This window comes from Pseudomonas sp. FSL L8-0168 (assembly GCF_037976155.1).
Lineage (GTDB): Bacteria > Pseudomonadota > Gammaproteobacteria > Pseudomonadales > Pseudomonadaceae > Aquipseudomonas > Aquipseudomonas paracarnis.
Map to the genome: position 1 here is coordinate 1,492,783 of NZ_CP150262.1, position 57,532 is coordinate 1,550,314.

50 protein-coding genes (2 of these 50 running past the window's edge) are annotated in these 57,532 nt (G+C 59.7%); 22 read left to right on the plus strand and 28 right to left on the minus strand.

Annotation, left to right across the window (positions count from 1 at the left end):
• Window positions 1–365, minus strand: partial view of a TerC family protein gene (locus MHH62_RS06240; RefSeq protein WP_014717958.1) — the beginning only. The gene continues 385 nt to the left of window position 1, outside the view; the window shows 365 of its 750 coding nt (coding positions 1–365); the start codon lies at window positions 363–365; the stop codon falls past the left edge of the window.
• Between the two features lie 31 nt (window positions 366–396).
• The gene (locus MHH62_RS06245; protein WP_014717957.1) at window positions 397–648 is read right to left on the minus strand and encodes a hypothetical protein; all 252 of its coding nucleotides are present in this window, start codon (window positions 646–648) and stop codon (window positions 397–399) included.
• Window positions 649–782: 134 nt separating this feature from the next.
• On the opposite strand from MHH62_RS06245, the gene nhaR reads away from it, so the two are divergent.
• Window positions 783–1,685, plus strand: coding sequence for a transcriptional activator NhaR (gene nhaR / locus MHH62_RS06250; RefSeq protein ID WP_014717956.1), 903 nt, complete (start codon window positions 783–785; stop codon window positions 1,683–1,685).
• A gap of 4 nt (window positions 1,686–1,689) precedes the next feature.
• Here nhaR and MHH62_RS06255 read toward each other — a convergent pair whose 3' ends face one another.
• Window positions 1,690–2,844, minus strand: coding sequence for an MFS transporter (locus tag MHH62_RS06255; protein WP_020302054.1), 1,155 nt, complete (start codon window positions 2,842–2,844; stop codon window positions 1,690–1,692).
• A 241-nt stretch (window positions 2,845–3,085) separates the two neighbouring features.
• Between MHH62_RS06255 and sstT the strand changes: the two genes are divergently transcribed.
• Entirely contained in the window at window positions 3,086–4,306 is a 1,221-nt protein-coding gene (sstT, locus tag MHH62_RS06260; protein WP_014717954.1) for a serine/threonine transporter SstT, read from the plus strand.
• A gap of 71 nt (window positions 4,307–4,377) precedes the next feature.
• Here the strand turns inward: sstT and MHH62_RS06265 are convergent, their stop codons facing one another.
• Together MHH62_RS06265 and MHH62_RS06270 are read right to left on the minus strand one after the other, a co-directional pair.
• Window positions 4,378–7,638, minus strand: coding sequence for a hypothetical protein (locus MHH62_RS06265; protein WP_032903696.1), 3,261 nt, complete (start codon window positions 7,636–7,638; stop codon window positions 4,378–4,380).
• A gap of 179 nt (window positions 7,639–7,817) precedes the next feature.
• Window positions 7,818–8,327, minus strand: a complete 510-nt coding sequence (locus MHH62_RS06270; RefSeq protein WP_014717952.1) for a DUF1993 domain-containing protein — start codon at window positions 8,325–8,327, stop codon at window positions 7,818–7,820.
• Between the two features lie 117 nt (window positions 8,328–8,444).
• On the opposite strand from MHH62_RS06270, the gene MHH62_RS06275 reads away from it, so the two are divergent.
• Both MHH62_RS06275 and MHH62_RS06280 read left to right on the plus strand, forming a co-directional pair.
• Window positions 8,445–9,095: a DUF480 domain-containing protein gene (locus MHH62_RS06275; protein ID WP_014717951.1), complete on the plus strand. Its 651-nt coding sequence runs from the start codon at window positions 8,445–8,447 to the stop codon at window positions 9,093–9,095.
• Between the two features lie 463 nt (window positions 9,096–9,558).
• Window positions 9,559–10,860, plus strand: coding sequence for an IS4 family transposase (locus MHH62_RS06280; protein WP_080643517.1), 1,302 nt, complete (start codon window positions 9,559–9,561; stop codon window positions 10,858–10,860).
• Window positions 10,861–11,097: 237 nt separating this feature from the next.
• Here MHH62_RS06280 and MHH62_RS06285 read toward each other — a convergent pair whose 3' ends face one another.
• Window positions 11,098–11,916 carry a shikimate 5-dehydrogenase gene (locus MHH62_RS06285; RefSeq protein WP_103451762.1) on the minus strand — a complete coding sequence of 273 codons (819 nt, stop codon included), beginning with the start codon at window positions 11,914–11,916 and terminating at the stop codon, window positions 11,098–11,100.
• Window positions 11,917–12,072: 156 nt separating this feature from the next.
• Between MHH62_RS06285 and MHH62_RS06290 the strand changes: the two genes are divergently transcribed.
• From MHH62_RS06290 to MHH62_RS06300, 3 genes are all read left to right on the plus strand, one after another.
• Window positions 12,073–12,447 carry a hypothetical protein gene (locus MHH62_RS06290; RefSeq protein ID WP_019818659.1) on the plus strand — a complete coding sequence of 125 codons (375 nt, stop codon included), beginning with the start codon at window positions 12,073–12,075 and terminating at the stop codon, window positions 12,445–12,447.
• Window positions 12,448–12,680: 233 nt separating this feature from the next.
• Window positions 12,681–12,875, plus strand: coding sequence for a hypothetical protein (locus MHH62_RS06295; RefSeq protein ID WP_014717949.1), 195 nt, complete (start codon window positions 12,681–12,683; stop codon window positions 12,873–12,875).
• Window positions 12,876–12,966: 91 nt separating this feature from the next.
• Entirely contained in the window at window positions 12,967–13,149 is a 183-nt protein-coding gene (locus tag MHH62_RS06300; RefSeq protein WP_003190283.1) for a hypothetical protein, read from the plus strand.
• Between the two features lie 3 nt (window positions 13,150–13,152).
• On the opposite strand, the gene MHH62_RS06305 is transcribed toward MHH62_RS06300, so the two are convergent.
• Entirely contained in the window at window positions 13,153–14,220 is a 1,068-nt protein-coding gene (locus MHH62_RS06305; RefSeq protein ID WP_019818663.1) for an AI-2E family transporter, read from the minus strand.
• A 171-nt stretch (window positions 14,221–14,391) separates the two neighbouring features.
• On the opposite strand from MHH62_RS06305, the gene yegQ reads away from it, so the two are divergent.
• Complete coding sequence (gene yegQ, locus MHH62_RS06310) at window positions 14,392–15,705, plus strand: tRNA 5-hydroxyuridine modification protein YegQ (protein ID WP_019818664.1); 1,314 nt, start codon at window positions 14,392–14,394, stop codon at window positions 15,703–15,705.
• Window positions 15,706–15,727: 22 nt separating this feature from the next.
• On the opposite strand, the gene MHH62_RS06315 is transcribed toward yegQ, so the two are convergent.
• Window positions 15,728–17,407, minus strand: a complete 1,680-nt coding sequence (locus MHH62_RS06315; RefSeq protein WP_339232689.1) for a methyl-accepting chemotaxis protein — start codon at window positions 17,405–17,407, stop codon at window positions 15,728–15,730.
• 179 nt (window positions 17,408–17,586) lie between these two features.
• Window positions 17,587–18,906, minus strand: coding sequence for a Na+/H+ antiporter NhaC family protein (locus MHH62_RS06320; RefSeq protein WP_161794324.1), 1,320 nt, complete (start codon window positions 18,904–18,906; stop codon window positions 17,587–17,589).
• A 229-nt stretch (window positions 18,907–19,135) separates the two neighbouring features.
• On the opposite strand from MHH62_RS06320, the gene MHH62_RS06325 reads away from it, so the two are divergent.
• Window positions 19,136–21,283 carry a methyl-accepting chemotaxis protein gene (locus tag MHH62_RS06325; RefSeq protein ID WP_019818667.1) on the plus strand — a complete coding sequence of 716 codons (2,148 nt, stop codon included), beginning with the start codon at window positions 19,136–19,138 and terminating at the stop codon, window positions 21,281–21,283.
• A 128-nt stretch (window positions 21,284–21,411) separates the two neighbouring features.
• Here MHH62_RS06325 and MHH62_RS06330 read toward each other — a convergent pair whose 3' ends face one another.
• From MHH62_RS06330 to MHH62_RS06345, 4 genes are read right to left on the minus strand one after another with little or no spacing between them, the layout of a single operon-like run.
• The gene (locus MHH62_RS06330; protein WP_014717944.1) at window positions 21,412–22,725 is read right to left on the minus strand and encodes a sensor histidine kinase; all 1,314 of its coding nucleotides are present in this window, start codon (window positions 22,723–22,725) and stop codon (window positions 21,412–21,414) included.
• Window positions 22,722–23,390: a response regulator transcription factor gene (locus MHH62_RS06335; protein WP_003190268.1), complete on the minus strand. Its 669-nt coding sequence runs from the start codon at window positions 23,388–23,390 to the stop codon at window positions 22,722–22,724. The genes MHH62_RS06330 and MHH62_RS06335 overlap by 4 nt, the downstream gene beginning before the upstream one ends.
• Window positions 23,390–23,701, minus strand: a complete 312-nt coding sequence (locus MHH62_RS06340) for a PepSY domain-containing protein (RefSeq protein WP_003190266.1) — start codon at window positions 23,699–23,701, stop codon at window positions 23,390–23,392. Before MHH62_RS06340 ends, MHH62_RS06335 begins: the two co-directional genes overlap by 1 nt.
• Complete coding sequence (locus MHH62_RS06345; RefSeq protein ID WP_014717943.1) at window positions 23,701–24,003, minus strand: PepSY domain-containing protein; 303 nt, start codon at window positions 24,001–24,003, stop codon at window positions 23,701–23,703. The genes MHH62_RS06340 and MHH62_RS06345 overlap by 1 nt, the downstream gene beginning before the upstream one ends.
• A gap of 158 nt (window positions 24,004–24,161) precedes the next feature.
• On the opposite strand from MHH62_RS06345, the gene MHH62_RS06350 reads away from it, so the two are divergent.
• The 4 genes from MHH62_RS06350 (at window position 24,162) to codA (ending at window position 28,648) form a co-directional block, all read left to right on the plus strand.
• Window positions 24,162–25,241 (plus strand): hypothetical protein, encoded by a 1,080-nt coding sequence (locus MHH62_RS06350; RefSeq protein WP_003190262.1) that lies wholly within the window; start codon window positions 24,162–24,164, stop codon window positions 25,239–25,241.
• Between the two features lie 97 nt (window positions 25,242–25,338).
• Window positions 25,339–25,695 (plus strand): 6-carboxytetrahydropterin synthase QueD, encoded by a 357-nt coding sequence (queD, locus tag MHH62_RS06355; protein ID WP_003190259.1) that lies wholly within the window; start codon window positions 25,339–25,341, stop codon window positions 25,693–25,695.
• 398 nt (window positions 25,696–26,093) lie between these two features.
• Entirely contained in the window at window positions 26,094–27,362 is a 1,269-nt protein-coding gene (gene codB, locus MHH62_RS06360; RefSeq protein WP_339232691.1) for a cytosine permease, read from the plus strand.
• 50 nt (window positions 27,363–27,412) lie between these two features.
• The gene (codA, locus tag MHH62_RS06365; protein WP_014717864.1) at window positions 27,413–28,648 is read left to right on the plus strand and encodes a cytosine deaminase; all 1,236 of its coding nucleotides are present in this window, start codon (window positions 27,413–27,415) and stop codon (window positions 28,646–28,648) included.
• 9 nt (window positions 28,649–28,657) lie between these two features.
• Here the strand turns inward: codA and MHH62_RS06370 are convergent, their stop codons facing one another.
• The 5 genes from MHH62_RS06370 to MHH62_RS06390 form a co-directional block, all read right to left on the minus strand.
• A complete protein-coding gene (locus MHH62_RS06370; RefSeq protein ID WP_339232693.1) occupies window positions 28,658–30,808 on the minus strand; it encodes a lipase family protein in 2,151 nt (716 codons plus the stop codon).
• 13 nt (window positions 30,809–30,821) lie between these two features.
• Window positions 30,822–31,580, minus strand: a complete 759-nt coding sequence (locus MHH62_RS06375) for a hypothetical protein (protein ID WP_103451772.1) — start codon at window positions 31,578–31,580, stop codon at window positions 30,822–30,824.
• Window positions 31,581–31,593: 13 nt separating this feature from the next.
• The gene (locus MHH62_RS06380) at window positions 31,594–32,430 is read right to left on the minus strand and encodes a DUF4123 domain-containing protein (protein WP_020301891.1); all 837 of its coding nucleotides are present in this window, start codon (window positions 32,428–32,430) and stop codon (window positions 31,594–31,596) included.
• Entirely contained in the window at window positions 32,430–34,325 is a 1,896-nt protein-coding gene (locus tag MHH62_RS06385) for a type VI secretion system tip protein VgrG (RefSeq protein ID WP_339232694.1), read from the minus strand. The genes MHH62_RS06380 and MHH62_RS06385 overlap by 1 nt, the downstream gene beginning before the upstream one ends.
• 296 nt (window positions 34,326–34,621) lie before the next feature.
• Window positions 34,622–35,608, minus strand: coding sequence for a DeoR family transcriptional regulator (locus MHH62_RS06390; protein WP_032903777.1), 987 nt, complete (start codon window positions 35,606–35,608; stop codon window positions 34,622–34,624).
• 349 nt (window positions 35,609–35,957) lie between these two features.
• Here MHH62_RS06390 and MHH62_RS06395 point away from each other — a divergent pair, with 349 nt between their 5' ends.
• Window positions 35,958–37,109, plus strand: a complete 1,152-nt coding sequence (locus MHH62_RS06395) for an MFS transporter (protein WP_014717858.1) — start codon at window positions 35,958–35,960, stop codon at window positions 37,107–37,109.
• Between the two features lie 8 nt (window positions 37,110–37,117).
• Here MHH62_RS06395 and MHH62_RS06400 read toward each other — a convergent pair whose 3' ends face one another.
• The 7 genes from MHH62_RS06400 to MHH62_RS06430 all read right to left on the minus strand — a co-directional run bounded on the left by MHH62_RS06400 (window position 37,118) and on the right by MHH62_RS06430 (window position 44,374).
• A complete protein-coding gene (locus MHH62_RS06400) occupies window positions 37,118–38,035 on the minus strand; it encodes a type III secretion protein (RefSeq protein WP_339232698.1) in 918 nt (305 codons plus the stop codon).
• 176 nt (window positions 38,036–38,211) lie between these two features.
• Window positions 38,212–38,379 carry a hypothetical protein gene (locus MHH62_RS06405; protein ID WP_020301887.1) on the minus strand — a complete coding sequence of 56 codons (168 nt, stop codon included), beginning with the start codon at window positions 38,377–38,379 and terminating at the stop codon, window positions 38,212–38,214.
• A 291-nt stretch (window positions 38,380–38,670) separates the two neighbouring features.
• The gene (locus MHH62_RS06410; protein WP_177480931.1) at window positions 38,671–39,690 is read right to left on the minus strand and encodes a type III secretion effector protein; all 1,020 of its coding nucleotides are present in this window, start codon (window positions 39,688–39,690) and stop codon (window positions 38,671–38,673) included.
• Window positions 39,691–39,924: 234 nt separating this feature from the next.
• Window positions 39,925–42,318 carry a TonB-dependent receptor gene (locus tag MHH62_RS06415; RefSeq protein WP_020301885.1) on the minus strand — a complete coding sequence of 798 codons (2,394 nt, stop codon included), beginning with the start codon at window positions 42,316–42,318 and terminating at the stop codon, window positions 39,925–39,927.
• 97 nt (window positions 42,319–42,415) lie between these two features.
• Complete coding sequence (locus tag MHH62_RS06420) at window positions 42,416–43,366, minus strand: FecR family protein (protein ID WP_019818704.1); 951 nt, start codon at window positions 43,364–43,366, stop codon at window positions 42,416–42,418.
• A 26-nt stretch (window positions 43,367–43,392) separates the two neighbouring features.
• Window positions 43,393–43,893, minus strand: coding sequence for a sigma-70 family RNA polymerase sigma factor (locus MHH62_RS06425; protein ID WP_032903771.1), 501 nt, complete (start codon window positions 43,891–43,893; stop codon window positions 43,393–43,395).
• A 79-nt stretch (window positions 43,894–43,972) separates the two neighbouring features.
• Window positions 43,973–44,374, minus strand: a complete 402-nt coding sequence (locus MHH62_RS06430) for a c-type cytochrome (RefSeq protein WP_020301884.1) — start codon at window positions 44,372–44,374, stop codon at window positions 43,973–43,975.
• A 147-nt stretch (window positions 44,375–44,521) separates the two neighbouring features.
• Here MHH62_RS06430 and MHH62_RS06435 point away from each other — a divergent pair, with 147 nt between their 5' ends.
• From MHH62_RS06435 to MHH62_RS06445, 3 genes are read left to right on the plus strand one after another with little or no spacing between them, the layout of a single operon-like run.
• Window positions 44,522–45,322, plus strand: coding sequence for a glucose 1-dehydrogenase (locus MHH62_RS06435; protein ID WP_020301883.1), 801 nt, complete (start codon window positions 44,522–44,524; stop codon window positions 45,320–45,322).
• On the plus strand, window positions 45,315–47,141 hold the full coding sequence (locus tag MHH62_RS06440) for a glycoside hydrolase family 15 protein (RefSeq protein ID WP_014717849.1): 1,827 nt from the start codon (window positions 45,315–45,317) through the stop codon (window positions 47,139–47,141). The genes MHH62_RS06435 and MHH62_RS06440 overlap by 8 nt, the downstream gene beginning before the upstream one ends.
• Window positions 47,129–48,040 (plus strand): alpha/beta hydrolase, encoded by a 912-nt coding sequence (locus tag MHH62_RS06445; RefSeq protein WP_014717848.1) that lies wholly within the window; start codon window positions 47,129–47,131, stop codon window positions 48,038–48,040. Before MHH62_RS06440 ends, MHH62_RS06445 begins: the two co-directional genes overlap by 13 nt.
• Here MHH62_RS06445 and MHH62_RS06450 read toward each other — a convergent pair.
• Window positions 48,026–48,994 carry a helix-turn-helix domain-containing protein gene (locus MHH62_RS06450; protein WP_198833606.1) on the minus strand — a complete coding sequence of 323 codons (969 nt, stop codon included), beginning with the start codon at window positions 48,992–48,994 and terminating at the stop codon, window positions 48,026–48,028. The genes MHH62_RS06445 and MHH62_RS06450 overlap by 15 nt on opposite strands.
• An 89-nt stretch (window positions 48,995–49,083) precedes the next feature.
• Between MHH62_RS06450 and inhA the strand changes: the two genes are divergently transcribed.
• Entirely contained in the window at window positions 49,084–49,764 is a 681-nt protein-coding gene (gene inhA, locus MHH62_RS06455) for an isonitrile hydratase (protein WP_019818712.1), read from the plus strand.
• 165 nt (window positions 49,765–49,929) lie between these two features.
• On the opposite strand, the gene MHH62_RS06460 is transcribed toward inhA, so the two are convergent.
• The gene (locus MHH62_RS06460) at window positions 49,930–50,184 is read right to left on the minus strand and encodes a DUF6124 family protein (RefSeq protein WP_019818714.1); all 255 of its coding nucleotides are present in this window, start codon (window positions 50,182–50,184) and stop codon (window positions 49,930–49,932) included.
• Window positions 50,185–51,108: 924 nt separating this feature from the next.
• Entirely contained in the window at window positions 51,109–51,738 is a 630-nt protein-coding gene (locus MHH62_RS06465; RefSeq protein ID WP_339232700.1) for a LysE family translocator, read from the minus strand.
• A gap of 169 nt (window positions 51,739–51,907) precedes the next feature.
• Between MHH62_RS06465 and MHH62_RS06470 the strand changes: the two genes are divergently transcribed.
• The 4 genes from MHH62_RS06470 to MHH62_RS06485 all read left to right on the plus strand — a co-directional run.
• Window positions 51,908–52,423, plus strand: a complete 516-nt coding sequence (locus MHH62_RS06470; protein WP_014717844.1) for a sigma-70 family RNA polymerase sigma factor — start codon at window positions 51,908–51,910, stop codon at window positions 52,421–52,423.
• Complete coding sequence (locus MHH62_RS06475; protein ID WP_339232701.1) at window positions 52,410–53,360, plus strand: FecR domain-containing protein; 951 nt, start codon at window positions 52,410–52,412, stop codon at window positions 53,358–53,360. Before MHH62_RS06470 ends, MHH62_RS06475 begins: the two co-directional genes overlap by 14 nt.
• A gap of 104 nt (window positions 53,361–53,464) precedes the next feature.
• Complete coding sequence (locus MHH62_RS06480; RefSeq protein WP_339232702.1) at window positions 53,465–55,951, plus strand: TonB-dependent siderophore receptor; 2,487 nt, start codon at window positions 53,465–53,467, stop codon at window positions 55,949–55,951.
• A 414-nt stretch (window positions 55,952–56,365) separates the two neighbouring features.
• A protein-coding gene (locus MHH62_RS06485; protein WP_339232704.1) for an undecaprenyl-phosphate glucose phosphotransferase crosses the window boundary here: on the plus strand, window positions 56,366–57,532 show its 5' portion. Its footprint extends 273 nt past the window's final position; only the first 1,167 of its 1,440 coding nucleotides appear in the window; its start codon is at window positions 56,366–56,368; the stop codon falls past the right edge of the window.

The following is a 57,532-nucleotide window of genomic DNA, read 5'->3' on the forward strand; positions in this document are numbered from 1 at the left end:
GTTGCCTTCTCTTCAGGCTCCGGGTCCATGCTGTGATGGATCTCGGTGGTTGCCTTCCACACCAGGAACAGGCCGCCGGCGATCAGGATCATGTCCTTCCACGAGAACGCCTGGCCGAACACTTCGAACACCGGTGTCGTCAATTGCACGATGAATGCGATGGTGCTCAGCAGGCCCAGGCGCAAGATCAACGCCATGCTGATACCAATGCGCCGCGCCTTGGCCCGGTGCTTCTCAGGTAGTTTGTTGGTGAGGATCGAGATAAAGATCAGGTTATCGATGCCCAGCACGATTTCCATGACGATCAAGGTAGCCAGTGCGACCCAGGCGGTGGGGCTGGCGGCCAGTTGTAGAAGGTAATCCATAGGTCAGTCCTGACGTGGTTGTGCTGGGGAATTAGGTTTCTTTGGTGTCGGATTCAGCAGCGTTTTCGGCGTCTTTTTCCTGCTTCTCAGGGCTGATCAAGCCCTGGGTTGCTTCACTCAATGCCTGTTCGGCGGCCTTGTGGGTGTCATCGATCGCCTGCTTGGCCGACTCGGTGGCTTTGCCCAGCACCTGTTGCGCGCTTTTCTCGACTTGATCACAGCCGCTGACCCCTATCAATGAAAGCGCAAGCAACGACGCCGCGCCCAGGGAATTGAGTTTCATGATGTATTCCTCGTTAGAACCATTGGGTCCAAGTAGTGGCCCCTCGATAGCGAGGCATTCTATGCAGGCGAACAGTTCAGGAAAATTCGTATTTTTCTCGCGTATACTTCGTTTTTTACGAAGTGTAGGCCGTGATGCTCAATTATCGACAACTGCATTACTTCTGGGTGGTGGCCAAGACCGGCAGCATCGTGCGCGCTTGTGAGCAATTGAACCTCACGCCGCAGACCATCAGCGGGCAGATCAGCCTGTTGGAGCAGACCTTCGGTATTGCCCTGTTTCAGCGGGTCGGGCGCCAGCTTGAACTGACCGAAGCCGGGCGCCAGGCGCTGCCCTACGCCGAGCAGATGTTCCAGACCGGCAACGAACTGGAGGCGATGCTGCGCGCCCAGCCCGACGAACAGCAGATCCCGTTCCGCGTTGGGGTGGCGGATGTGGTGCCCAAATCCATCGTGTACCGGTTGATCGCGCCGACCATGGAGTTGAGCGAACCGATCCGCATCACCTGCCGTGAAGACAAACTCGAACGTTTACTGGCCGACCTGGCGATCCAGCGCCTGGACCTGGTGATTTCCGACAGCCCCATGCCCACGCACTTGGACATCAAGGGCTACAGCCAGAAGCTGGGAGAATGCGGCATCAGTTTTTTCGCCACCCAGACGTTGGCTGACCAGCATGGGGGGGATTTCCCCCAGTGTTTGCAGGGCGCACCGCTGCTGATCCCGGGCGCTGAGACCGTGGTGCGCAGCCGTTTGCAGCGCTGGTTTGCCGAACAGCAGATTCAACCCCGCATCATCGGCGAGTTCGACGACAGCGCTTTGATGCAGGCCTTCGGGCAATCCGGCAGCGGAATTTTTATCGCGCCCAGCGTGATCGCCGACGAGGTGGTGCGCCAATACGGCGTAGCGCTGATCGGCCAGACCGATGCAGTGACCGAGTCGTTTTATGCAATCTCAGTGGAGCGCAAGGTCAAGCACCCCGGCATTGTGGCAATTACCGAGGGTGCCCGGCGGGAGTTGTTTACCGCCCTGCCCTGATCGCTCAGGCATTGAGCGCCGTGGGTTTGGCGGTCATCAGCCACAGTGCGAGCAGGATCGACACCAGGATAAACCCCGAAGCGGCAAACCCCAGGCTGCCCAGGCCCAGGGTGTCGATGACATGCCCGCCCACCATCGCGCCCAGGCCAATGCCGAGGTTGGCGCCGGCGATATTCAGCGACGCGGCAAACGCCGGTGCATGGGGCGCGGCCTTCATCAAGCGCACATGGCTGACCAGGAACATCGCCGCCTGGGTCACGCCCCACACCGCCATCGCCGCGGCCAGGCCGATGGTCGAGTGAATCGCCGGCACCACCGCCACCATGCCCGCGATCATGAACCCGCAAAACACCATGGACGCAATCAACGGATGACGATCCACGGCACGTCCGCCCAGGGAGTTACCGATCAGCCCGACCGCGCCAAAGCCCATCAGGCACCAGCCCACCAACGTGCCGTCGAACCCGGCCAGGCGCTCAAGGATATCTGCCAAGTAGGTATAGGCGGTGAACATGCCACTGAACACCAGGATCGACAGCAGGATATGCCCCTGCATCACGGGGCTGCGCAGGATCTTGAATTGCGAGCGCAAGCTGGCCTGCTGGTGCTTGGCCGGGGTAACCGGCAGGTAGACATACAGCAGCAATGCCTTGGCCAGGGCAATCACCGCGAGCACGGCGAACGCGGTGCGCCAGCCGAACATATCGGAAATCAGCGTGCCCACCGGAATACCAAATACGGTGGCGCAAACAATGCCAAAGCCGATTTTTTCAATCGCACGCCCGGCGAACTCAGGGCCGACAATGTCAACCGCCGTTTCGCTGGCCAGGGCCCAGAACACGGGCAAGCCCAGGGCCGGGATCAAACGGGCCAGGGCCATTACCCAAATATTCGGCGCCAGTGCCGCCACCGTATTGGCCGCTGCAAACATGATCAAGATGCTGATGAACAGACGCTTGCGTGGGAAGCGTGCGCAGTAGGCAGTGAGGAACGGGCCGAACGCGGCCACGGTGAACGCGAACAAGGTCACCAGCAGCCCGGCCTGGGACACACTGACGTTCAGGTCCCGAGCAATCGAGGGCAACAGGCCGACGATGACGAATTCTGTGGTCAGCACGGTAAAACCGGCGGCTGACAGCAGCAGGATAGGAAACAACATGAAAACTCCAGAAACAACGACATCAACGACAGCCCGAAGGGCCCGCTGACGGATAGGAAAGATGAGAGGGATGAAGCTTAACAGAACATGTGCGGATCTGACCAAGCCCGACTGAAACGGGTGACGGAATGCCGCAGCGAACGAGACGCGTCCTACAGCATGCTAGACTTCGCGCCTGCTTCCTACAGTGCTTTCTGCCTGCAATGCTGTGCCCTACTAAAAAAACTAGAGACAACTCTTTATGACTGCTGCCCCTTCCCTGTTGCAACGTTTAATGCGCGTCAGCCTGGTCACCCAAATTGTCATCGGCCTGATTGCCGGGATCGTGTTGGCCTTGCTGTTCCCCGAGGCCGCGCGCGCCACCGGTTTTATCGGCAAGGTATTTGTCACGGCGCTGAAGGCTGTCGCGCCGATCCTGGTGTTTGTGCTGGTCATGGCCTCGATTGCCAACCACAAGCACGGTCAGGAAACTCACATCCGCCCGATCCTGTTTCTGTACCTGCTCGGCACTTTTTCCGCCGCCGTGGTTGCAGTGGTCGCCAGTATGTTGTTCCCGTCTGCCTTGGTACTGGTCACCCATGACGCCACGGTAAGCGCCCCCGGCGGTATCGGCGAGGTGCTGCAAAGCCTGTTGCTCAGCGTGGTGGATAACCCGGTCAGTGCGCTGATGAACGCCAACTTCATCGGCATTCTGGCCTGGGCCATTGGCATGGGCATCGCCATTCGCCATGCCGGTGAAACCACCCGTACGGTATTGGACGACTTGTCCAACGGCGTCACCCTGATCGTACGCGTGGTGATCCGCTTCGCCCCGCTGGGCATCTTTGGCCTGGTGGCCTCCACCCTGGCCACCTCGGGTTTCGGTGCCCTGCTCGGCTATGCCCATCTGCTGGTGGTGCTGATCGGCTGCATGCTTTTCGTGGCGTTGGTGATCAACCCGGCCATCGTGTTCTGGAAACTGCGCCGCAACCCGTACCCGCTGGTGCTGATGTGCCTGCGTGAAAGCGGGATCACCGCCTTCTTCACGCGCAGCTCGGCAGCGAACATTCCGGTCAACCTGGCGTTGAGCAAACGCCTGGGCCTGCATGAAGACACCTACTCGGTGTCGATCCCCCTCGGTGCCACCATCAACATGGCCGGCGCCGCCATCACTATCACCGTGCTGACCCTGGCGGCTGTGCACACTCTTGGGATTACCGTGGACCTGCCAACCGCCGTGCTGCTCAGCGTGGTCGCGGCCATTTGCGCCTGTGGGGCTTCCGGCGTGGCGGGCGGCTCGCTGCTGCTGATCCCGCTGGCGTGCAGCCTGTTTGGTATTCCAAGTGAAATCGCCATGCAGGTTGTCGCCGTTGGTTTCATCATCGGCGTACTGCAGGATTCGGCCGAAACGGCACTCAACTCATCTACCGATGTGTTGTTTACTGCGGCGGCGTGCCTGGGTAAAGAAGATCAGACCGCCTGATTGAGCAAAAAAAGCCCGAGCCGTTCACTCCTGAACCGACTCGGGCGTTTTTCATGGCGGATGAATATCCATCAAGATGGCGAAGTGGCCGCAGTGAATCCCTGAAGGGGCATCCCGTATCGCTCGTTTGTTTGCGGATTGAATCGGTACCATTTACCGCTGACGGAATCTAGCTGAGCGATAATCTTTGTCGCGTCCTCGCCCGCAGAAGTGCCAACCATTACATTTTTCGGCTTGTGCTGAAAAACCCTATTAACACTAATGTTAGCCGCAACGCTTTTCCAGCCAAGGCTTAATTTGCCCACTACCGAAGAAAACGCTGTCAGGCCTCTAGTCCCGATGGCCGCCCCGCCTGCAAAGGGGTTGGCGGCGCTTATAAATGCCCGCCCCAGCCTGCCTGTAACACCTCCGCGCCCTAGCTGCCCACCTACCTTCGCGATCTTTGAAATTTTTCCGACGGCGCCTGCACCTGCGACAACAAAACCAAACACGTCAAATGCAAGGAATTTCAGCCCTTCACCAACCCTACCCTGCTGAAAACTGTGAAGCGCCGACGCTCCCGGTATCAGTGCACGGGTCACCGCCTGGATTTTTTCGAACTCAGTCACTTCAGTGTCGAACGTGGTGACACCTCTGGCCGCGTTGACCACCGTTTCACGTTCGTCGGCCCTGAAAAAATGGCGTGTGACTGCGTCTGCTATATGCTGCGTTCGCTGCGAACTGAAGGCTTGGGTAGGAGATGAAGTTTGAAGCTTTGATTCTCGCTCTTTACGTTCTGCCGAATCATTGGCATTAATTTCACTGATTTTGGTGTTGGATCGAACTCTGACCTTGGGTTTATTCGTAGCAACGGGGCTCCACTCGCCTTGCAGCCCTGTCTTGAGCCCCTCCGCTAAATCTGCGCGATGCTGCAGCCCGCCCGTCGCGGGATTGAATTCGTAAATCCGTTTCTTGCCTTTATGCAGCGTCTCAAGAAATACAGAGCTACTTTTAACTTCTTCAGTCTCCGAAACATCGTATTGAATCTTGTAACCTGCCGATGTAATGGTTTGGGTGACTTTTTCCTCCCCATAGATTTTCAACGCGCCGTGCTGCAGTGCCTCCTGATCCTCCTGAGGCAGCAAAGACATCTGATGTTTAACATTCACGCTCATGGCGTCTTTAAATCCGTCGAAATACTCCAAGACATGTGATTCGAACGCTTCGTTTAAAGATCCCATCTCGTGAACGTCAGCCGCTATTTTTTCAATCGGAACAGCGGGATCATTGGAAAACCATCTGACATGTTGCTGCGGGGCGGAATAGATATCCAATATCGAATAGGGGCCTTTTAAGTCGCGGTGTTTCTCGGTGGGATAGATTGTTTTTTTCTCGAAGTCTATTTTCCCATAGGTTTCCTCGGGAAAACGGGCCCTCAATATACTGAGCCCTAACTCCGAGCGACTATGTAATATCGTGCGTTGCGCTTCTGAAGCCGTTGTCAATAACTCGAAGCGCTCGTTGGCGAGGACGCCGGCACGTTCAATTTCTTCATCCGTATAATTGTTATCCTCCCGTTTTTCGATGGCCCCATCCGCCACTGCCCAATGAATCAACCCCTCTCGCGCCGCCAACGCTTCCACTTGTATCCCGGCATCGTCTATGGGCCTCAAGTCGTCTTTGAGCAACTGCTCATATGTTTTAGTCGCCGCCACACCTGGAGAGCGCATTTCAGCTTTGGCAACGATCGATTTCAAACTGACCCAACCCGGTGAGCCGTAAGTCACATGATCCGGGACATCTTTGACCAGTAATTCCGGAGCGTGGTGCGACAACGGCAGATAGGCCGCAACAGGAGCGTTACCGCCGTATGACTTGCTCAGATGATCAGTGAGCCCCTTCAGAACAAATGACAGCGGTTTTCCCCAGTTCTCGCGCGCCGACAGATCAAACCCGGCCACCTTGTTCTTTTCGCCCGGTTTCCATAACGCATCCTGATTGAGGCCTATCTGGAGAGCCGAAAGTACCCAGTCCTCAACACTGCCGACCCCCTCGAACTTATCGCGCAAGGCTTCGCCCAAGGACTGCGCAGCCGGGCTTTGCAAAAGCCTCAAGATCGCTTGTCGGGGATCTTTCAATTCTGCTTCGGACCATTGGATGGTTTGTGTCAGATACCCGAACGCGTTTTGGCTCAATTTCAACTGGTCGAATTCGGGTAGCCCCATCGCGTTATAGGAAACAGCATCGTAGATCGCCTGCTGTTGCGTCGTATCGAGCGGCGTTGGCCACGCTAGTCCGCCGCCCAAATCCTGACGCCGTTGTGGGTACTGGAGCTCTGCTAAACTGAGGCCAATTTGTCGCATTTCTTCTGTATTAACCGGATGTTTCCAGCCATTGGCCGTCATGAACTGCAAGAGGTTCACTTGTCGTCCGGCCATTGGTTGGTTATCCAAGTGGAAACCAGATTCAGGGCCAATCGTGAACAGTTGCGATTGCAGGTAGGATAGAAATCCGGCTTCACGATCATAGGGAGGCTGGAAGCCAGGGCGAAAAGAGAGGTTACTCTGATGCAAGCGCTCTTGTTGATCCAGATACTTGCCTACCTTAGCATTAGCTTCGACCAGGGCATCTTGGAAGGCTTGCAGATCGCGTCTATCGGCAAGTTGTTGTTTTTGTAACATCAGGGTTTCTTCAGAACGCGCTTGACCAACGCCCGACGTCGCAAATGCGTTGTTTTTTTGCAACGCTTGAGCTCGTGCTCGATCCTCGGTTGAATCGTTATGTATCGTCTCTCCATAAAACTGGGCGATCAACTTGAGCGGTACACTTTCGGCGCGCACCGCCGAGTAGCTTATCCCGTCGGGAGCATAGGCTTTCAATGCGGCCAGAATTGGCCCTGCGTATAACGCCCAGCGAGGGTGGTCTTTTAAAGTAAATCGGGCAATTGCTCCATTTTTTTCTTTAACGCTCAGCGTCCCGTCTGGGGCGATCTCCATGGTGGTCGGGTCCAAACCCTGCCTCTTCAGCACATAAGCAAGATACGGGTCTTCAAATGTATTACGCAACTGTGTACGCCATTGGCCGAGAGACGACGCGTCTGGAATATTCGGAATAATAGTGTGCTCATCACGGGCTCGACTCTCCAGGGCTTCTGCATAACGGGCGGCCAATTCACTGTCGGCTTGAGCACGGTCAGAAGTTGATAGAACCGCTTCGTTACCGGGAGCCTCTCGACGGGTCCGGCTCGTCGCAAACGAACGTGAAGACGAATCCTGGCTGACGGAGGTATTGCGTGTATCTTCGAAATAAGCGTTATGGGTTGTCGACGTTAACGCAGAGGAGGAAAGCTGCATTTAGTTTGTGGTCTCCAGGTTCTTCGGTTGAAAGTTTAATAGGCACTCCTGAGTGAGATTTACTGAATATTGGTTGCATCAAGATATGTAACAAAGCATTGGTGAAAAGAATATCCTGCAAAAAAAAACCGAGGCCGTTCATTTCAGAACAAGCCCCGGTTTTTTATTGAAGCGTGAGTTTAGAACGCGCCCATGTAATCACGCTTGCCCACTTCCACACCGTTATGACGCAGCAAGGCATAAGCGGTAGTGATGTGGAAGAAGAACTGCGGCAGGCCGTAGGTCAGCAGGTAGGACTGGCCGCTGAAGCGCTTCTCTTTCGGCGTGCCTGGGCGGGTGATGATTTCGATACCTTCCTTGCCGTCGATCTGCTCGGGCTTGATGGTGTCGACGAAGGCCAGGACCTTGGCGATCAGTGCTTGCAGGTCGGCAAAGGTGACTTCGTTGTCTTCGTACTTCGGTACTTCGATCTCGGCCAGGCGTGCCGACACACCTTTGGCGAAGTCCACGGCGATCTGCACCTGGCGCACCAACGGGAACATGTCCGGGAACAGGCGCGCTTGCAGCAAGGCGTTGGGCTCGATGTTCTTGGCGCTGGCGTGGGCTTCGGCTTTGTTCAGCACATCGCTCAACGCGTTGAGCATTTGCTTGAAGACTGGGATAGAAGCGGCGTACAGGGAAATGGTCATGTCAGTCTCACTGATAATGGCAGGGTTGGAACCAGCGGCGATTATAGCCATGCCCGGTGCTTGTCTTTTATTTTTTGAGGATTACGCTGGTGAGCTTCACTGCATAGGGAAAGCGCGATGACCGCCGAGCACGACACCGACACCCCTGAGCCGCGCCTGAACAGCACGGAAATCCGCATCCTGGGCTGCCTGATCGAAAAACAGGCGACCAACCCGGAAACCTACCCCCTCACCCTCAACGCCCTGGTGCTGGCCTGCAACCAGAAGACCAGCCGCGAGCCGGTGATGAACCTCAGCCAAGGCCAGGTCGGCCAGAGCCTGCGCGCGCTCGAAGGCCAAGGCTTCACGCGCCTGGTGATGGGCAGCCGCGCCGACCGCTGGGAGCACCGTGTGGACAAGGCCCTGGAACTGGTGCCGGCCCAGGTGATCCTGACCGGGCTGCTGTTCCTGCGGGGGCCGCAGACCGTCAATGAGTTGCTCACCCGCAGTGGGCGTATGCATGACTTTGAGGATGCCGAACAGGTTGTGCATCAGCTCGAGCGCCTGATTGCACGAGGACTGGCGCTGCTCGTGCCGCGTCAGGCGGGGCAGCGGGAAGACCGGTATACCCATGCACTGGGGGACCCGGCAGATATTGAAGCGATTATGACCGCGCGGGGGAATCCGGTAGAGCGTAGCGCAGGGGCTGTTTCGGTGGAGCGCATTGAAGAGCTGGAAGCGCGGATTGCCGCACTGGAAGAACGGCTGGCGCAGCTGGAACAGGGATAATGCAGATAAACATGTGGGAGCTGGCTTGCCTGCGATAGCCATTGGTATCGACACAACTTTGTAGGTTGCAGCAGCCAACGGTAACTACGATGCGAAGCGAGCCGCTCTTGATCTTGCTCTGCTTTTGATCTTAGGCGCCCCGTTAAACCACGCTGGCCGAACGCAGGCTTTAATTCGTGGGTAACCCGGCAGGACGCCGGGTTAGCCGCCCCGCGCCATGGATGGCGCGTGGCGGCGGCCCACGGATTCAAGCCTGCGTTCGGGCACACCGAGCCTAGGCGAGGTGCCGAGTGGTGGGGCAAGAGCCTTTTGCTTACTTTTGGGCTCTTTTCAAAAGTGAGCCGCTGTAAAAGCCAGCCCTTTCAAGGTCTTCTGTAAAATCCCCTGAAATTCATTCAGGGGGTACCTAAACGATGTGGGCGGAAGTTCTAGCGCGTTTCGAAAAAAAGCACCTGCCAGTGTCATGGCCAAACTGGCGCTGCAGCAGGCTATTGCCCCCGAGTGGATTGATCAGGTTTTCGAAGAACACCGGCAACGGCAGTATTCTCGTGAGCTATTGTTCTCGACCATCATCAAGCTAATGTCCCTTGTTTCATTGGGCTTGAGGCCATCTCTGCACGCCGCCGCGCGACAACTGGAGGACCTTCCGGTCAGCCTGGCGGCTCTCTACGACAAGATCAGTCGTACCGAGCCTGCTCTGTTGCGCGCCCTGATTACGGGCTGTGCACAGCGCCTGGCTCCAACCATCCGGGAGCTGGGCTGCACGGCGATGCTGCCGGGTTGGCAGGTTCGGGTAGTGGACGGTAATCACCTGGCATCCACTGAAAAACGTCTGGGAGCTTTACGCAACGAGCGCGGCGCCGCTCGTCCCGGTTTTTCGGTTGTTGCATACGATCCCGATCTGGATCAGGTCGTCGACCTTCAGGCGTGTGAGGATGCCTACGCAAGCGAGCGCGTTTGTGTGCTGCCTTTATTGGCCAATGCCGAGCCAGGCCAAGTGTGGCTGGCTGACCGGCTTTATTGCACGCTCCCGGTTATGGAGGCTTGTGAGCAAGTCCAAACTTGCTTTGTCATTCGTCAGCAAGCCAAGCATCCACGCTTGATTCAAGAGGGTGAGTGGCAAGAGCCAGTACCTGTGGAAACTGGCACTGTGCGTGAGCAGATCATCCAGGTCAAAGGCGGTTACCAATGTCGGCGTGTCGAACTGACGCTTCATTCGCCAACGGACTCCGGCGACAGCAGCTTGATGTTCTGGAGCAACCTGCCTGAGAGCGTCAGTGCGCAACAGATCGCCGAACTGTATCGCCGCCGCTGGAGCATTGAAGGTATGTTCCAGCGACTGGAAGCGATCCTGGAAAGTGAGATCGAAACCCTTGGCAGCCCAAAGGCTGCCTTACTGGGGTTTGCAACGGCGGTATTGGCTTACAACGTCCTGGCTGTTCTCAAACGCAGTGTTGAACAGGCTCATCGGGATACCCAGCCTGAAGGATGGGAAGCCTCGATTTACCATTTAGCGGTTCAGGTCAGGAGTGGATATGAGGGAATGCAGATTGCGCTGCCCTCGGAACATTTTCCTGTCATTCCGTTGGAAAAACTGGCTCAGCACTTATTGGCGCTTGCCAGAAATATCCAACCTAAACAAGTTGCGAAAAGCCCCCGTGGCCCCAAGGTACCCAAGCCCAAAACATGGGTTAAAGGCACCGCGGTGAATGCGCATGTTTCAACGGACCGGATAATCAAGGCTGCCAAGACGAAAAGACCTTGAAAGGGCTGGCTGTAAAAGCGGAACCCTAAGTAGCCGTTACCGCAGGAATGGATATGTACTGGGTATTACGGCGTCGACTGTGAGGCCGTCTTCGCAGGCAAGCCAGCTCCCACAGTTGGATCGTGGGGTGTCAGGTAGATAGCCGTCGCCTGGCAGGCCGCCATCGCAGGCGAGCCAGCTCCCACAGTTGGATCGCGTGCGCGTCAGTTAGATCACCGAATGGTTGTGCGTAAGGCTTTAGCTGCGGGCGAAGGCCACCGCTGCCTCGAACTGCTCCTGCGTAGGCCGCACACCGGTATAAAGCACAAACTGCTCCAACGCCTGGATAGCGATCACTTCCAGCCCGGTAATCACCCGCTTGCCCTGGGCACGGCCACGCACGATCAACGGCGTTTCCGCTGGGATCGCCACCACATCGAAGACCGTCTCGGCCTGATCGATTGCCTCGGCGTCAAACGCCAACGCATCCGCTTGCGCACCGCCGGTCATGCCAATGGGCGTCACGTTGATCAGCATCTGTGGCCGCAGGCTGCCCAGATCCGCCTGCCACGCGTACCCCAGGTTCCTGGCCAATGCCTGGCCCGCCACCTCATTACGTGCCACGATCACGCCATTGGCGTACCCCCCGTCACGCAAGGCACTGGCGACCGCCTTGGCCATGCCGCCGCTGCCGCGCAGGGCGAAGCTGGAGTCCTTGGGTACCGCGTGTTTTTTCAACAGTTGCTCGATGGCGATGTAGTCGGTGTTGTAAGCCTTGAGGTGGCCGTTGGTGTTGACGATGGTGTTCAGGGAGTCGATGGCTTGAACCGAATCGTCGAGTTCGTCCACCAAGGCAATGGCAGCCTCCTTGAACGGCATGGACACCCCGCAACCGCGCACACCCAGGGCGCGGATACCGCCGATCGCGCCGGGCAGGTCCTGGCTGCTGAAGGCTTTATAGTAAAAATTCAGACCCAGTTGTTCATACAGGTGGTTATGAAAACGCAGGCCAAAGTTCCCAGGGCGCGCCGACAGTGACATGCACAGTTGGGTGTCCTTGTTGGGGTGCATCTGCATGGATAACTCCTTGAAGTAAGCAAATCGGTACAGACCTTACACAACCTTTACTCACTGGCCGTGCTGTTTTCTCGAAATACGTTGTCTTAAAAGTATCCCCGCGACAATCCTTGAGTCTATTGATTGCAGACCACAAGCGCAGGGGCTAATTGAGGAATGACCATCATGCGTAAACTTCCCAGGATCGCCTTGCTTATCGGCGCACTCGCAATGGCCGGCCAAGCTTCCGCCCACGGTGGTGGTTGGGGTGGCCCGGCCGTGTTCGGTGCGCTTGTCGGCGCAGCGGTAGTCGGCTCTGTGGTTGCCAGCCAGCCGCGAGAGGTGTACGTGCAACAGCCGGTGTATGTTCAGCCGCAGCCGGTGTATGCCGCGCCGCCGCCGGTCTACTACGCGCCACCGCCACCAGTGTATGTGCAACAGCAGGTTTACTACCGCCCGGCGCCCGTCTATTACGGCCCACCGCGCGGTTATTATGGGCCACCTCGCGGCTACTACGGCCCGCCCCACGGCTACTACCGCCATGGTTGGTAAGTTTTAATCCATTGACAGACACAGGCCTCGCCCACACGCGGGGCCTTTTTTTGCCTGAAAAGTCCGGATTTATCCTGCCGATGTCGCTGTGAGAACAACGCACGAGCGCCAATCCCACATCATGAGCGTCGAATATCCTCTTGATCGATGGCGGGCTGCGCTGTCATGTTTACGTCACAAAACAGTCGCACTATCGACCCAGTCCAGCCAATAACAATTAAGGACGATTGACCATGCCCACGCAAAACCCGCACCGCACCGCCGGCCTGTGCACCTCCAGCAAGGTCTATAACGCGTTGACTGAACTCAAGCACCTTGAAGGCCATCGCAGCGCCAAGTTCCTGGCATTGCTGGCCGAAAACCTAGTGCGCAAGGGCCTGCTCAGTGAGCACGAAGTGGTGAACATGCTCGACCAGGTGGTGGATTAACGCCTGGCATTGATGTCGACTATCGAGCCAGGTGATTTTTCCCAAGCACCGGCAAACCGTAAGGTGACCTCCATAACGTTTGGAGGTACTTATGCCCACTGTTCAAATCATGTCTGTCATCGGTAGCGCCGTCCCCGCCCCTCTGCGCAAACTGGGCTTGCTCGCCTGCTGGTATGTGGTGCGCGATGGCGAGCCGATCAGCGGCCCGCTCACTTCGTTATCGGATGCCGAAACACAACGCCGAATGGCAACCGACTTCAGGCTAGAAGCCTGAACGCTATGGCAGCGGCAACTTGACCCGCGGCTTGGTTTCGACGAACAACGCCCAGCACGACATGAACAACGCCGCCACCAGCGGCCCGATGACAAAGCCGTTAAGGCCGAACACCGACAGGCCACCCAAGGTCGAGATCAGGATCAGGTAGTCCGGCATCTTGGTGTCCTTGCCCACCAGGATCGGGCGCAGTACGTTGTCCACCAGGCCAATCACGAACACCCCGAACAGCCCCAGCACCACGCCCTGCCAGATCGAACCGCTCAACAGGAAGTAAACCGCCACCGGCCCCCAGACCAGCCCGGCACCCACCGCTGGCAATAGTGACAGGAACGCCATCAGCACGGCCCAGAGCAAGGCACTGGGGATGTCCAGGAACCAGAAGATCAAACCTCCCAGCGCACCTTGGGTCACAGCCACCAGCACGTTGCCCTTGACCGTGGCGCGCACCACGCGGTTGAACTTGAGCTGCAGGCGACGCTTTTGCGGCTCGGCCAACGGTACGGCTGTGCGCACTTTGCGTACCAGTTCCGGGCCATCGCGCAGCAGGAAAAACAGCAGGTACAACATGATGAAAAAGCTCACCAGGAAATCAAACGTCCCCTGGCCGAAGCTGAACGCCTGAGAGGCAAAGAACTGACTGCCCTGCATCGCGCCCTTGACGACCTTTTCCCGCAGCCCTTCGAGGTTGCCCATGCCAAAACGGTCGAGCAATTGCTGGAAATACGGCGGTAGAACGTTCTTGAATTGCTCGATATAACCCGCCACGTCGAGTTTGCCGCTCTCGATGTTTTTGTAGAGCGTGGCCCCCTCTTGCACCAGCAAAGCACTGGTGATGATCACCGGCAGAATCGCAATCACCAGGCACACCATCAAGGTGGTCAGGGAGGTCAGGTTGCGGTTCCAGCTAAAACGCTGCTGCAGGCGGCGCTGCATCGGCGCAAAGATAATGCCCAGGATCACGGCCCAGAACACCGCGCCGTAGAACGGCAGCAATATCCAGATAAAAGCCACGGTGACCAAGGCCAGTAGCAGCAACAGGGTTTTGAATTGCAGGTTGGTTTGATTCATGTCCGGTCCATGTCAGAAAAACAGGGCCGATGGCGGCCCTGTTGCTTAGTCCGCAGCCAAACGTGGGAGTGCCCTTGTTTATCGAACAAGCATAGATCGCCATGCGTAGACATGGATCAATGAACGGCGCCCGGCCCTGCACTACCCTCGCGCCTTTTGCGACCTACAGCCATGCCCTCGATGATTGCCCCCGAACTGCTCGCCCCTGCCGGCACCCTGAAAAACATGCGCTACGCCTTCGCCTACGGTGCCGATGCGGTCTATGCCGGCCAACCGCGCTACAGCCTGCGGGTGCGCAACAACGAGTTCGACCACGCCAACCTGGCCCTCGGCATCCACGAAGCCCATGACCTGGGCAAGCGCTTCTACGTGGTGGTGAACATTGCGCCCCACAACGCCAAGCTCAAGACCTTCCTCAAGGACCTGGCGCCGGTGATCGCCATGGGCCCGGATGCGCTGATCATGTCCGACCCGGGGTTGATCATGCTGGTGCGCCAGCACTTCCCGCAAATGCCGATCCACCTGTCGGTACAGGCCAATACGGTGAACTGGGCCAGCGTGGCGTTCTGGCAGCAACAAGGCATTTGCAGGGTGATTCTGTCGCGGGAGCTGTCCCTGGAAGAGATCGGCGAAATCCGCCAGCAAGTGCCGGCGATGGAGTTGGAGGTGTTTGTACATGGCGCCTTGTGCATGGCCTATTCCGGGCGGTGCCTGCTGTCGGGCTACATGAACAAGCGCGATGCCAACCAGGGCACTTGCACCAATGCCTGCCGCTGGAAATACCAGGCCACGCCGGCAGTGGAGAATGCCACTGGCGATATCGTCCATGAATATCAACCCACATTAGGGATCGGCACGCCCACCGATCAGGTGTTCCTGCTACAGGAAGCCAATCGCCCCGATGAACCCATGCCCGCCTTCGAAGACGAACACGGCACCTACATCATGAACGCCAAGGACCTGCGGGCCGTGCAGCATGTGGAACGCCTGGCACAGATGGGCGTGCATTCGTTGAAGATCGAAGGCCGCACCAAGTCCCACTTTTACTGCGCGCGCACCACCCAGGTGTACCGCCAGGCCATCGATGACGCAGTGGCCGGGCGTGCATTTGACCGCGGCTTGATGACCAACCTCGAGTCCCTGGCCCAGCGTGGCTACACCGAAGGTTTCCTGCGCCGCCACGTGCACGATGAATACCAGAACTACCAGAACGGCAGCTCGGTTTCCGAGCGCCAGCAGTTTGTCGGGGAGCTGACTGGCGAACGTCGTGGCGCGTTGGCCGAGGTGAAGGTCAAGAACCGCTTTGCGCTGGGCGACCACCTGGAGTTGATGACGCCCGCGGGCAATTTTCATTTTGACTTGCCGAGCCTGCATAACGCCAAGGGCGAAAGCATTGAGGTGGCGCCGGGGGACGGGCATACGGTGTATGTGCCGATTCCGGCGCAGATGGACCTGCGCTTTGGCCTGCTGATGCGCGACGTTTAAACCCTGCCATGGGTTGAATGGATCAGATCCTGAACTGGCCCACCAACTGCCCGAGGCGCTGGCCCAGGTCGGCCAGACTGCGAGACGTCTGAGCGCCCAGTTGGGTTTCGTCCGCCACGCTGTCCACCGCTACCGCAATCTGATGCACGCTGCGGTTGATCTCTTCCGCCACGGCGGTCTGCTCTTCCGCGGCGCTGGCGATCTGGGCGTTCATTGAGTCGATGGTGCCAATCAGTTGCGCCATGGTGTCCAGGGACGCGCCGGCCTGGTTGGCCTGGGCCGAAGTGCCGTCGCCGGCATCGCTGGAGCGGCGCATAGCGTCCACGGCCGCCTCGGTGCCTTTTTGCAGGCGATCGATCATGCCCTGGATTTCCTGGGTGCTGGTTTGGGTGCGACTGGCCAGGGCGCGCACTTCATCGGCGACTACGGCAAAGCCACGCCCAGCCTCCCCGGCCCGTGCGGCCTCGATGGCAGCGTTGAGCGCCAGCAGGTTGGTTTGCTCGGCGATGGAGCGGATCACGCCGAGCACACTGACGATTGACGATACATCCTGCTGCAGGCTGTCCAGGGACACGCCGCTGCTGCGGATGTCGTTCACCAGCGCATGGATCTGCGCGATGCTGCCGTCTACCACACGTTTGGCGGCCTGGCCTTCGGCGTCGGTCTGCTGCGCAGCGACGGCGGCGCCTTGGGCACTGCGTGCCACTTCGTGCGCCGCCGAAGACATCTGGTTGATCGCAGTGGCCACCTGGTCGGTCTCGTGGCGCTGGCGTTCCATGGCCTGTTCGGAACGCTGGGCCTGGTCGGACACCTGGCTCACCAACCCGGTGAGTTGGGCGGTCATGTCGGTGATCTGGCGCACCAGGCCGTGGATTTTATCGACAAAGCGGTTGAATGCACCGGCCAGGTCGCCGAGTTCATCCTGGCTGGTAATGGCCAGGCGGCGGGTCAGGTCACCTTCACCCGCGGCGATGTCATCGAGGTTGGCTTTCATCAGGTGCAGCGGGCGCAGGATGGTATTGGCCAGCAGCATGCCCACGGCGGCGATCACCAGCAACACCACCACGGCGACGCCGAGGATGCTCAACAGCACGCCTTGCATGCGCTTCTCGACTTTTGCCTGCACCACCGCCACTTGGGCGTCAATGCCATCGAGGTTCACCGAGGTGCCGATCACCATGTCCCACTTGGGCAGGTACTCGGTATAGCCGAGCTTGGGCACCAGTTCGGTCTGGCCGGGCTGGGTTGAGCTGTATTGCAGGTAGTGGCTGCCGTCCTTGCCGACCTTGACCAGGTCGCGGTTGACGTAGACGCCGTTGGGGTCGCGGTTGTCCTTGAAGCTTTTGCCTACGCCGTCCGGGCTGTTGCCCTTGAACAGGCGGATGGTCTCGGAGTCGTAGCCGAAGAAATAGCCGTCTTTGCCGTAGCTGGTATTGGACAGCAACTTGACCACCTGCGCCCGCGCCGCGCTGTCGCCGGGGGCTGCCGCGTCGTAGAGCGGCTTGATGGTGGTCATAGCCACCTCGACATAACTTTGCAGGGTGGCCTTGGCGTCGTTGAGCAGGCGCTGACGGGTTTCATCCACCTCGTTGCGGGCCTGGCCCTGCAGAATCCACACGGTGGTCAGGCTGATGACCACGGCAAACAACAACACCGGCACGACAGCAAGGGCCAGGACTTTGGCCTTCAAACTCAGACGCATGGCTTTTCTCTCTTGTTAGTGGCGACTTGAGAGGTTAACGGCCATGTGAGCGATTACTGTAGGCGCGAGCTTGTGTGGCCAGAGCTTGCTCCCGCTCGGGTGCGCAGCGCCCGCAAGCTTTTTGGGGCTGCTTCGCAGCCCAGCGGGAGCAATCTCTGGCCACAGGGGGCTCACTTGGATCAGAGCGTCATCGCAGCCAGCCAGCCGAACGCCAGCAGCGGCAGGTTGTAGTGCAGGAAGGTCGGTACCACGGTGTCCCAGATATGGTGGTGCTGGCCGTCGATGTTCAGGCCGGAGGTGGGGCCGAGGGTGGAGTCCGAGGCGGGCGAACCGGCGTCGCCCAAGGCACCGGCGGTACCGACAATGCACACGATGGCCAGCGGGCTGAAGCCCAGTTGCACACACAGCGGCACGAAAATCGCCGCGAGGATCGGCACCGTGGAAAACGACGAGCCGATGCCCATGGTCACCAACAACCCCACCAGCAGCATCAACAACGCGCCAACGCCCCGGCTATGACCGATGAACGCTGCCGAGGCCTGCACCAGCGAGTTCACGTCACCGGTCGCCTTGAGCACTTCGGCAAAACCTGAGGACGCGATCATGATGAAACCGATCATCGCCATCATCTTCATGCCTTCGGTGAACAGGTCATCGGTGTCGCGCCAGCGCACGATGCCCGACACCGAGAAGATCAGGAACCCGGCCAGGGCGCCGATGATCATCGAGTCCAGCCACAACTGGATGATGAACGCCGAGGCAATCGCCAGGCCGGCCACCAGCAGGGTCAGCGGGTTGTACTGCACCGCCACTTGCTCGACACGCTCGATTTTCTTCAGGTCGTACACACGCTTTTTGCGGTAGCTGATCAACACCGCCACCAGCAGGCCGACCACCATGCCCAGCGCCGGCAAGCCCATGGCGTGGGTGACATTGACCCCGCTGATATCCACTCCGCTCTTGGCGACGTTAGCCAGCAGGATCTGATTGAGGAAGATATTGCCAAAGCCCACCGGCAGAAACATGTACGGGGTGATCAGGCCGAAGGTCATCACGCAGGCGATCAGGCGACGGTCCAGTTGCAGCTTGGTCAGCACATACAGCAGCGGCGGTACCAGCAGCGGAATAAACGCAATGTGGATCGGCAAGATGTTCTGCGAGGCAATCGCCACCACCCACAACAGGCCGATCAGCAGCCATTTGACGTGGTTGCCACCGCTGGCGTCCTGGCGGTCCACCAGCAGCAAGGCTTTGTCCGCCAGCGCATGGGCCAGCCCGGACTTGGCAATCGCCACGGCGAAAGCCCCGAGCAATGCGTAGGACAAGGCCACGGTTGCGCCGCCGCCCAGCCCGCCGTTGAAGGCCTTGAGCGTGGCCTCGATACCCAGGCCACCGGTCAAGCCGCCCACCAGGGCGCCGACGATAATGGCGATGACCACGTGCACGCGGGACAGGCTGAGTACCAGCATGGTGCCGACCGCGGCGATGACTGCGTTAATCATGGTTACCTCAAGCAGAAACAAAAAAGACAGGCATGCCCGCGCGCGGCCCATGGGAACAGCTGCCGGCGTGCAAGCTTGAAAGAGGTCTTATTAGAGGGCGCGCACTTTGCAGGAGCTGGGCTGTCATGTCAAAAACTGTGGTGAGGCAAAGCCCTCTGCACGCATAAAGAATTACAGGCGCTGGCCGATACGCTGTCTCTATGTGCTTTCAGGTAAGGATGTCCCGATGTCGCTCAGGCAGCTCTCCATTCAATGGAAAATCACCCTGCTGGCGGGCCTCTGCCTGCTGGGGATCGTGACCCTGCTGGTGGGTCTGTCGCTGTATCGCATGGCGCAGAGCTCCCAGCAGGTCAAGGCGTCCAGCATGCAGATGCTCGACGAAGCCGCCCAGTCGCGCATCGAGGCCCAAGGCGAAGTGCAAGCGCTGGGCATTCGCCAGCAGTTCATGGATGCCTACCAATACGGCCATGGTTTTTCCCGCCAGGTGCTGTTTTTGCGCGAACAGGCCGAGAAGCGCTTTCTCGATGCCTTCGACACCCGTGAAGACCTGACCCGCCAGGTCAAGGCCGCCCTGCAGGCCAACCCCGACCTGCTCGGCCTGTCCCTGGTGTTCGAAGCCAATGCGCTGGACGGCAAAGACGAACTGTTCGCCAACCAGGCAGAACTAGGCAGCAATGACAAAGGCCGTTTCGCACTGTACTGGTCGCAACCGACACCGGGGAAAATCACCTCGATGGCACTGCCCGAGAGCGACATGGCCGACACCTCCATCGGCCCCAGCGGCGAAAAAGCCAACGCCTGGTTCACCTGCCCGCGCACGACTCTCAAACCCTGCGTGATCGAGCCCTACTTCTATGTGATCGACGGCCAGAACGTGCTGATGACCAGCATCGTGTTCCCGCTGATGGTCAATGGCAAAGTCATCGCCTCGCTGTCGGTGGATATCAACCTCAACAGCCTGCAGGCGGTCAGCCAACAGGCCAGCCAGAAACTGTACGACGGCCAGACCCAGGTCAGCATCCTCAGCCCGACCGGCTTACTGGCCGGCTACAGCCCGGATGCCAGCAAACTCAGCCAACGCCTGGAGCAGGTCGACCCGGCCAGCGGCGCACAGTTGACCAGTGCCTTGGCCAGCAGTACCCAGACCCACAGCCTGCGCACTGACCATCAACTCAAGGTACTGGCGCCTTTTGCGCCGATTCCCGGCGGTAAGGCGTGGGGCGTATTGCTGGATGTACCGGAAAAAGTCCTGGTCGCCCCCGCCGAAGCGCTGAAAAACCAGCTGGACGCCGACAACGCCAAAGGCACCCTGCTAGAACTGGGCCTGGGCCTGCTCGCCGCCGTGGTCGGCTTGATCCTGGTGTGGCTGATGGCGCGCAGCGTGACCCGGCCAATCCTTGGCGTGGCGCACATGCTTGAGGATATCGCCAGCGGCGAAGGCGACCTGACCCGGCGCCTGGCCTACGCCAAACAGGACGAACTGGGCCAATTGGCCGGCTGGTTCAACCGCTTCCTCGACAAGCTGCAGCCGATCATTGCCGAGGTCAAACGCTCGGTGCAGGACGCCCGCGGCACTGCCGACCAGTCCGCGGCCATTGCCACGCAAACCAGCGCCGGCATGGAGCAGCAGTACCGCCAGGTGGATCAGGTGGCTACCGCATCCCACGAAATGAGCGCCACCGCCCAGGACGTGGCCCGCAGCGCCGCCCAAGCGGCCCAAGCCGCCCGAGATGCCGACCAGGCAACTCGTCAAGGCTTGACGGTTATCGACCGCACCACCGCCAACATTGGCGAGCTCGCCGCCGACATGAGCACCGCCATGACCCAGGTAGAGGGCTTGGCCGCCAACAGCGAACAGATCGGCTCGGTGCTTGAAGTGATTCGCGGCATCGCCGAGCAGACCAATCTGTTGGCGCTCAACGCCGCCATCGAAGCCGCTCGCGCCGGTGAAGCCGGCCGCGGTTTTGCCGTGGTCGCCGACGAAGTGCGCAACCTGGCGCGGCGCACCCAGGAATCGGTGGAAGAAACCCGCCTGGTGATCGAACAATTGCAAACCGGTACCAGCGACGTGGTCGGCTCCATGGGCAACAGCTATCGCCAGGCTCAGGGCAGCGTCGAACAGGTCGGCCAGGCCGTCACCGCCTTGCGCCAGATTGGCGATGCGGTCACGGTGATCAGTGATATGAACCTGCAAATCGCCAGCGCCGCCGAAGAGCAAAGCGCCGTGGCCGAAGAGATCAACAGCAACGTGGCGACCATTCGCGATGTGACCGAGTCGTTGTCGGAGCAGGCCAATGAATCGGCGCGGGTCAGCCAGGCGTTGAACAGCCTGGCAAATCAGCAGCAGGGGTTGATGGATCAGTTCAGGGTCTGAATGTAGCAAGGCTTTACTGTGGGAGCCGGGCTTGCCCGCGATGCAGACACCTCGGTATGTCAGGCAAACCGAGTCGATGCTATCGCAGGCAAGCCAGCTCCCACATTTTGAGCGGTGGTGTGTGAATGCTAGCGCCGTGGCAACTGGATCAATACCTTGAGCCCACCCAGCTCGCTCTCTTGCAGTTGCAACACCCCACCCCACACCTCAACGATATCCCGCACGATCCCCAAACCCAGGCCATGGCCAACCCTTTGCTCATCCAGGCGTGCGCCACGGCTGAACACTTGGTCGCGCTGGGCCTCGGGAATGCCGGGGCCGTCGTCTTCCACCGCCAGCCGATAGCCCTGGGGCGTCTCGCTAACGCTCAGGCGTACCTCGGCGTCCGCCCATTTACAGGCGTTGTCCAACAGGTTGCCCAGCAGTTCCAGCAGGTCTTCACGGTCCCAAGGCAGTTGCAGGCCCGGCGCCACCTGGTAGCTGAGGTCCAGGTGTTCGCCGTGGATCATGCGCAGGGTGGCCAGTAAACCGGGCAGTTCTTGTTCACAGTCAAACAACGCGCCCGGCAGCGCATCACCCGCCAGGCGCGCACGGTTGAGTTCACGGTTGAGGCGCTGCTGCACCTGCTCCAATTGCTCGCGCAGCAACTGGCTCAGTTGCGGATGATCCTTGAGGGCGTCACTGGAGGCCGCGCTCAACAACACTGCCAGCGGGGTTTTCAGCGCATGCCCCAGGTTGCCGAGGGCGTTGCGCGAGCGCTTGAGGCTGTCTTCGGTGTGCGCCAACAGGTGGTTGATTTGCGCCACCAGTGGCTCCAGCTCAAGCGGCACCTGAGTATCGAGTTGCGAGCGCTGGCCTTGTTGCAGTTGGGCGATCTGGTTACGTGCGGTCTCCAGGGGGCGCAGGGCACGGCGCACGGTGACCCGTTGCAGGATCAGCACCAGCAGCAGCGCCGCCAGCCCCATCACCAGGCCGACCTGACGCATCAGGCGAAAGCTCTCGCGCACAGGCGTGTAGTCCTGGGCCACGCTGATGGAAATCGATTGGCCAAAGCGCTTGTAGTCCGAGCGCAGCACCAACAGTTGCTGGCCTTCGGGTCCCAGTTGCAGGTTGCCCTTGAGCCCCGCCACCGGGAGCCGGGGCAGTTCCTGGTCCCACAGTGAGCGGGAGCGCCAATGCACATCGGCAAAGTCGATACGAAAGTAATGCCCGGAAAATGGCCGTTGGTACGCCGGCGACAGGCGTTGCTCATCCAACTGCACGCCGTTGGGCCCACGCACCAGCGCCACCAGCAGGTTTTCGCTGTCGTTGCGCAAGCCCGCTTCAAGGTAGCGCTGCAAACCCGCCTCGAACAACCACAGGCTGGTTTGCGCCAGCACCACGCCGACGATCACCATCACGCTGATCAACCCCAGGCTCAAGCGCCGCTGGATCGACCTCATGCCGGAGTGGCGCCGAATCGGTAACCCTGACCGCGTCGGGTCTCGATCACGCTGCGTCCCAATTTGCGCCGCAGGTGGTTGACGTGCACCTCCAGCACATTGGAGTCGCGTTCGGTCTCACCGTCATACAAGTGCTCGGCAAGGTGGCTTTTGGACAGGATCTGTTCGGGATGCAGCATGAAATAGCGTAACAAGCGAAACTCGGCAGCCGTCAGCTGGATCTCGGCGCCGTCGCGTAGCACGCACTGGCGACCTTCATCCAAATGCAGGCCGGCGGCTTGCAGGGTGGGCTGGTTCGTCTGGCCGTGGGAGCGGCGCAACAGCGACTGGATGCGCAGGTACAGCTCTTCAGGGTGAAAGGGTTTGCTCAGGTAATCATCGGCGCCGGCCTTGAGCCCTTCGATGCGCTCGGCCCAGGAATCGCGGGCGGTAAGGATCAGCACCGGGATGGCCAACGCGGCGGCGCGCCATTGGGCCAGCACATCAAGCCCGGGCAAACCGGGCAGGCCAAGGTCGAGAATGATCAAGTCATAGGGCTCGCTGCGCCCTTGATACACGGCGTCCCGGCCGTCGGCCAGCCAGTCGACTGCATAACCCTGGCGCTGCAGGCCGGCCATCAGTTCGTCGGCCAGGGGCACGTTGTCTTCCACCAGGAGCAGGCGCATCAGTCTTCCTCATCTTTGATCAGGTCGCCATTGGTGGCATCCAGCTTGATCTCGCGCACCACGCCCTCGGTGGTCACCAGTTCCACTTCATAGGCGTATTGCCCGTGTTTCTTTTCCAGTTCGGCCTCCAGCAGCCGCGAGCCGGGGTATCGCGCCATGGCCTGCTGCAACAGCTGTTCCAATGGCAGGATCACGCCTTGCTGGCGCAGGGCCAGGGCTTCGTCCTGGTTGAGGTCGCGGGCCGCCAGGCTGGAACAAAACACCATGAGCACCAGCGCCACGCGACTGCCGACGCGTAAATTTACCTTCATTACGTATCCTGATGATTCTTGAGAACCTGCCCGGTGAGCGCATTCAATTCAACATCCCATTCAATGCCGTCGGTATCTCGTAGCTCGACTTCATAAACGTACTTGCCGTATTCCTCATCCAAATCGGTGTCCAGCAGCGTCGAACCAGGGTGAAGGGCCAGGGCCGTAGCGTCCAATTGATCGAAAGCGACAATTGTAACAGTGGCCGGCACGATCAGTGGCTTGTCGGGGTCCACGGCGGCGGCCGGGGTCGCCGTAACGAGGATGATAGCGGCGGCGCCCAGGGCAGTGAGGCGCTTCATGATAAGTCTCCGTTACATGATGTTTTCCTACGCCGGCCACGGTACGCGCTGCAACTTAACTGAAACTGAATTGCCACCATGGCAATTCCGGTTAAGCCATTTTTCCCACTGCCTGCGAGATTTCTTATACTGCCCCGCTCGCCTCAACAGAGACCGGTATGACAGCCATCCATATCAAGTTCCCGGCCTTGACCCTCAAGGCCGGCAAACGCGCCTTCACCCGCATCCGCGAGCAGGGCCTTGCGCCTGCCGACGTCGGTATCCTCCCCGGCGCGGCGGGCGGCCCCAAGGCCCTGGGTATCCAAGGGCTGGACCTGGCGCTGTTCGGTGACTGGTTGCCCCGTGCGCCGCGCGAGCGTGCGCTGATCGGCGCGTCCATCGGCTCGTGGCGGTTCGCCAGCGCCTGCCTGCCCGACCCGGTGCAAGGTTTGCTCGACCTGGGCCGCCTGTACAACGAGCAGCGCTTTGCCAAAGGCGTGACCATGGCGCAAGTCAGCCAGAGCTGCCAACGCATGCTCGACGACCTGCTGGCCGGGCGCGATGCGCGGGTGCTGGACAACCCCGACTATCGGCTGAACATCATGGTGGTCAAGAGCCACGGATTGCTCGCCGATGACCACCGTGGGCGGCTGGGGCTGGGCCTGTCATCGGTGATTGCCGATAATCTGCGGGGCCGCGCACGGCTGTCGCGGCATTTCGAACGGCTGATCATCCACGACCCGCGTCAGGCGCCTCCGGTACACCCCCTGAAAGATTTCCCCTCGCGCTTCCTCACCCTGGACGTGGGCAACCTGCGCCAGGCGTTGCTCGCGTCCGGCTCGATCCCCATGGTCATGCAAGGCGTGCGCGACCTGCCCGGTGCCGGGGCCGGCACCTACCGCGACGGCGGCCTGCTGGATTACCACCTCGACCTGCCCTACCACGGCGATGACATTGTGCTGTACCCGCACTTTACCGACCGGGTCATCCCCGGCTGGTTCGACAAGGGCCTGCCATGGCGACGCAGCAACCAGCAGGGCTTGCAGGATGTGTTACTGCTGGCGCCGTCCAGGGACTACCTGGCCCGCCTGCCCCACGGCAAGCTGCCAGACCGCAGCGACTTCAAGCGTTTCATGGGCGATGATCCAGGCCGCAACAAATATTGGCAAACTGCCATGAGCGAGAGCCAACGACTGGGGGATGAGTTTTTGGCATTGGCGGATAACGGCAAGCTCGGCGACCGTTTGCTAGCCCTTTGACCGCATGGGCGCCTGCGGCCGAGGGGCGGTATGCGCAGAGGTTGAGCAAACTGTTAAACTCGCCGCCTGCCAGACACCTGACCGAGCTGAAAACACTGTGGAAATCTTCAAGGAATTTACATTCGAATCCGCCCATCGCCTGCCCCACGTACCGGAAGGCCACAAATGCGGGCGCCTGCATGGGCACTCGTTCAAGGTGGCCATCCACCTGAGCGGCGACCTGGATCCCCATACCGGCTGGATTCGCGACTTCTCGGAGATCAAAGCGATTTTCAAGCCGCTCTATGAACGCCTCGACCACAACTACCTCAATGACATTCCCGGCCTGGAAAACCCCACCAGCGAAGTGCTGGCCAAGTGGATCTGGAATGAACTGAAACCCTTGCTGCCGGAACTCAGTGCGATCCGTATCCACGAGACCTGCACCAGTGGGTGCATTTATCGCGGCGAGTAAGTGATCGAGTGTTGAAAAGACCACCTGCGGGAAATGTCACCGTGGCGAGGGAGCTTGCTCCCGCTGGGTCGCGAAGCGGCCCCAAAAGATGGGACTGCTACGCAGCCCAACGGGAGCAAGCTCCCTCGCCACAGGTCACTGTTTTTTTCGCTCTAGCTCTTAATTGGCTGGCATTGCCAACTGTAGGTGTTTTTTTCGAAGCGGCGGGCTGATCCATTAGGAAAACCCGCACAGACGCCGATCGACTGAGCCAGTTTGGCTCACCGCTGCACTGCTTTTGCGCTGATTGGGAGGAGGCGGCCTTATAAAGGGCTTACTCCGTCAGCCCATACCTGCCTGCACCTGCATTGGCACGCAGGATGCACACGACCTGGGTCACCACTCAGGGAGCAGCCCCCATGACGCAGCAAGAACCCGGCAACGACTACCCTCTCAGCGAAGTCCCCTTGCACGCGCGTAAGGGCCTGGCCTCTACGGCCATGGTGTTGCTGGGGTTCACCTTTTTTACCGCGACCATGTTCGCCGGCGGCAAGCTGGGGGTAGCGTTCAGCTTCATGGATATGCTCGGCGTCGTGGCCCTGGGTAACCTGTTGTTGGGTATCTACGCCGCAGGCTTGGGTTACATCGCGTTCAAGAGCGGCTTGAACTCGGTGTTGATGGCGCGTTTCTGCTTTGGCGAAGTGGGCAGCAAACTCAGTGACTTGATCCTCGGTTTTACCCAGATCGGCTGGTATGCCTGGGGCACGGCCACGGCTGCGGTGGTATTGGGCAAGTATTTCCAATTGAGCCAGGGCAGTGTGCTGGGGCTGATGGTGGTATTTGGCTTACTGTTCTGCGCCACCGCCTACGTGGGGTATCGCGGCTTGGAAATCCTGTCCTACATCGCGGTGCCGGCCATGGGCATCCTGTTGACCCTGTCGATGTGGGTCGCCACCGTGAAGGTCGGCGGGCTGGAGGGGCTGCTGGCGGTGGTGCCCAGCGCTGAGCTGGACTTGTCCACCGCCATCACGCTGGTGTTCGGGACCTTTGTCAGCGGGGCAACTCAGGCCACCAACTGGACACGGTTTTCGCGCTCGGCCAAGGTTGCGGTGCTGGCCAGCCTGATCGGCTTTTTTGTCGGCAACGGCTTGATGGTGCTGATCGGGGCCTATGGCGCCATCGTCTATCAGCAACCGGATGTGGTGGAGGTCTTGCTGCTGCAAGGTTTCGCCACGGCGGCGATGGCGATGTTGCTGCTCAATATCTGGAGCACCCAGGACAACACCATCTACAACTTCGCCGTCGCCGGTTGCAACTTGCTGCGCACCCAGCGTCGCAAGAGCGTGACCCTGGCCGGCGCGGTGATCGGCACCCTGCTCGCCTTGTTCGGCATGTACGACCTGCTGGTGCCGTACCTGATCCTGCTGGGTACGGTCATCCCGCCGATAGGAGGCGTGATCATGGCGGACTTCTTTTATCGCTATCGCGGCCACTATCCCCGCTTGGCAGAGGCTCGCTTACCGGCGTTCAATTGGCCAGGTCTGATCGCGTATGGGGTGGGCACCGTGGTCGCATTCAACTCGCCGTGGGTCGCGCCGTTGGTGGGAATTTTTGCCGCATCGCTGACCTATGTGCTGCTCAGCGCCATACTACGCGCCATGACCGCCTGGACATCGGTATCGCCCTGAGGATCTGGCGGCTGTCTGCCTGATTGTTTTTAGCCAAGAGGAACTTGCCCATGCACATCATCAATGCCCGCCTGCGCAACCGTGAAGGCCTGCATGATCTGCACCTGGAACACGGCCGGATCGCCAGCATCACTGCGCAAACGGGGGAGCCGGCGCTGATGGCCGGCGACTTGGACGCCGCCGGCAACCTGGTCATACCGCCCTTTGTCGAGCCCCACATCCACCTCGACGCCACCCTCACCGCCGGCGAGCCGCGCTGGAACATGAGCGGTACGCTGTTTGAAGGCATCGAGTGCTGGGGCGAACGCAAGGCCACCATTACTCTGGAAGACACCAAGGCCCGGGCCAAAAAAACCATTCAGACCCTCGCCGCCCATGGCATCCAGCATGTGCGCACCCATGTCGACGTCACCGACCCAGACCTTACTGCACTCAAGGCCCTGCTGGAGGTACGTGAAGAGAGCACGCACCTGATCGATTTGCAAATCGTCGCCTTTCCCCAGGAAGGCATCGAGTCCTTCCGCAATGGTCGTGAGTTGATGGAAGAAGCCATTCGCCTGGGTGCCGATGTGATCGGTGGCATCCCCCACTTCGAATACACCCGCGACCAAGGCGTGAGTTCGGTGAAGTTCCTCATGGACCTGGCCGAACGTACTGGCTGCCTGGTGGACGTGCACTGTGACGAAACCGACGACCCCCACTCACGCTTTCTCGAAGTCCTCGCGGAAGAAGCCCGCAGCCGCGACATGGGTGCCCGCGTGACCGCCAGCCATACCACCGCCATGGGTTCCTACGACAATGCTTACTGCGCCAAGCTGTTTCGCCTGCTGGGGCATTCCGGCATCAGCTTTGTCTCGTGCCCCACCGAAAGCATCCACCTGCAGGGCCGCTTCGACAACTTCCCGAAACGGCGCGGTGTCACCCGTGTGAACGAACTGCTTGAGGCCGGCATGAACGTGTGTTTCGGCCAGGATTCCATCGTCGATCCCTGGTACCCGCTGGGTAACGGCAACATTCTGCGAGTACTGGAGGCCGGTCTGCACATCTGTCATATGCTCGGTTACCGCAATTTGCAAAACGCCCTGGACCTGGTCACCGACAACAGTGCCAAAGCCATGGCCCTGGGTGATCGTTATGGGTTGCAAGCAGGCCGCCCGGCTAACCTGTTGATCCTGTCGGCCGACAGCGACTACGAAGTCATACGTAGCCAGGGCTTGCCGCTGTACTCGATTCGCAACGGCAAGGTGCTGATGAAGCGGCAACCGGCGCAGGTAGAGTTTATGTAACCGCGCGGGTTAGACGATTGAGTCGATGTCCAGCGTTTGCCCCCGTGCTTGTTCGTCGTGGGCAGGCGGCGGGATGCCGGCGAATTGGGCCGGCTCACGATTCTCGCGATGGCTGAACCAACGTTTGAGGCTCGATTGAAGATGTGCAGAACGGGCATGGCTGCCGTAGACATCGCGGGCTTCCAGGCGACGCCAGCGCAGTCTTGCCAAGCGCTCGCGACTGGTGTGCAACCGGTCGATCTCTGCGTTCAAGGCATCGGTAGGTTCATGGCTACGATCATTGGCAGGGCGCCGTAGCGCAAGTTCACGCCGCTTGGCCCGGAGTTGCTCGCGCATGTCTTCAAAGGCCCGGTCGAGCAGCTCGAACTCCCTCTGAGTCACCAACGGGCCCTCACTCTCGAGGGTTTGTTGCCAGCGGCGCAACGTCGCCCACGCCGCGGGGATGTAGCTGGTGGTCATGAAGTGCTGGTCGGCTTGGAACAGCTGCCTCAGCACATTATCGCGCTCGGGCATGTCGCCCTGCAGTTGCAATGCGCGGTTGCAACCCGCCTCTTGGAGGGATTCACAGCCAGGCTTCCATAACACCGAGGAGTGGCTGCCATCCGGGAGCGTGATCGGCATGAAGTGATATTGCTCGCCATGATGTCGATAAGGGTTACCACCCACCCGCACCAGCCCTGCGGCGAACAACAGGCCACCGGGCACGGGGTGGCTGAATAGCGTGATGGCTCCGGGAATCCAGAGCTTGGCGGTGGTATTCATCCAGGGTGCCGGGACGCTGGGGACAGGGTCGTTGTGGTTGACGATGCGGTGGTGGACCAATGTTGAGGCGCCGGCAGTGAATTCGGCGTCGGCGGCGCGGGGGGCGCCGTAGGTGTAGAGCAGAATGTTGTAGTGGGCGTCTGGGGTTCGGCGCAGTCCTTCGGCCAATAGCAATGCAATGGCGCCGCCGAGGCTGTGACCGCAAATTACGATGCGCTGACCTGTGTGAAACTGATCAAGATATTGCAATACGAAATTACGCATAGCCCGATAGGCCTGGTAAAAACCATCGTGTGCTTTTCCAATACCGCCTTCAAAAGCCACCTGATGGGCGTCGGCGTCACGTAATGCGTCGGCACGGCTGACCGTTCCTCGCACAGAAATCAGGATGACTTCATCGTGGTGGGTGATGAAAGCCTGGGTGTCAGTACCGAATTTTTCATCATCGAAAAAGTGCAAGCGTGCGGGGTGTTCCTGTTCTTCCTTCCGTTCCGGGCGATTTTGTGGATACAACTGCGGATCGAAAGGCAGGATTTCGAAGCGTTGGGAGTAAGGGATATCTTCGTAGAGGGGGTAAAAACGGTGTGATTGCTTCGGATCAATTCGCCAGGCTTCGTGATACACCGAAAGCTGTTCAGCGAATAAATTTCCAACGCTCGGATCTAACGGAAACCGAACTTCGTCTAACGGTCTTTCTGCGGGGACCTGCCCAAAATCGCAGTAACTCAACGCAGCAAACAATGCCAGTTGGTATAGGTTCATGGCGCAGAAGCTGTCTTCGGTGGATAACATTGGGCGTAACGCCCGTAGGGGTCGTACTTCTAGAACGGTGTGCTTGTTGGGGAACAGTACGATACCCACCAATGAGGGCTGAGGCGGGCCGAAGCCCAGATCGGCCATCATTTTCAATGCGTGACGCTTGGGAGAGTGGACTCGAGGCGTTGTTGGAGGCAAATGGGCGACATGACGAACTAAATCTCTCACTTCGACTTGATAAAATCGGCTGGCTTGATGTTGGGCAGGATTGGCTTTAATACGACGTCCATCGACCGCAGCAAATCTGGTTTGCTCAGCACGAAATTGAAGCTCGGTGATAGGTAGCTGATAAGTCGGCCGCATCATTAAACGACGATATGGCTGTTCGGTTCCTGAATACAGATCGTCAAAAATGAGGACCACAGGACCGCTGTAAATATCATTTAGCTTGGCGAATCCTTCTCCGTTGAGTCTACCTTTGTACTCTTGTCCAGCGCTGTCGCGGACCGTGTACGGCAGGCCGCCGTACGTCGCACCAACTCCAGTTTCATCGACCAAGCAAAAACTCACCCATTGCCCTCGCAATGAACAAGCTGGCGTGCTGTCACTGAAAAAGGGGCGCTTCCTTGCGTCAAAATACATGCATTACTCCTTATTACTCACACGATGGATAAATATTACAAATGCGGCCATCCGGCATTTTTATCGGTTTAAAGTCGGTGGTATTGCCGTTGCAATAAGCGTCCCGATCGGCAAAGTTTTTACCCCTGCATCGCTTCCATCCACCTGGAACATTTATCCAATTATCATCAAAGGCAGGTAACTCATCCTCACTGACAGATAGCACCAACCTCAGCTTTTTCCCCGGCAATTGCGGACGTTGCGCCACGCCCCCTACCCGCGACTCTTGCAAATTGCCCATCGAATCCAATGAATTACAGATCAGAAGTTTTCTAATCGCGTGCAAAGGCCCGACCGTCCGAAAGTGCCATTTACATTGCCCACGTATTTCCTGCACACCCGACTCGGGCATCCCAGGTAGGTCGGCCTCCAAACGGTCGCGAATGGAAATACTCCCGAAATTCCCGCCCACATCCGTACTCCGCGTCCCCCACTTCGCATAGAAGTCAAACTCCACACTGCGTAGTACCAATGGACAACCCTCTACCGTTTCAGTCAATGGCAACTCATAACTCACGCTGCTCGCTACAGGCTTGTAGTCTGTAAAAAAGACTTTTCGCTCAGGTCTTTTGCCTCGCCGCCGAGGCAAGGTGCAGGTCTCACCCGTTGCGGGCCGGTAGTTGGCAGCCGTTTTAAGTTCAAATTGCGCCGGCAAATCCACCTCCAATGTAAAACGCTCCACCGTCCTCCCCGTACACCCCGAAAGCCACGCACCCGTAATAACCACCAGCACCCACCCTATCCACCTATTCACCTTTCCCTACCTCGCTGTGCCACTGCTCCATCACTCGTTCAAAATGCTCCCCTGGCGCCTCGCCAATCCTCGGTAACCAATGAATAACACTGCTGCCGGCCGCCTCTGCCAACCGGCGTACCACCAGGAACTCGAGCTGCGCCGGCTCCCGCCATTGCCAGCTGCGTGCCTGCTCCAGTACCTGGGCCAGCCAAATCCTGGGGTCTTGGAATTCGACCAATGCCGCCAGGTCTTCACTGTGCTCAGCCAGCAGGTAGCGCAGGATATTGGCGTGCAGGATGGCTTCGGCGTGAGGGTTGGGTGTGTCGAGCCACGGCGCTGGATCAGGCGCAGGGTAGTCGCCCGGCGCAGGATTTTCGTGGTGATGCCAACGGCCTTCATGCCAATAGCACACGCTGATCAGTGGTCCGAGGTAGGCGGGCCAATGCTCTTTGCCCAGATGGGCCAAGGCACGGGCCAGGGTGCGATTGTCGTGAATGCGATAAAGCACCTGACGGCCTTCTGGCGCCACCCGCAGTCTCTCGCGCCAATGGCGCGCCACACCCACCAGGTCGCTGGCCGACAGGCTGGCGAGCCAGCCCCAGTTCGACTCGGGGTGTAGCAACAGGTCGGCCAAGGCAGGCTCATTCAGTTGTTCCAGTAACAGTATGAGCGGGCCTGTATTCGCCAACTCCGCCGCAGCGGTCTCGCTGTAGAGGTTGCAATAGTGCGACGGAGCACGGTTTGCCATCAGGCGTTGGCGAGCCTCGTGGTTACCATCAAGCATCAGGCACAATGGGTGTCCGCTCTGCTGTTGTTGGGCCATCCAACAATGGAGCAAGCTGTCCATCAGGCCGCCCTCCCTGGGATATCGCACAGGCCTTCGCGGCAGCCTTCGCACAGAGGGCAAAAGTCGGCGCCCAGTTGCTTGGCCAAGTCCATGATGACGTTTTGCACAGCAGAGATTTGCGTGCCGGCAACCCCTGATGGGTTCACCGAACGGCTTGCAGACGGCGAACCGCCCAGAGTGATGGACCGGCTGCTGGAAATACTGCCGGCTTGCATCACCAGGTGTTCCCCGCCTGCCTTCAAGCTCAGTTGTGCGCCGGCCTCTATCACCAGGCTGGCGCCGGCCTTGAGATGAACCTGCTGCCCGGCTTCGATCAACAAGCTCTTGCCAACGCGAGTCACGCTATCGCCCTCCACCTCCAGGCGACTGTCATGCCCCACCCGTTGCTCCAGGTCACGCTGGGCACGCAGGTAGATGAGTTCTTCGCCGCGCCGGTCTTCCAAGTGCAACTCGTTGGCGCCTCCGCCGCCCGGCGAGCTGCGGCTACGCAGTACGCTGCGTGTCTTGTGCTGCGGCAAAGCGTACGCCGGCAAGTGCGATGCATTGGGCAGGCAACCGGTGACAAGGGGTTGGTCCGGGTCGCCCTCCAAAAAGCTCACCAGCACTTCCATGCCCACCCGTGGAATGACCATGGCGCCAAACCCATCACCCGCCCAACCGGACGCCACGCGCAGCCAACAACTGCTCGTCTCGTCGCCCTTGTCCGCGCGATCCCAATGAAAGCGCACCTTCACACGGCCATAGGCATCGCAGTGCACGTCCTCGCCGGCAGGCCCGGTTACCGTCGCGGTCTGGCTGCCACTGATCGTCGGTTTGGGGTGCTTGAGGGCAGGTCGATGCACTGCGCGCCAGGGGGTTGCGGTGAACCGGTTGCGATAGCCTTGGAACCCATTGGCATCAACGATCGACTCCTCCAGCACCTGCGGCTGGTAACCCTCATGACGCACCGAGGTCAGCAACCATAAGTCGTTGCAGGCTGGGTCCGGGTGATCGCACAGTTCAAGGAAGTGGCCACTGCATAGCGCCGGTTGATCGCTCTTGCCCAGCACTCGATGGCGATCACGCTGGTGACGCTCCAGGCTGCGTCGCGCCAGCTTCGCACCACGTGCATGGCCCGTAAAGCCAGCAGGGTAGCCATAGTCTTCCAAAGGATCCGCCGGCCCGGCACCGGCTTGGTCATGCAGGCGAAACGAAGGGTGCTCAAAGTCATAGTCACGACGTACGGTGCGCCGGCTGCGCGTGACCAGGCGCCGGTCGAAACGTTGGACGACCGGGGCCCCAAGCGATGGATCAGCCGAGGAACAATAACGCTGTACCGGCAACCGGCGAAACACCGTCTGGTCATCACCAAACACCAGCAGATGATTCTCTGCGCTGTGACGAAAGTGATAGTGAATGCCCTCCTCTTCACACAGCCGTTGGATGAAATGCAGGTCGGACTCCCTGTACTGCACGCAAAAGGCGCGTGGTGGATACACCACCGGCCCGAGCTCAAAGGCATAGGCGTCGGCGAAGATGCCGTGCTGTTCGAGGACCGCAACAATGATCTGCGGTACACTGCGCTGCTGGAAAACCCGCTGGTCGCAACGATAGGCAAGGGATGCCAGACGTGGCGCCAGTGTCAGGTGATAAAGGGCGAGCCGCATACCGGGATCATCCCGACCGATGGCAAAGATTTGCCCATGCAAGCCCTGACCTGCTTCGCCCAAGTGCAGATAGGCGGGTTGATGAAGCAATGCCTCCAGGTCAAGGAAGGGGTCTTCGCTGACTAACTGCACCTGTATAAAGTAGGGCTGGTCGAGGGCTTCGCTGCCTTTGAATGCCACTATCTGAAAATCTGTCTTTATACCTGCAAGGACCAATTTGAAACGTGACGAAACAAACGCGTTAACCATCCTTTGTTACCCGTCTTCAACTTTTCGTTTGAACAGCTTTCCCTCGTCAACGCCATTTGGATTGAGAAAAAGCACCTGAATGCGCTAAAGCTTAGCGATTTCAGGCGACTTTCGGCCCTTCAGAAATAATAAAGAAGTTTCGTACAGCAAAGATGGAAGTGTCTTTTACAGAATATAAATACAGCCAAAAAATCATCTAGTAATTAGAGGTAAACTCTGACTGCGGCTTGTACTCTCTTAACTGAGTTTTAAGGAAACGGCTGACGCTTATTTAAGGCATCAGTCATTTCCGATGTTCAGACTTTTAATTGCGCTGTCCCGAAAAGACTAACACTCAGCACGTCTCCTGATTCGATCTGCAAGCGCACTGGCGCCGTGCCACCCGGCATGACCACCGCTACGTCGCCCCCCTCAACCCAACCTGCTCGCCATGCCGCGCACGCCACTGCACTGGCGCTGGTCCCCGAGGACGCCGTAGGCCCCTCTCCTCGCTCAAATACGCGTGCGATGATTCGATTGCCAGTGTCTCGAGCAACCCATTGCAGGTTGACCCCACCGACACAGGGTTGGCCGCACCCTGCCGGCGGTGCAAAAGCGATGGCTTTCAACTGCTTGAAAAGTACCGACTGATGCATCGTGTCACAGCCTGGCAATGCCGAAACCTGCTCAACCAGCGTCACACAATGGGGGTTGCCAACCCGGACAAATTGACTGCTCCCCCATTGCGGATTGAGCGACGTCAAGGCTGCCACACGACTGAGTTCATGCCGCCCCACAGCCACCGGGCTCACGCCAACCGCCCCCACCGCCAAGGGGCCAAACTCGGGCCGGCCCAAGGCCAGCCAGAAGCCTGGCACCTGTTCATGCTCAGCCGGCTCGACACAGGTGATTACGGGCGATACCGCATCCGGCTTGTCGTGATACACCCGCAACTCGCTGCCATGGACCAGCAAACCCTGGTCGGTCAACGCTTGGGCAAAGATAGTCAGCCCATTACCACTGCGTTCGGCGAGAGAGCCGTCGGTATTGATGATCAGCAGATCAAACGGTGGCTGGGCCTGAAATGGCCCGACCAACAAACCATCGCAGCGATGCGCCTTGGCACCAGCAGGACGCGGCAACGAACCCCAACCACATTCCGACGCAATCGCCGATGCGGCCCACGCCTTACGCGTGCTCGCAGCCAAGCCGGCAGTGTCGGGCACGGCAATACCCTGGCGGCATAAATAGGCGGGGCTGACCACCCCATAGATATTGCCGCGCGCGTCGTAGAATCGGGTCATAACCACACCAACCGGAAATTCTTCATCGGTTCGTCCGTTCACTTATCTACTATCGGGACAGCAGCGTATTACACAACAGCCGGTCTGTGGGAAGTGAGCTGGAAGGTGGTAATCCGCCGCAAGAAACCTGGGGTTCAACCACTCCCCGCAGGGATTACACACCTTCCAGCCCACCTCCTACAGGCTCGATCATTTCTACGTGGTGACCGGCCACCAAAGCGTTCCGTGTTTGTAAAAAGAATGCCTCACGCCCCGTAACACCTAGGGAACCCGATTCGCTCAAGAGGGCCTGATATGCAAGGATGTCGCGCCGGACATCGTTCGTTGAACGCCAAACCAAGGATTTTCCATGACTGCCATTCCCACTCCTGCCCCCGTGGTTCCCGGGCGACTGGAGCAGATGTCGACCCGCATCGCTTTTTTTATCGCAGGTTTTGGTATCGCCGCCTGGGCGCCGCTGGTGCCGTACGCCAAGGCGCGTGCGAATCTGAATGAAGGCACCCTTGGCCTGCTGCTGTTATGCCTGGGGGTGGGGTCGATCATCGCAATGCCGGCAGCGGGCGCGCTGGCCTCGCGTTACGGTTGCCGACGCGTGCTGAGCGCAGGGACACTGATGATCTGCCTGGCCCTGCCGATGCTGGCCACCGTCAGTTCCATCCCGTTGCTGATTGCCGGGTTGTTCCTGTTTGGCGCAGGCCTGGGCACCGTGGACTCCACCGTCAACCTGCAAGCGGTGATCGTTGAGCGCGCCAGTGGCAAAACCATGATGTCGGGTTTCCATGGTTTGTTCAGCCTGGGGGGCATTGTCGGCGCTGCGGGGGTTGCGGGGTTGCTGGGCCTGGGCCTGTCGCCATTGCAGGCGACCCTGGTGGTGGTGGTTATTACACTGGCCGCGCTGTTGAAGGCTGCACCGCACTTACTGCCTTATGGCAGTGAAAGTTCGGGGCCGGCATTTGCAGTGCCCCATGGTGTGGTGTTGTTTATCGGTTGCCTGTGTTTCATCGTGTTCCTGGCTGAAGGCGCCGTACTGGATTGGAGCGCTGTGTTCCTCAGCGCCGAGCGCGGCCTGGATGAGGCTTACGCCGGCCTGGGCTACGCGGCATTTGCCTTGACCATGACCGCTGGACGCCTGACCGGTGATGCGATTGTTCGACGCCTGGGCCCCACGCGGGTCATCGTGATGGGCGGCACGCTGGCCTGTGCCGGCTTGCTCCTCGCGACGCTATTGCCTGCGTGGGAAACTGCGCTGCTGGGGTATGCGCTGGTGGGGGCCGGGTGTTCGAATATCGTGCCGGTGCTGTACACCGCCGTGGGTAAGCAAACGGTAATGCCGGAGCATATTGCAGTGCCTGCCATCACCACATTGGGCTACGCCGGCATTCTCGCAGGCCCCGCCGTGATTGGTTTTATCGCCCACGGCAGCAGCTTGAGCACTGCCTTCATCCTGATCGCCGTATTGCTGGCGGCGGTGGCCATCAGCGGCAAAGTCCTCAAGGTGTAGCTTGCCTTTCAGCGTGCCTTGCGTGCGGCGTCTTGCTCATGCCACCGTTCGAGGCTTTTGTTGCTGAGCCACCCCTCTTTGTGAGGCGGGCCAAATAGTCGTGTGCCATTGGCGCGCTCCAACGAAGGCAGCAAACCTGGACGCTCAATAATGTTCTTCGCGGTGTAGACACAGAGTTCGCTGTATTTGGACTGGGGCATGCCCGTGGACGCATCCAGCACCGGCGCGCCCTGCTGATCAACCTCATGCGGGTCCTGCATGACCTCCCGCAGCCTGGCTATTTCAACATACTGATGCGGTTCAAACAGGTAGGTTCGGTCCATGGCCTTGTCTCTCAACAGCGGAAACTGGCTTTGTAGCGCCTCCACCACCTGCGCATTGCCTTGCGCATGAAACGGGTCCTGACTGAACTCGGTTGCCGAGCTGTTCCCCTGCAACGCTTGGGCCGCCGCGCGGAGGCTGTCACGGGTGATATCGCCGTCACGACTGAAGATCGCGTCACTTAACCGCGGGCGCTTGAGCATTTCCCCGACGACCTGAATCACGCCGTCCAACGCCTCGCTTTCACCCATAGGATGAACGGCGATCCGCTGCAAAGACATCCACGTCAAGCGCCCATCATTCAGAAAGGAGTGCAGCAGGCCGAAGGATTTTTCCAGGGCCTTCGCCAGTTGGTTGTCCGTTGAGCTAGCACCCGGCGGGGTACCACTGGCCCGCCCAATGGGAAAGTTCTGCAAGTCACGATGGCGTAGAGCGGACAATGTTCCGCGTAAAAGAAAAGGCTTGCGCGACTCCTCGCCCGACGTCGATGAAGGGGGCTGATGCCAGGTCTCAGGGTGGATGGCCGCTGATGACGTAGTTGAGTGTACGGCCGGCTTGTCGGGGGGCAGAGGCCGTCCGGAAGGTAATACACCCTCGATTGTCATGGGTTTTCTCCAACACTTTTCAGATGCATATCCGCAGGGTGATTTTTACCTTGATGGGCAAAATCAACGAATGGACTCTACCCAGGCAGGCACCTCATGTGTGGTTGGAGGAACTCGGCAGTTCCGAGTCAACGATACCTACCAATGACAATATGTAAAACCGTGGTCAGCCGCGGTTAACCCAGCTTGCGCCTACGCCACCAGCCTGCCAGGCAATTGATCAACCCCGTGTCGTTCAACGAATCGGCGCCCTCCCCCCTGACCTGCGGGTCTGCCAGCATGCCCCGGGAAAAGTCGTCCGACACGGGCGCCTGGAATCTACGCTCGCCGGCATAAGCCTTCATACGCCGTGCTTCTGCCTCATATTCCGTCGACGCAAAAGGGAAGCTACGCGAGGGGCCGCGCTCCTTGGATACTGGTGGACTTGTACGTTGGGTACTGCGCAACAGGTCGATGGGACCGTTTGGGGAAGAATTAAACGAGGCTGAAGTCATATGTTTTCCCTCATTCAGAATCTGAAAAGCGGCGGGTCGAATTACAACCGCAAGTATCACCTCTGTGGCAAATGGGCGTAATTCGTTCCTTGAAACATATTGGACTGGCGCCGCCCCCGAGAGGCGGCGCCTGAAGAGCGGTCAGCGGGACAACAAGTACAGTCCTGTACGGCTGATTTTCCCGTCGTCATCTTTACTGGCGCGGTTATCCATTTTCTCCAGCAGATCACTGCGCTTGCGTATTAATTCCTGGGATAACTGAATCAGATGGTCCTTGGCTGCGTCGCCGGTAAGTGGCTGGCAGGCCCACTTTTTCAGGTCGCGGATTTTAAGGCTTGAGCCCCCGCTCCCGTTTTTCAACTCGTCGAAATGCTCAAGCAGCTCACCGGCCAGTTCCTTGTCGCTCTTGTACTTGAAGTAGTTTTCTCCTTTGATTACCGCGTTCAGGCTGTGCCGGTCGATCAGGCCATCCAAAGCGCCCGTGGAACCGTGCCGGTCCAATGCGGCCATCAGTTCCGGACGTCGTAGCAGTTCATTGGCCAGGCGAATGTTCTCGTTCATGACGGGGTTGGGCGACCACCCTCTTTTTGCCATTGCAAGAATGCTGTCAACGCTAATGGAACCAGGGTTCTTCGGGTCTCTGAAGGCATTGAAGTTATCGCGCAACTGCTGCGCCAGCTCTTCTCTATTTTTCAGCGAGTACTGCGGATCAGGCCTGCCGGGGGCGGGCGGATACGGCCGACCTGCAGTGGGGTCCGGCCTCGGTGGCGGATTACTCCCAATGGGGTTCGGCCTGGGTGGCGGGTTGCTGCAACCTGGGTTCGGCTTTGGCGGCGGATGCCCACAGCCAGGATGCATAGACGGCCGATGTCCGAAGAACCAATGACTGATCCAGTGCGGGAGTTGGCCCAGGAAATTCTGCATCGCCGGTGGTCTGTGGTGATGTCCACGCACGTCAGCTGCGGAGGTGGGTGCCTGGGGGTTACCGAATACCGGCCCGGCTTTGTTGTCCCCCGATTGAAAATTCACATGGGCAGCATTCTGGCCCTTGAAGGAAGGTGCAGCCTGGCGCGTGTTTTTGACCTCGGCCTTGGCGCTGGCCTGTGAAAGGTCAGGCGTTGATGAAGCAGAGACGGGTGTATCCAACATCGATACCGACATAAGTTTCTCCATACAGTGGGCGATTTTCAGCTTGTCGCTCCAACGCAGTGTCGAAGCCCATCAGCTTTCCCATGTGTGGTTTTGCGTCGGAATCAGTTCCTGATCCAGCCATAATCTGTGCTGTGGTGATGTAGGAAACAGAGTGTGGTCTTGCAGCAATGAGTGCGCGGAGCGCTTTGCCCAGGCAAAAAAAATCGCCCCCCTGAGGTTGCGATTTTCCCCAGAGACGACAGATCAGAACCCGACGCTTGCCTGTACAAAGAAGGTGCGAGGCTCGCCCAGGTACAAGCCGGCATTGTTATCGCTGGAGCGCGTGTAATGCTGCTGGTCGAAGACGTTTTTCACGCCCACACCCAGCTTCAGGTTCGACAACTGCGCGCCGAAGTCATAACCGCTGCGCACGTTGACCGAGACATACCCTGGGATATCACCGTATTGACCATCCGCGGTGCCTTGGGTGATGTAGGTGGTTCCGGTGCCTGGCGCCCGTTGGCCGGACTGGGCATAGACATCCAGGTTGTGGGTCCAGTGGTTGACGTCGTAACGCAGGCCCAGGGTCGCCACTTGGCGGGAATACAGTGGCAGGTCGCGGCCCTTGAACGGCACATCACCTTCGGAGGTGGCCTTGGTGTAGGTGAAGCCCGCGTTGGCGGTCAGGCCGTCGAGGCGCGGGTCGAGGTTGGACAGGTCGTAATGGGCCGATGCTTCGATGCCGCTGTGCTTGGTGGCGCCGAGGTTGGTCCAGCCCACGTCATTGCTGACGTATTGGAGTTCATCCGAGAAGTCGATGTAGAACAGCGTCACTTCGCCGCCCCAGACGCTGTCGTTGTAGCGCGTACCGACCTCGTAGGTCTTGGCCTTTTCCGGGTTCAGGCCGTTGGCCGTCTGGTCGCCGGTACCGCCCTGGCCCAGTTGGAAATACTGCAGGCTGCCGAAGGAGGTTTCGTAGTTGGCGAACAGTTTCCAGGCGTCAGACACGTGGTACATCACGCTCAGCGCCGGCAGCGGTTCGTTGTTGTGGACCTCGCGGCGTTTTTCCTCGGTACGCTTGCCGTTCAGGGCCACGACTGGGCGGTCATGCCATTCGGTACGGATATCTTCAAAGCGAATGCCCGGGGTGATGGTCCATTTGCCAATATCGATTTTGTTATCGATATAGAAGGCGTTGGCTTCAGTGCCCCCCGTGCGGTCCTGATACACGTGACCGTCGCTCTGCCCGCCCGGCGTCGGTACGTTGTTGACCAGGTTCAGGCTGGTGGCCTCCTCGTGCATGCCTTCTTTGAGGTAGCGATAGCCCACGCTGACTTCCTGGGTACTGGGCCCCAGGTCAAACACATGGGACACACGCGGCTCGATGCCGAAGGTGTAGTAGGTGCGCGGGTAGGAACTGAGGGTCTTGAGGTCGCGATTGGCAATGTTGCTGCCACGGAAACTGTCGGAATAGTAAGTCAGCACTTCGGCCTGGGTGCGGTCGTCGATCTGGCGGATGTACTTGAAGGAGATGTCCTTGCGGCGCCCGCTGAAGTTGTCCCAGTCACGCACCGACTGGTACGGGTTGGCATCGAACTGCTTCTGGGTCAGGCCGCCGGGCATATCGGCGCTGGCATCGTAATAGTGGAAGTTCAGCGAGAAATCGTCTTGATCGGTCGGCGCCCAATGGGTCTTGAAGATCACGTCATCGATGTCGTTGCCGTTGTTGCTGTTGCGGTAACCGTTGCCATTGACCCCGGAGTACAGCAGCGCGGCACCGATACCGTTGTCGGCCGTGCCGCCGATAAAGGCGTTTTCCACATGCTTCCAGCCCCCGTGGGCAGACGTTTGCAGGGTGGTGCCGACGTCCCCGGAGAAGTCCTGCGGGATTGCACGGGTTACGAAGTTGATCACGCCGCCGACGTTCTGTGGCCCATAACGCACCGAACCCGCGCCACGGACAACGTCGATACTTTCCAGGTTACCGGCAGAAATCGGCGCCATCGACAGCTGTGGCTGGCCGTAGGGAGCGAACGCAGCCGGTACGCCGTCGATCAGCACGGTGGAGCGCGGCGACAGGCGTGACGTCAGCCCGCGCACACCGACGTTGAGGGAAATATCACTGCCGCCGGTGCCGTTGGATTCCTGCACTTGCACGCCAGGCACACGGCGCAGCACATCACCGACGTTCATCGCGCCCTGCTCTACCATGGCCTCGCGGCGAATAACCGTGCGCGCACCGGGGTGGTTCTGCACCACTTCGGCATCGGCGTCGGCAAGCCAGTCGCCCACCACTTTGATATCGGTGACCCCCAGTTCCAGCGGTGAGCCCGCTTCACCGGTGCCGCTGCGCACCGGACGCAAGGTCACGGAGCCGGCGTCAATCTGGTAGTCCAGGCCACTGCCTTGCAGTAATTGCCGCAGGGCTTGTTCGGGCGAGAGGTTGCCATCGACCGCGGGAGCTTGCTTGCCAGCCACCATATCGGGGCTGAAGAACACTTGCAGCGAGGTCTGCTGGCCCAATTGGCTCAAGGCTGCGCCGAGGGATTGGGCACGAATGTGGATGCCCTCGGCAGCCTGTGCGGTACTGATGGCAACGGCCAGGGCCAAGGGCGCCCAGCGGGAAATTTTATTGTTGTGAAGAGCAAGTTTTTTCACGTCGAACCTAGTCCTGTGATCGCAAGCATGCGCAGCCGTTAATGCAAACCAGTTGCAGTTGTACGAGAAGACGAAGAACTCGAAAAAAACCTGAACGTCAGCGTGAAATAATTTCCTGGCTACCGTCCGGCAAAGTGCGCAAGGCGACCGGCAGGATGTGGGGCAAGGCCTTGAGCAAAGCGTCGGTGTCGCTGGATTTGAAGACGCTGGTCAAGCGCAGGTTGCCCACCGCTGCCGTACTGACCCGCAGCGGTTGCTCGCGGTAGCGCGACACTTCCCGCGCCACGTCTACCAGGGTGGCGTTGTTGAACACTAGTTTACCGCTGCGCCACGCGGTCAGTTCTTCAGGGTTCACCGCGTAGGCCGCCGCCACTTGGCCTTGGGGATCGACATGGGTGCCACGCCCGGCGGTGAGCGTGACGATGTGATCGGATGCCCGGCCCTGCACCTTGACCGTGCCGGCTTCGACCGCCACGCGGGTCTGGTCCGCCTCCCGACGTACATCAAAGCGCGTGCCGGTGACGGTCACCTGCCCTGCCCCGGCTGCGACCACAAACGGGCGTTCGGCGTCATGTTGCACGCTGAACATCGCCTCGCCCTGCTTGAGCTCTACGCCCCGACGGCTCTTTTCGTAGCGAACCGCGACCACGCTGCGGCTGTTGAGGTCCATCACGGAACCGTCAGGCAAGGTCACCTGACGATGCTCGCCTAACCGAGTGCTGAATTCGGCATTGTAGGGCTTTGGCTGCCCCAGACCGCTGTACGCACCCAGGCCCACTGCAACGGCGACCACACTGGCGGCCACGGCATAACGCAGCAGCGCACGCCGTCCAAGGCGCTCGGTTGGCGCATCGCCCAGCGCCTGCAAGCGGGCCTTGGGCAGCAAATCCGTCGCACTCCATAGCCCTTGCAGCACATCGATTTCGTACTGATGCGCGGGCTGCGACCTGCGCCAGGCATCGAAACGTTGACGTTCCTGGGCGCTCAATGGGCCGTCTTGCAGGCGTACAAACCACTGCGCGGCCTCATCACGGACACGGTTATCCATCGTGGAAGATCCTGTTTCAAAGCCGGTCATGGCGCGCTCGCATCCAGACGATCACGCAGATGCCGCAAGGTGCGGATCATATACTTTTCCACCATGTTTTTAGACAGCCCCAGGCGTGTGGCGATTTCCTGCTGGGTGAGCCCTTCGATCTTCTGCCAGATAAAAATCCTGCGACAGTTGAGCGGCAATTCGGCCAGCGCCCGCTCGATGGCGTCGGCCAATTGGATCGCGTGCATGTAATGTTCCGGGTCGCTACTGTGCGGCGTACTGTGATCAGCCACCTGCAGCGTCAACGTCTCGCGACGGTCTTCGCGGCGGTAGGCGTCCACCGCAATATTGCGCGCGGTTTGATGCAGGTAGGCGCGCGGTTGCGCCACCTCGCAGGCAGCGGACTCAAGCACACGCACGAAGGTGTCGTGCGCCAGGTCTTCGGCTTGCTGACGGTTTCTCAGGCGGCGTGTCCAGGTGCCGATCAACTCTTCGTAGTGCTCGAAAAAGCCTGTTCTGCGGGGCGGCTGAGGAATCATCGCGAGAGCACTGGGGAGGCGGGGCGTGAATAGTAATGCTTCCTATTAAGTGGGGCAATTGCTGCTCATCGCCCACCCGCTATTTGTTTGAAATGACCTCACTCATGTATTGATGCAAATCGCGAAAGTCTTTAACACTCCAGGCATGTGGCGCGATCTTTACGCCATTGTCTTGCAGCGTCTTGGGGATCAGGTTGCCATTGGGGCGAAGAATGACCGAGGAGACAATAACGCCAGGATATTCATGGAGTCGTTTCTTGAAGGCGGCGGTTGTCAGGTCGGGGGTTGGCGGATTGCTTTTTTTAGCCAATGGCCCCGTGCCTTTGATATCGGACCCATGGCATACAGCACAGCGCTGTAGATACAGCGTTTTACCATTGCTGTTATCGGCAAGGCACAGGGCTGTTTGAGTCAGTGATAAAACGGCCAAGACGCCGCTGACTAACAGTTTGATCAATCTGGTATCGGCCCGCGCCTGCATTCCATCGCTTCCTGTATTGCCCTTTGTTTTCAGCATCATACGATAAAGTCGCGCTTTTACCCGCGCTGGGCGTAAACGCGAGGGGGTGAACTTCCGCTCCCCGCCGCCAGTCAGCAAGAAGGACTCTCATAAAACGGTGGGTGGGCGATGCAGATTTCCTTGCAGCAACAAGTGGCCCTGGTCACCGGGGCCAGTTCCGGCATTGGCGCGGGCGCGGCCAAAGCCCTGGCCGCAGCGGGCGCCGCGGTGGTGCTTAACTACAACTCCCAGGCGGCACCGGCTGAGGCTCTCGCCGCGCAGATCAATGCCAACGGCGGCCGAGCGCTTGCGATTGGCGGCGATGTGTCCAAGGAGGCCGATGTCGAACGCCTGTTCGCCCAAACCCTCGACGCCTTCGGCCATCTGGATATTCTGGTGGCCAACTCCGGCCTGCAAAAAGATGCCAATCTGGTCGACATGACCCTTGAGGATTGGAACACGGTGATTGGCGTCAACCTCACCGGGCAGTTCCTGTGCGCGCGGGCGGCGGTGCGTATCTTCAATCGCCAGGGCGTTCGCGAAGGTGTGTCACGGGCCGCCGGCAAAATCATCCATATGAGTTCGGTGCATCAAATCATCCCCTGGGCCGGGCATGTGAATTACGCCGCGTCCAAGGGCGGCGTGGAGATGCTGATGCGCACCCTCGCCCAGGAAGTCAGCGAACAGCGCATCCGTATCAATGGCATTGCGCCAGGGGCGATTCGCACGGCGATCAACCGCGCGGCCACCGAAGGCGCGGCAGAACAAGAGCTGCTTAAATTGATTCCCTATGGTCGTGTCGGTGACGTCGAAGACGTGGCCAACGCAGTGGTGTGGCTGGCCAGCGATGCCTCTGATTATGTGGTTGGCAGCACCTTGTTCATCGATGGCGGTATGAGCCTCTACCCGGAGTTCCGTGGCAATGGTTGATTTCAAGAACGAACCTCAAAGTGCCATTGATGCCCACGGGATCATTGGCGACATGCGCAGCGCGGCACTGGTGAACGACCGCGGCAGCATCGACTTCTTCTGCTGGCCGGAATTTGACAGCCCGTCGGTGTTTTGCGCATTGCTCGACACGCCCGAGGCCGGCACATTTCAGCTTACCCCGGACCTGCCCAACGCCCGCCGCGAGCAGATCTACCTGCCCGACACCAACGTGCTGCAGACCCGCTGGCTGAGCGATGAAGCGGTGGTGGAGATCACCGACCTGCTGACCGTCAGCGAAAACGTCGATGAACTGCCTTTGCTGATCAGGCGGGTACGGGTGGTCAGTGGCAAGGCGACTATCCACTTAAGCTGCGCCGTGCGCCACGACTATGCCCGGGCCGCTACCGAGGCGAAGGCCGAGGCTGCCAGTGTCGTGTTCACCGCCAACGGCCAACCCGGCCTGCGCCTGACCGGCAGCCAGCCGCTGACCCTCCAAGACAACACCGCCATCGCCACCTTTACCCTCGCCCAGGATGAAGGCGCCGAATTTGTCCTCGGTGGCCAGGAGGATGCGCGCGTCACCAACGACTGTACTGACCTCTACCTGGAGCGCACCTTGAAGTTCTGGCGCGGTTGGATCAGCCAGTCCAACTACCGCGGGCGCTGGCGCGAGATGGTCAACCGCTCGGCACTGGCGCTGAAACTGCTGACCTCGCGCAAACACGGCGCCATCATCGCCGCGGCCACGTTCGGGCTGCCGGAAACGCCCGGCGGCGAACGCAACTGGGACTACCGCTATACCTGGATCCGCGATGCGTCGTTCACCGTCTATGCGTTCATGCGCCTGGGTTTCGTCGAGGAAGCCAACGCCTATATGCGCTGGCTCAGGGGTCGGGTCAGCGACTGCTGCGGCCAGCCGACCAAGATCAACATCCTGTACGGCATCGACGGTCGCCAGGAACTGCCGGAAACCACCCTCGACCACTTGAGCGGCCACGGCGGCGCCCAACCGGTACGGGTGGGCAATGAGGCGTTCGATCAGATCCAGCTGGATATCTATGGCGAACTGATGGACGCGGTCTATCTGGTGAACAAGTACGGCGAAGCCATCTCCCACCAAGGCTGGAAACACACGGTGGAAGTGGTCGACCAAGTGTGTGAGATCTGGAACCGCAAAGACGTAGGCATCTGGGAAATGCGCGGTGAGCAGCACCACTTCCTGCATTCACGCCTGATGTGCTGGGTGGCCCTGGACCGTGCCATTCGCCTGGCCTCCAAACGTTCGCTGCCGGCCCCGTTCGCACGCTGGGACCAGACGCGCCAGGCGATCTACGCCGACATCTGGAGCAACTTCTGGAACGAAGAACGCGGGCATTTCGTCCAGCATATCGGCAGTACGGCGCTGGACGGCTCGATGCTGTTGATGCCGCTGGTGCGCTTCGTTGCAGCCACCGACCCGCGCTGGCTGGCGACGCTGGAAGCGATCCAGAAAAGCCTGGTGCGCGACGGCATGGTCTACCGCTACCGCAATGACGACAGCCAGATCGATGGGCTGCAAGGCGTCGAAGGCGCGTTTGCCGCCTGCTCGTTCTGGTACGTCGAATGCCTCGCGCGCGCCGGGCAAGTCGAAAAAGCTCATCTGGAGTTCGAGCAGTTGCTGCGTTACGCCAACCCGCTGGGGTTGTACGCCGAAGAGTTCGACAGCCAGGCCCGGCACTTGGGTAACACGCCCCAGGCCTTGAGCCACTTGGCATTGATCAGTGCGGCAACGTTCCTGGACCGCAAACTCAGCGGGGAGAAAACCGTATGGCAACCGTGACGTCCCCTGCCCCGCTGCTGTATGTGCGCACAACTCTACTTGATGTGGCTTACGAAACCCACGGCCCCATCGATGGCGAACCGGTGATCCTGCTGCATGGCTTCCCCTACGACCCACGGGGCTACGACGACATCGCGCCGGTGCTGGCTGAACGTGGTTATCGGGTATTGGTCCCGTATTTACGCGGTTATGGCCCGACGCGATTTATCAACACGCAAGTGATGCGCTCCGGCCAACAGGCAGCGCTGGCCAAGGACTTGCTCGACTTCATGGATGCATTGTCGATCCCGCAAGCCACCCTCGCCGGCTTTGACTGGGGTGGGCGCGCCGCCTGTATTGTCGCGGCGCTATGGCCGCAGCGGGTGCGCGGCCTGGTGACCGGCGATGGCTACAACATCCAGGCCATCAGCCAGTCGCTCAAGCCCAGGCCACCTGAGACAGAGCACCGGCTCTGGTATCAGTACTACTTTCACACCCAGCGCGGGGTCGACGGCTTGACGGCCAACCGGCGTGAACTCTGCCAATTGCTCTGGACGCTGTGGTCACCGTCCTGGGCCGAAGGGCCAAGCCGCTACGCCCTGACCGCGCCGTCGTTTGATAACCCGGATTTTGTCGAGGTGGTGATTCATTCCTATCGCCATCGCTTTATGTATGCGCCGGGTGATCCCGCGCTGGAATACATCGAGCAGGCGCTGGTGCCCCAACCGGCGATATCGGTACCGAGCATTTCGTTGTGTGGGGCCGATGACGGTGTGGGCCCGCCGCCGCTTGTGGATGACGATGTGGAGCACTTCAGCGGCTTTTATCGCCGGCAGGTGTTGCCCGGCGTGGGTCATAATGTTTTCCAGGAAGCGCCGCAGGTCACGCTTGAAGCACTGCTGGAACTACTGGAGCGGTGAAAAACGCTCTCGATAAGCCTGGGGCGTCACTGACAAGGCCCGCAGAAAGCTGCGGCGCAAAGTCTCTTCACAGCCAAAACCGCATTGCATGGCGATACGCTTGATGGAGGCTGTGCTATCTGCCAGTTGCCGGCGTGCGTTTTCGACGCGAATCAGTTCCACGGCCCGCGCCGGGGTTTGGCCAGTCTCGGTGCGGTAATGGCGTACAAAGCTGCGCTCGCTCATGCCAGCCTGGGCTGCCAGGGTGGCGATGCTCAAATCCAGCGTCAGGTTATCGGCGATCCAGGCATGCAGCTCGGCAAAACGGCTGTCGCTCTTTTGCAGGGATAACGTCACGCTGAATTGCGACTGACCGCCAGGGCGCTTGAGGAACACCACCAAGTGGCGCGCCACCTCCAGGGCAATCGCACGCCCCAGGTCATCCTCTACCAGGGCCAGGCACAGGTCGATCCCGGCGGTCACGCCAGCAGACGTCCACACCGCGCCTTGCTGGATGAAAATCGGATTGGCCTCCACCGTGAGCGCAGGGAACTTGCGCGCCAGCTCCTCACAGCGCGTCCAGTGCGTAGCCACGCGGCAACCATCGAGCAAGCCACTGGCGGCCAGCAGAAAAGCCCCGGTGCACACTGAAGCCATGCGCCGGGTGTGCAGGGATTTATCACGCACCCATTGCACCAGCGTCGGGTCCTCGGCAACACCGTACACCCCCCAGCCACCGGCGATCACCAGCGTGTCACAGGGCTGGTCAATGGCGGGCAGCGGCTCGGCCAGCAGCGCCAGGCCGGCCGACGTCATTACCGGCCCAGCCTGAGTAGCAATGACGTTGACCGCGTAGGGCAATGGCAAACCACGTTGGCGCGCGAGATCGTTAGCCGATGCGAACACTTGTAGAGGCCCGGTGACATCGAGCACCTGGGCATTCTCAAACGCGAGTACATGAATAATTTTTGGCATGATTGGCGAGATTAGTGGGCTCAATGGCGTATTCGCCAAAGCCTAGGCTTCTACAGTGAGGACGTCCATTCCTTTTCGGAGCTTGAACCATGACCTTGCAGATCGGTTTTCTATTGTTCCCCGGCATCCAGCAACTGGACCTTACCGGCCCCTATGATGTCCTCGGTTCGCTGCCAGACGTGAAACTGCACCTGGTGTGGAAAGACCTCGCGCCGATCACCTCCAGCACGGGCTTGGTGTTCACGCCGACCATCACTTATGCCGACTGCCCGAACCTGGATGTGCTCTGCGTACCCGGCGGCGCCGGTGTGGGCCCTTTGATGGAAGACCCGCAAACCCTGGATTTTCTCAAGGCCCAGGCACAGACAGTGCGCTACATGACCTCGGTGTGCACCGGTTCATTGGTATTGGGCGCGGCAGGGTTACTGCGCGGTCGCAAGGCCACCACCCATTGGGCCTACCACCACCTGCTCGCCCCGCTCGGTGCTATTCCCGTACAGGAACGTGTGGTGCGTGACGGCAACCTGTTTACCGGCGGCGGGATCACCGCCGGCATCGACTTTGCCCTGACTCTGGCCGCGGAGTTGTACAGCGAAGCGGCGGCGCAACTGGTACAACTGCAGATCGAATACGCGCCGGCCCCACCGTTTGACTCAGGCCGCCCGGAGACGGCGCCCCGGCATGTGCTGGAGGAAGCCAACAAGCGCACGGTGGAGTCACGCAGAGTGCGCGGGGAGATTGTTGCGCGGGCAGCTGCGCGGTTGGGGTGAATGTTTATTCGTGGCGAGGGAGCTTGCTCCCGCTGGGGCGCGAAGCGGCCCCGTTCTTGGTTCGAGAAGAATGGGACTGCTACGCAGTCCGGCGGGACGGTTCGACGCCTCGACAAGCTCCCTCGCCACAGTACAGCGCTGCTTCTTAACTGACGGGCATCGCCGTTACTGCGCTCGCGTCTCGCCGCCTCCCTCTACTACCCGATCAACCAGCAACTGAACGCCCTCCACCATTCGGCAAATCCCCAGCACTACACTGCGCTGCGAACCTTCAACCTCAAAGGCCAGGTGCGCCGCAATGGCATTGATGGAGTCCAGATCCTGAGAGGCATTGACCAGCAGGGTTTCGGTGTCGAGGTTGGGATGGAGGGTGAAGAGCAGGTTTGAATCTGAAGGAGGATTGGGGCTGTCTTTGATCATGATGTAGTTCCTGAGAGTAATGGACTACCACCGAGTTTTTCTCACGAACTGAAGGTGGCAGCTGTACGCGGAGTGAGAAAACCAAGACCCCAGGAGCTTGGCCACGCCGAAGCGTGCCCGCGCACAGCCGCCATAACAGCGAGCCGAAAAGCGCGTGCACTGTATACGGTGAGCGCTTTTGCGCCAATGGAGTAGTTCGGATTTCTCACGTCCGGTCGCTGAATTGGCAGCGACTGGGCAAGACTAGTGATGACCATTCTTAGCAGCAACCTTAAAGGGTTGTGGGAAAAAACCGGCTTCAGCGCCTGGACGCAAGGTGAGTCCTAGGCTGCTGTACGAAACTTCTTGCGATTCTTTCGGTGCTAAACGGCCTGTCCGGTTGTAGCCGACTGTAACCACGATACGAAGCGAGCCGCTCTTGATCTTGATCTTGATCTGCTTTTGATCTTAGGCGCCCCGTTAAACCACGCTGGCCGGAATTCGACAGGGATTTGGGGGGTAAACCGGCAGGGATGCCGGTTTAGCCGCCCCGCGCCATGGATGGCGCGTGGCGGCGGCCCCCCAAATCACTGGCGGATTACGGGCACACCGAGCCTAAGCGAGGTGCCGAGTGGTGGGGCAAGAGCGCTTTGCTTACTTTCGCGCTTTTCGAAAGTGAGCCGCCGTCAGGGCGGAACCCTAAGTAGCCGTTACCGCAGGAATGGATATGCTCTCGGTATAACTGCGTCGCCTGTTAGGCCGCCTTCGCGAGCAAGCCCGCTCCCACAGTTTGATTGCGGGGTGCCAAGTAGATAGGCGTCGGCTGGCATGCCGCCATCGCAGGCAAGCCAGCTCCCACAGTTGGATTGCGGGGTGTCTGGTAGATGAGCGTCGGCTGTCGGGCCCCCCGCCACAAAGAAACTTGCTTGGCTTCCCGCCTGTCATTCAGGCAGGACGCGACATCACCGCCAAGCGCACGGCCAACGCCGTCAGCACCGCTGCCAAGCCCCACTTCTGCAGCCAGGCGCTTTTGGTGCGCTTGGCGAAGAAGCGGCTGAGCGCCCCGCCAAACAGGCCCAATAGCATGTGAAACACGCTCGCGATCAACGTCAGCACGCCGCCCAGCACCATCAGTTGCAAGGCGATGGGCCCCGCCTCGGGCCGCACAAACTGTGGCAGGAACACCATGAAAAACAACAACGCCTTGGGGTTGAGCAAACTGTTGAGCATGGCCTGCAGAAACACTCGGCCCAACGCCACGCGGCCGACGCGGGCGGTGTCCAGGCCGGGGCGTTTTTGCAAGGTTTTGAAGGCCAACCACAGCAGGTACATCACGCCCGCATAACGGATCAGGTCGAACGCTGGCGGCCAACTGGCGACCAACGCCGTCACCCCCATGGCGGTCAACGCTGTCAGCAACAGGTCGGCCACGCCAATGCCCAGGGCCGAAGCAACGCCGCCGCGCCAGCCATGGGTGACGCCCTGACTGATGACAAATGCCATGTTCGGCCCCGGTGACAGCAACAACAGCAACACAGCGCCGGAAAAAACACCAAGTGTGACGAGGCTGATCATGGTCGAACCGTCCGCTGGGAAAAAATCCAGATTAATCGGCGCTGGCAGGCGCTACAAAAAATTGTGCTGGATACATTGCTCACGCAGCGAACCGAGTGATTGCTGAATGCCACAACCAACGTCTAGAATGCGAAACATTATCAATTAAGCCTGCTGCGCCAGGATGACCATGTCGAGCAATCACCCACTGGACCTTGCTGCCATCGGCCAGCTTTACCAAGCCCACCATTCCTGGCTGCGGGGCTGGTTGAGCCGGCGCACGGGTTGCCATGAGCGCGCCGCCGACCTCGCGCAGGACACCTTCGTGCGCCTGCTCAACGCGCGTCAGCAACAGACCTTGCAGCAGCCGCGCGCGTACCTGAGCAGCATCGCGCGCAGCTTGATGATCGACCAATACCGGCGCCGCGAACTGGAACGCGCCTACCTGGAAAGCCTGGCGCACTTTGCGCAAATGGAGGTGCCGAGCGAGGAAACACGGCTGCTGATCCTCGACAGCCTGGAGCGCATCGACCGTTTGCTCGACCAGCTCAAGCCACGGGTGCGCGAGGCGTTTCTGTTGGCCCAATTGGACGGCCTGACCTGTCCACAGATCGCCCTGCGCCTGGGCGTGTCCAAGGCCACAGTGGAGCGCGACCTGTCCAAGGCGCTGCACGCCTGTTACCGGTTGCGCTATGCCGACTCCTGACTCGCGCCTGGTCGACCAGGCCATCCAGTGGATGATCAAGCTGCGCTACAACACCGCCGACGACGCCAGCACCGCGGCCTTTGAGCAGTGGCTGCAGACCAGCGAGGCGCATCAGCAGGCCTGGCAACGGGTCGCCACCCTGAATGACGATTTCAACCACTTGCCAGCGCATGTCAGTCGCCATGCACTCGACGGCGCACGCCGGCACATCAGCCGTCGTGAAGGTCTGAAAATGCTCGGGCTGTTTGCCGGCGCCGCAGGTTTAGCCTGGCTGGGCCGCGACTACACGCCCCTGCCCGCCTTGATGGCGGACTACCGCACCGCCACTGGCGAGCGGCGCTGGGTAGCATTGGAGGATGGCAGCAAAGTCCAGCTCAACAGCGCCAGCGCCGTCGACATTACCTCCAGCGCCGAACAACGGCTGGTGAACCTGCGCCAGGGTGAAATATTGATCAATACCGGCGTCGACCGCCGTCCGCTATGGGTGCATACCCGCGACGGTTACCTACGCGCCCTGGGCACACGCTTGCTGGTGCGCGAAGAACCCCAAGGCACCCTGCTGGCCGTGCAGCAGGGTGCGGTGGCGGTGTTTGCCGACCGCCATGACGGTACGGTACGCCAAGTGATCCAGCCTGGCGAACAGGTGGTGTTCAACCGTAGCGGTATCCGCCCGTCCCCCAACAACGGCCTGGACCCTTGGGCCTGGAGTGACGGCGTGATCAGCGCCCACAATATGCGTCTGGAGGACTTCCTGGCCGAGCTGGGCCGCTATCGCAATGGGTTGCTGCGTTGCAGCGAAGCCGTGGCGGGGCTGCGGGTGTCGGGCACTTACCAACTGGACGACACCGACCAGGTGCTCAAGTTGGTGGCGCAATCGCTGGCTATCGATGTGACCTACCGTAGCCGTTACTGGGTGACCGTCTCCGCTCGCGTGTGACCTTGCAAAATAAATGAGGTGAATTCTCATTGCCATTCGACCTGTAAGGAGAGGCCGATCAACAGGCCCGTGTTGTCCACTTCCTTCAGGAGCATCCCGCGGTCATGCAAGCGTTCCCCTCCAAACGTTCACCCCTCAGACACGCCCTCAATGCCACCCTCCTTGGCGCGTGCGTGGCGGCCAGCGCCTTGCCGTATACCGCAAGTGCCCAGGAGCCCGGCAGCGAGCGCCAGGCCCGCGCCTGGAATATTGCGCCTGGGCCGCTGGCGGGCGCCCTTGATCAGTTTGCGCGGCAGGCCGGTATCAGCCTGTCGTATGACGCTGGCAGCGTGGCAGGCAAAAGCAGCCCGGGGCTGAGCGGCACCCTGGCCCCACAACAGGCCCTGAACCGGTTACTTCAGGGCCAGGGTTTGCAGGCGCAAAGCCAGGGCCAGAACGCTTGGTTACTGCTACCCCAGCAGCAAGCCGGCTCGACGCTGAACCTGGGCGCCACCACCATCACCGGTGATCGTTTGGGCGCCACCACCGAAGGCACCGGCTCCTACACCACCGGAGCCGTGACCATCGGCAAGGGCGAACACAGCCTGCGACGCACGCCGCAATCGGTGAGTGTGATGACCCGCAAGCTGATGGATGACCAGAACATCACCACCATCGACCAATTGCTGGAGCGCACCCCAGGCATCACCAGCTACGAATCACCCATGGGCGGCAAGTATTTTTACTCCCGGGGCTTCAAGATGCTCGGCCAATACCAATTCGACGGCGTGCCACTGGATATCGGCAAGGACTACGTACAGGCCGACAGTTTCAGCGCGAACATGGCGATCTATGATCGGGTGGAAGTCCTCAAGGGCGCTGCTGGCATGCTCAAGGGCGCCGGCACCGCCAGTGGTGCGGTGAACTTCGTACGCAAACGGCCCCAGGACAAGCCCACCACCAGCCTTGGCCTCTCGGCGGGCACCTGGGATAACTATCACGCCGAATTCGACACCGGCGGCCCATTGAACGACAGCGGCACGGTGCGTGGCCGCGCGGCGGTTAGCCAACAGAATCGTGGCTCGTACATGGACCTTGCCAAGCGTCAGGACCAGGCGTTTTACGCGGCCCTGGACATGGATGTCAGCCCTGACACCATCCTGGGCTTCGGGGCCAGCTATGAGGATGTCGACTCCACGCCGTGCTGGAGCGGCCTGCCGCGTTATCGTGACGGCAAAAGCCTCGGCCTGAGCCGCTCCACCTGCCTGGGCCAGGCCTGGAACGATTGGCAAAGCCAGCGCACCACGCTGTTCGCCGATCTGACCCATCACTTCAACGACGACTGGAAGCTCAAAGTCAGCGCCGTGCATAGCCGCAACCTGCAAGACATCAAATACGCCGCCAGCGAAAGCACCGTGGACTATGGCAACCCGGCCCCCACGCTCACCAGCTACGCAGCCTTGCTGGACTACGATCACAAAGACTACGGCCTGGACGCCTACATCGATGGTCAATTCGAAGCCTTTGGCCTGCAACATGAGTTGATCCTCGGCGCCAATGGCAGCCGTGGCACCCAGGACGATGTCTATGCGATCCGCAACCTGCCCCAGCGCCAAAGCGTCTTCAACCCCAACCACCACTTCCCGGAACCTGCCGACGACACCTTCTGGCCCAACATGTACCGTGGCGGCACGGTCAAGGAAACCGCCACTCAATACGGTGCCTACGCCACCTTGCGCCTGCGTCTGGCCGAACCTTTGATGCTGGTTCTGGGCAGTCGCGTCAGTTGGTATGAAAACCGCCGTGAGTCCCTGAACCTGGCCTGGGGCGAGTGGACCGACCAGGATGCACGCACCAAGGAAACCGGGGTGGTCACGCCGTTCGCCGCGCTGATCTACGACCTCAATGACAACCTTTCGGTGTACACCAGCTACGCCGATATCTTCCAGCCACAAAGCTCCTACGCTACGGTCAGCGGTTCGGCCCTCAAGCCGAAAATGGGTGAGAACTATGAGTTGGGCATCAAGGGCGAATGGTTTGACGGGCGCCTGAACAGCTCCCTGGCGCTGTTTCGCGCCATCGAAAAAAACGCCGCCCAAACCGATTTCGAGACCCGCTGCGGCAGCTCCTCCGACGGCTACTGCTACACCGACACGGGCAAAGTTCGCGCCCAAGGGGTCGAGGCCGAGCTGAGCGGCGAATTGATCGAGCGCCTGCAAGTGTTTGGCGGCTATACCTACACGCAAACCAAGAACCTGAAGAACATCGACAGCGCAGCCGAAGGCGCGGTGTCCAACACTTACGTGCCACGGCATATGCTGCGCTTGTGGGGCGACTACCAGTTGGACGGTGCGCTGTCGAAATGGACAGTCGGCGCAGGGGTCAACGCCCAAAGCAGCAACTACCGGCTGCAAACCATCAAACTGGAACAGGCCGGGTATGCGTTGTGGAATGCGCGCCTGGCGTATCAGGTGGATGACACCTGGACCGTGGCGCTCAATGGCAACAACCTGTTCGATAAAAATTACTACCAGACCGTGGGCACCTCAGGCTGGGGTAATCTCTATGGAGAGCCGCGCAACCTGACCCTGAGCCTCAAAGGCAACTTCTAGGCACTGCCCCTCCTGTAGGAGCGAGCTTGCTCGCTCCTACAACTTCCCCTTACTGCCATCGTCAGAAAGCTTTTTTCGCTGACAGGCAAATCCCTACGTTTGTTCCTACACTCCAAAAAGCCAGCATCAATTCTCGATTTTTCTGAAAGCGCCCCCTCTTATGTCAATTAATCGTCATATCATGGAGGCCTTACGAGAGCCATTGACGGCAAAGGCCAAAAAGCCAAAACATTGACACGGACCCTCAAGAGAGCCACTATTTAGCCATCACTCCGTAAATTCCTGCGTCTGAACAGGCATTACGTATTACCCAGCAACAGCAGTTGTTCGATTTGCACCACTTGTAAAGCAAAGCTGCCTTATGGATGAGCAAACGAATAGGAACGTTCTGGTGGTGTATTGAGGATCTGATTTATGCGCGGTAAATCGTCGTTCGATAGCCTGTTTCTGACTCGTCCCGGTTTCGTTGAGTTTTTTGTCGTTTTCGTGAAACTGATCCACGGCCTTACGGCTGTGGTGCCGGCCATTATTCTGTTGTTCTACCCGGACCCCGTCGCCGAGCACATGCGCAACCACTACCTGGGCCTGCTGGTGTTCTTTGCGCTCTTGACCATCATTCTGTTCCAGGCTCTGGGGGTGTACTCCGAGGATCTGTTCAGCAACCGCCTGCGTTTTCGCGTGATGCTGGTGGCCTGGGTCTCGGCGTTTTGCATCCTGCTGTTCATGTACCAGATCCTGCTGCTCTTCCCACAGTTGAGCCCACGCAACCTGGCGGCCTGGTTTTCCATGAGCCTGGTGCTGTTTGGCGTGGAGCGGATATTGATGCTGCGCCTGTACCGCCATCTGATGGATAACGGCAAATTCCTCCAGCGCACCGTGATCCTGGGCTTTACCGACACGGCCGTGCATGTGGCTGAACACCTGTCGCGCAACAGTGACATCCGCTCCGGCCTGATCGGTTTTATCGACGACCGTACCGAGCGCATTCCCAAGGAATTGAGCCGCCTGCCGTTGCTGGGCAATACCCGCGACCTGGAAAAGCTGATCCGCTCCGAACAGGTCAACCAGGTGATGATCACCCTGCCCTGGGCCGCCGAGCAGCGCATCAATGGGTTGGTCAAGCGCCTGCGGCAGATGTCGGTAAACGTCATGCTGGTGCCGGATATGGCCGCCCTGCGCTACGGCCATAACCGCATCACCGATGTGGGCGGCATCCTGATGTTCAACACCTCGCAGTTGCCACTGCGGGGCTGGTCGCCCTTTATCAAACGTTGTGAAGACCTGCTGCTGGCCAGCATCGGCCTGCTGCTGCTGTCGCCGGTGATGCTGGTGACCGCCATCGCGATCAAACTCGATTCCAAGGGCCCGGTGCTGTTTCGCCAGAAGCGCTTTGGCTACAACGACAACCTGATCCGGGTATTCAAGTTCCGCTCGATGTACGTCGAACAGACCGACCTCAACGCCGAAAACCAGACCACGCGCCAGGACCCGCGCATTACCCGGGTCGGCAGGATCATCCGCAAGACCAGCATCGATGAGCTGCCCCAGCTGTTCAACGTACTGCTGGGCAATATGTCGATG

Excerpts from the sequence above, each read along its gene's own strand:
- MHH62_RS06245 (WP_014717957.1), bottom strand. The coding sequence starts at position 648 with ATGAAACTCAATTCCCTGGGCGCGGCGTCGTTGCTTGCGCTTTCATTG.
- nhaR (WP_014717956.1), top strand. The coding sequence starts at position 783 with ATGCTCAATTATCGACAACTGCATTACTTCTGGGTGGTGGCCAAGACC.
- MHH62_RS06255 (WP_020302054.1), bottom strand. The coding sequence starts at position 2,844 with ATGTTGTTTCCTATCCTGCTGCTGTCAGCCGCCGGTTTTACCGTGCTG.
- sstT (WP_014717954.1), top strand. The coding sequence starts at position 3,086 with ATGACTGCTGCCCCTTCCCTGTTGCAACGTTTAATGCGCGTCAGCCTG.
- MHH62_RS06265 (WP_032903696.1), bottom strand. The coding sequence starts at position 7,638 with ATGCAGCTTTCCTCCTCTGCGTTAACGTCGACAACCCATAACGCTTAT.
- MHH62_RS06270 (WP_014717952.1), bottom strand. The coding sequence starts at position 8,327 with ATGACCATTTCCCTGTACGCCGCTTCTATCCCAGTCTTCAAGCAAATG.
- MHH62_RS06275 (WP_014717951.1), top strand. The coding sequence starts at position 8,445 with ATGACCGCCGAGCACGACACCGACACCCCTGAGCCGCGCCTGAACAGC.
- MHH62_RS06280 (WP_080643517.1), top strand. The coding sequence starts at position 9,559 with ATGGCCAAACTGGCGCTGCAGCAGGCTATTGCCCCCGAGTGGATTGAT.
- MHH62_RS06285 (WP_103451762.1), bottom strand. The coding sequence starts at position 11,916 with ATGCAGATGCACCCCAACAAGGACACCCAACTGTGCATGTCACTGTCG.
- MHH62_RS06290 (WP_019818659.1), top strand. The coding sequence starts at position 12,073 with ATGACCATCATGCGTAAACTTCCCAGGATCGCCTTGCTTATCGGCGCA.
- MHH62_RS06295 (WP_014717949.1), top strand. The coding sequence starts at position 12,681 with ATGCCCACGCAAAACCCGCACCGCACCGCCGGCCTGTGCACCTCCAGC.
- MHH62_RS06300 (WP_003190283.1), top strand. The coding sequence starts at position 12,967 with ATGCCCACTGTTCAAATCATGTCTGTCATCGGTAGCGCCGTCCCCGCC.
- MHH62_RS06305 (WP_019818663.1), bottom strand. The coding sequence starts at position 14,220 with ATGAATCAAACCAACCTGCAATTCAAAACCCTGTTGCTGCTACTGGCC.
- yegQ (WP_019818664.1), top strand. The coding sequence starts at position 14,392 with ATGCCCTCGATGATTGCCCCCGAACTGCTCGCCCCTGCCGGCACCCTG.
- MHH62_RS06315 (WP_339232689.1), bottom strand. The coding sequence starts at position 17,407 with ATGCGTCTGAGTTTGAAGGCCAAAGTCCTGGCCCTTGCTGTCGTGCCG.
- MHH62_RS06325 (WP_019818667.1), top strand. The coding sequence starts at position 19,136 with ATGTCGCTCAGGCAGCTCTCCATTCAATGGAAAATCACCCTGCTGGCG.
- MHH62_RS06330 (WP_014717944.1), bottom strand. The coding sequence starts at position 22,725 with ATGAGGTCGATCCAGCGGCGCTTGAGCCTGGGGTTGATCAGCGTGATG.
- MHH62_RS06335 (WP_003190268.1), bottom strand. The coding sequence starts at position 23,390 with ATGCGCCTGCTCCTGGTGGAAGACAACGTGCCCCTGGCCGACGAACTG.
- MHH62_RS06340 (WP_003190266.1), bottom strand. The coding sequence starts at position 23,701 with ATGAAGGTAAATTTACGCGTCGGCAGTCGCGTGGCGCTGGTGCTCATG.
- MHH62_RS06345 (WP_014717943.1), bottom strand. The coding sequence starts at position 24,003 with ATGAAGCGCCTCACTGCCCTGGGCGCCGCCGCTATCATCCTCGTTACG.
- MHH62_RS06350 (WP_003190262.1), top strand. The coding sequence starts at position 24,162 with ATGACAGCCATCCATATCAAGTTCCCGGCCTTGACCCTCAAGGCCGGC.
- codB (WP_339232691.1), top strand. The coding sequence starts at position 26,094 with ATGACGCAGCAAGAACCCGGCAACGACTACCCTCTCAGCGAAGTCCCC.
- codA (WP_014717864.1), top strand. The coding sequence starts at position 27,413 with ATGCACATCATCAATGCCCGCCTGCGCAACCGTGAAGGCCTGCATGAT.
- MHH62_RS06370 (WP_339232693.1), bottom strand. The coding sequence starts at position 30,808 with ATGTATTTTGACGCAAGGAAGCGCCCCTTTTTCAGTGACAGCACGCCA.
- MHH62_RS06380 (WP_020301891.1), bottom strand. The coding sequence starts at position 32,430 with ATGGACAGCTTGCTCCATTGTTGGATGGCCCAACAACAGCAGAGCGGA.
- MHH62_RS06385 (WP_339232694.1), bottom strand. The coding sequence starts at position 34,325 with ATGGTTAACGCGTTTGTTTCGTCACGTTTCAAATTGGTCCTTGCAGGT.
- MHH62_RS06390 (WP_032903777.1), bottom strand. The coding sequence starts at position 35,608 with ATGACCCGATTCTACGACGCGCGCGGCAATATCTATGGGGTGGTCAGC.
- MHH62_RS06395 (WP_014717858.1), top strand. The coding sequence starts at position 35,958 with ATGACTGCCATTCCCACTCCTGCCCCCGTGGTTCCCGGGCGACTGGAG.
- MHH62_RS06400 (WP_339232698.1), bottom strand. The coding sequence starts at position 38,035 with ATGACAATCGAGGGTGTATTACCTTCCGGACGGCCTCTGCCCCCCGAC.
- MHH62_RS06405 (WP_020301887.1), bottom strand. The coding sequence starts at position 38,379 with ATGAAGGCTTATGCCGGCGAGCGTAGATTCCAGGCGCCCGTGTCGGAC.
- MHH62_RS06410 (WP_177480931.1), bottom strand. The coding sequence starts at position 39,690 with ATGTCGGTATCGATGTTGGATACACCCGTCTCTGCTTCATCAACGCCT.
- MHH62_RS06420 (WP_019818704.1), bottom strand. The coding sequence starts at position 43,366 with ATGGATAACCGTGTCCGTGATGAGGCCGCGCAGTGGTTTGTACGCCTG.
- MHH62_RS06425 (WP_032903771.1), bottom strand. The coding sequence starts at position 43,893 with ATGATTCCTCAGCCGCCCCGCAGAACAGGCTTTTTCGAGCACTACGAA.
- MHH62_RS06430 (WP_020301884.1), bottom strand. The coding sequence starts at position 44,374 with ATGCAGGCGCGGGCCGATACCAGATTGATCAAACTGTTAGTCAGCGGC.
- MHH62_RS06435 (WP_020301883.1), top strand. The coding sequence starts at position 44,522 with ATGCAGATTTCCTTGCAGCAACAAGTGGCCCTGGTCACCGGGGCCAGT.
- MHH62_RS06440 (WP_014717849.1), top strand. The coding sequence starts at position 45,315 with ATGGTTGATTTCAAGAACGAACCTCAAAGTGCCATTGATGCCCACGGG.
- MHH62_RS06445 (WP_014717848.1), top strand. The coding sequence starts at position 47,129 with ATGGCAACCGTGACGTCCCCTGCCCCGCTGCTGTATGTGCGCACAACT.
- MHH62_RS06450 (WP_198833606.1), bottom strand. The coding sequence starts at position 48,994 with ATGCCAAAAATTATTCATGTACTCGCGTTTGAGAATGCCCAGGTGCTC.
- inhA (WP_019818712.1), top strand. The coding sequence starts at position 49,084 with ATGACCTTGCAGATCGGTTTTCTATTGTTCCCCGGCATCCAGCAACTG.
- MHH62_RS06460 (WP_019818714.1), bottom strand. The coding sequence starts at position 50,184 with ATGATCAAAGACAGCCCCAATCCTCCTTCAGATTCAAACCTGCTCTTC.
- MHH62_RS06465 (WP_339232700.1), bottom strand. The coding sequence starts at position 51,738 with ATGATCAGCCTCGTCACACTTGGTGTTTTTTCCGGCGCTGTGTTGCTG.
- MHH62_RS06470 (WP_014717844.1), top strand. The coding sequence starts at position 51,908 with ATGTCGAGCAATCACCCACTGGACCTTGCTGCCATCGGCCAGCTTTAC.
- MHH62_RS06475 (WP_339232701.1), top strand. The coding sequence starts at position 52,410 with ATGCCGACTCCTGACTCGCGCCTGGTCGACCAGGCCATCCAGTGGATG.
- MHH62_RS06480 (WP_339232702.1), top strand. The coding sequence starts at position 53,465 with ATGCAAGCGTTCCCCTCCAAACGTTCACCCCTCAGACACGCCCTCAAT.